The organism is Rhodoplanes tepidamans (assembly GCF_030813915.1).
GTDB classification, from domain to species: domain Bacteria; phylum Pseudomonadota; class Alphaproteobacteria; order Rhizobiales; family Xanthobacteraceae; genus Rhodoplanes; species Rhodoplanes tepidamans.
In genome coordinates this window covers 1-56,664 of the sequence record NZ_JAUSUJ010000026.1, presented here as the reverse complement: position 1 = coordinate 56,664, position 56,664 = coordinate 1, and the positions used below count along the sequence as shown (strand labels likewise).

At 71.5% G+C, this 56,664-nt stretch carries 51 protein-coding genes and 1 rRNA gene (1 of these 52 only partly in view); 26 read left to right on the top strand and 26 right to left on the bottom strand.

Annotated elements, in window-relative coordinates; translation table 11 throughout:
* The 6 genes from J2S22_RS25020 to J2S22_RS24995 all read right to left on the bottom strand — a co-directional run.
* On the bottom strand, positions 1-658 hold the start of the coding sequence (locus tag J2S22_RS25020; RefSeq protein WP_272778261.1) for a glycosyltransferase family 2 protein. 1,172 nt of this gene lie to the left of the window's left edge; the window shows 658 of its 1,830 coding nt (coding positions 1-658); the start codon lies at positions 656-658; the stop codon falls past the left edge of the window.
* Positions 659-787: 129 nt separating this feature from the next.
* Positions 788-2,299 carry a sugar ABC transporter ATP-binding protein gene (locus J2S22_RS25015; RefSeq protein ID WP_272840638.1) on the bottom strand — a complete coding sequence of 504 codons (1,512 nt, stop codon included), beginning with the start codon at positions 2,297-2,299 and terminating at the stop codon, positions 788-790.
* 33 nt (positions 2,300-2,332) lie between these two features.
* Positions 2,333-3,385, bottom strand: coding sequence for a substrate-binding domain-containing protein (locus J2S22_RS25010; RefSeq protein ID WP_272778263.1), 1,053 nt, complete (start codon positions 3,383-3,385; stop codon positions 2,333-2,335).
* A gap of 20 nt (positions 3,386-3,405) precedes the next feature.
* On the bottom strand, positions 3,406-4,410 hold the full coding sequence (locus J2S22_RS25005) for an ABC transporter permease (protein ID WP_272778264.1): 1,005 nt from the start codon (positions 4,408-4,410) through the stop codon (positions 3,406-3,408).
* Entirely contained in the window at positions 4,407-5,354 is a 948-nt protein-coding gene (locus J2S22_RS25000) for an ABC transporter permease (RefSeq protein WP_272778265.1), read from the bottom strand. Before J2S22_RS25000 ends, J2S22_RS25005 begins: the two co-directional genes overlap by 4 nt.
* A 2-nt stretch (positions 5,355-5,356) precedes the next feature.
* Complete coding sequence (locus J2S22_RS24995) at positions 5,357-5,980, bottom strand: cysteine hydrolase family protein (RefSeq protein ID WP_272778266.1); 624 nt, start codon at positions 5,978-5,980, stop codon at positions 5,357-5,359.
* A gap of 137 nt (positions 5,981-6,117) precedes the next feature.
* Between J2S22_RS24995 and J2S22_RS24990 the strand changes: the two genes are divergently transcribed.
* From J2S22_RS24990 to J2S22_RS24930, 13 genes are all read left to right on the top strand, one after another.
* Positions 6,118-6,969: a helix-turn-helix domain-containing protein gene (locus J2S22_RS24990; RefSeq protein ID WP_272778267.1), complete on the top strand. Its 852-nt coding sequence runs from the start codon at positions 6,118-6,120 to the stop codon at positions 6,967-6,969.
* A gap of 118 nt (positions 6,970-7,087) precedes the next feature.
* A complete protein-coding gene (locus J2S22_RS24985; RefSeq protein ID WP_272778268.1) occupies positions 7,088-8,053 on the top strand; it encodes a LysR family transcriptional regulator in 966 nt (321 codons plus the stop codon).
* A gap of 231 nt (positions 8,054-8,284) precedes the next feature.
* On the top strand, positions 8,285-9,454 hold the full coding sequence (locus J2S22_RS24980; protein WP_272778269.1) for an acyl-CoA dehydrogenase family protein: 1,170 nt from the start codon (positions 8,285-8,287) through the stop codon (positions 9,452-9,454).
* Positions 9,455-9,461: 7 nt separating this feature from the next.
* Entirely contained in the window at positions 9,462-10,781 is a 1,320-nt protein-coding gene (locus J2S22_RS24975) for an amidase (protein ID WP_272778270.1), read from the top strand.
* Positions 10,778-11,968: a CaiB/BaiF CoA transferase family protein gene (locus J2S22_RS24970; RefSeq protein ID WP_272778271.1), complete on the top strand. Its 1,191-nt coding sequence runs from the start codon at positions 10,778-10,780 to the stop codon at positions 11,966-11,968. The genes J2S22_RS24975 and J2S22_RS24970 overlap by 4 nt, the downstream gene beginning before the upstream one ends.
* A 193-nt stretch (positions 11,969-12,161) precedes the next feature.
* Positions 12,162-13,163: an ABC transporter substrate-binding protein gene (locus J2S22_RS24965; protein ID WP_272778272.1), complete on the top strand. Its 1,002-nt coding sequence runs from the start codon at positions 12,162-12,164 to the stop codon at positions 13,161-13,163.
* A gap of 34 nt (positions 13,164-13,197) precedes the next feature.
* A complete protein-coding gene (locus J2S22_RS24960) occupies positions 13,198-14,127 on the top strand; it encodes an ABC transporter permease (protein WP_272778273.1) in 930 nt (309 codons plus the stop codon).
* Between the two features lie 18 nt (positions 14,128-14,145).
* Positions 14,146-14,904, top strand: coding sequence for an ABC transporter ATP-binding protein (locus J2S22_RS24955; protein ID WP_272778274.1), 759 nt, complete (start codon positions 14,146-14,148; stop codon positions 14,902-14,904).
* Positions 14,905-15,099: 195 nt separating this feature from the next.
* Entirely contained in the window at positions 15,100-15,978 is an 879-nt protein-coding gene (locus tag J2S22_RS24950; RefSeq protein ID WP_272778275.1) for a polysaccharide deacetylase family protein, read from the top strand.
* A 12-nt stretch (positions 15,979-15,990) separates the two neighbouring features.
* Positions 15,991-16,758, top strand: coding sequence for a short-chain dehydrogenase/reductase (locus J2S22_RS24945; RefSeq protein ID WP_272778276.1), 768 nt, complete (start codon positions 15,991-15,993; stop codon positions 16,756-16,758).
* Between the two features lie 370 nt (positions 16,759-17,128).
* A complete protein-coding gene (locus tag J2S22_RS24940; protein ID WP_272778277.1) occupies positions 17,129-17,872 on the top strand; it encodes a maleate cis-trans isomerase family protein in 744 nt (247 codons plus the stop codon).
* A gap of 46 nt (positions 17,873-17,918) precedes the next feature.
* Positions 17,919-19,109 (top strand): FAD-dependent oxidoreductase, encoded by a 1,191-nt coding sequence (locus tag J2S22_RS24935; protein WP_272778278.1) that lies wholly within the window; start codon positions 17,919-17,921, stop codon positions 19,107-19,109.
* Between the two features lie 115 nt (positions 19,110-19,224).
* Positions 19,225-20,211, top strand: a complete 987-nt coding sequence (locus J2S22_RS24930) for a Bug family tripartite tricarboxylate transporter substrate binding protein (RefSeq protein WP_272778279.1) — start codon at positions 19,225-19,227, stop codon at positions 20,209-20,211.
* 16 nt (positions 20,212-20,227) lie between these two features.
* Here J2S22_RS24930 and J2S22_RS24925 read toward each other — a convergent pair whose 3' ends face one another.
* Positions 20,228-21,109, bottom strand: a complete 882-nt coding sequence (locus J2S22_RS24925; protein WP_272778280.1) for an NAD(P)-dependent oxidoreductase — start codon at positions 21,107-21,109, stop codon at positions 20,228-20,230.
* Positions 21,110-21,357: 248 nt separating this feature from the next.
* Here J2S22_RS24925 and J2S22_RS24920 point away from each other — a divergent pair, with 248 nt between their 5' ends.
* A complete protein-coding gene (locus J2S22_RS24920) occupies positions 21,358-22,677 on the top strand; it encodes a DUF763 domain-containing protein (RefSeq protein ID WP_272778281.1) in 1,320 nt (439 codons plus the stop codon).
* Here J2S22_RS24920 and J2S22_RS24915 read toward each other — a convergent pair.
* Positions 22,595-23,536 carry a LysR family transcriptional regulator gene (locus tag J2S22_RS24915; RefSeq protein ID WP_272778282.1) on the bottom strand — a complete coding sequence of 314 codons (942 nt, stop codon included), beginning with the start codon at positions 23,534-23,536 and terminating at the stop codon, positions 22,595-22,597. The two genes, J2S22_RS24920 and J2S22_RS24915, sit on opposite strands and share 83 nt — an antisense overlap.
* A 298-nt stretch (positions 23,537-23,834) precedes the next feature.
* On the opposite strand from J2S22_RS24915, the gene J2S22_RS24910 reads away from it, so the two are divergent.
* From J2S22_RS24910 to J2S22_RS24895, 4 genes are all read left to right on the top strand, one after another.
* Entirely contained in the window at positions 23,835-24,308 is a 474-nt protein-coding gene (locus tag J2S22_RS24910) for a DoxX family protein (RefSeq protein WP_272778283.1), read from the top strand.
* Positions 24,309-24,348: 40 nt separating this feature from the next.
* Positions 24,349-24,879 (top strand): VOC family protein, encoded by a 531-nt coding sequence (locus J2S22_RS24905; protein ID WP_272778284.1) that lies wholly within the window; start codon positions 24,349-24,351, stop codon positions 24,877-24,879.
* Positions 24,880-24,922: 43 nt separating this feature from the next.
* Positions 24,923-25,474: an NADPH-dependent FMN reductase gene (locus J2S22_RS24900; protein WP_272778285.1), complete on the top strand. Its 552-nt coding sequence runs from the start codon at positions 24,923-24,925 to the stop codon at positions 25,472-25,474.
* A gap of 118 nt (positions 25,475-25,592) precedes the next feature.
* On the top strand, positions 25,593-26,012 hold the full coding sequence (locus J2S22_RS24895) for a VOC family protein (RefSeq protein WP_272778286.1): 420 nt from the start codon (positions 25,593-25,595) through the stop codon (positions 26,010-26,012).
* 202 nt (positions 26,013-26,214) lie between these two features.
* On the opposite strand, the gene J2S22_RS24890 is transcribed toward J2S22_RS24895, so the two are convergent.
* From J2S22_RS24890 to J2S22_RS24835, 12 genes are all read right to left on the bottom strand, one after another.
* Positions 26,215-27,717, bottom strand: a complete 1,503-nt coding sequence (locus J2S22_RS24890) for an aldehyde dehydrogenase family protein (protein WP_272778287.1) — start codon at positions 27,715-27,717, stop codon at positions 26,215-26,217.
* Positions 27,718-27,911: 194 nt separating this feature from the next.
* Complete coding sequence (locus J2S22_RS24885; protein ID WP_272778288.1) at positions 27,912-29,579, bottom strand: GMC family oxidoreductase; 1,668 nt, start codon at positions 29,577-29,579, stop codon at positions 27,912-27,914.
* A 16-nt stretch (positions 29,580-29,595) separates the two neighbouring features.
* Positions 29,596-30,636, bottom strand: a complete 1,041-nt coding sequence (locus tag J2S22_RS24880) for a TRAP transporter substrate-binding protein (RefSeq protein WP_272778289.1) — start codon at positions 30,634-30,636, stop codon at positions 29,596-29,598.
* A 14-nt stretch (positions 30,637-30,650) separates the two neighbouring features.
* Positions 30,651-31,919, bottom strand: a complete 1,269-nt coding sequence (locus J2S22_RS24875; RefSeq protein ID WP_272778290.1) for a TRAP transporter large permease — start codon at positions 31,917-31,919, stop codon at positions 30,651-30,653.
* Positions 31,916-32,467 carry a TRAP transporter small permease gene (locus tag J2S22_RS24870; protein WP_272778291.1) on the bottom strand — a complete coding sequence of 184 codons (552 nt, stop codon included), beginning with the start codon at positions 32,465-32,467 and terminating at the stop codon, positions 31,916-31,918. The genes J2S22_RS24875 and J2S22_RS24870 overlap by 4 nt, the downstream gene beginning before the upstream one ends.
* Before the next feature lie 32 nt (positions 32,468-32,499).
* Positions 32,500-33,129, bottom strand: a complete 630-nt coding sequence (locus J2S22_RS24865; protein ID WP_272778292.1) for a glutathione S-transferase family protein — start codon at positions 33,127-33,129, stop codon at positions 32,500-32,502.
* Positions 33,130-33,145: 16 nt separating this feature from the next.
* Positions 33,146-34,204 carry an ABC transporter substrate-binding protein gene (locus J2S22_RS24860; protein ID WP_272778293.1) on the bottom strand — a complete coding sequence of 353 codons (1,059 nt, stop codon included), beginning with the start codon at positions 34,202-34,204 and terminating at the stop codon, positions 33,146-33,148.
* Between the two features lie 33 nt (positions 34,205-34,237).
* Positions 34,238-35,077, bottom strand: coding sequence for an ABC transporter permease (locus J2S22_RS24855; protein WP_272778294.1), 840 nt, complete (start codon positions 35,075-35,077; stop codon positions 34,238-34,240).
* Positions 35,074-35,922, bottom strand: a complete 849-nt coding sequence (locus J2S22_RS24850; RefSeq protein ID WP_272778295.1) for an ABC transporter ATP-binding protein — start codon at positions 35,920-35,922, stop codon at positions 35,074-35,076. The genes J2S22_RS24855 and J2S22_RS24850 overlap by 4 nt, the downstream gene beginning before the upstream one ends.
* Before the next feature lie 70 nt (positions 35,923-35,992).
* Positions 35,993-36,391 carry a RidA family protein gene (locus J2S22_RS24845; protein ID WP_272778296.1) on the bottom strand — a complete coding sequence of 133 codons (399 nt, stop codon included), beginning with the start codon at positions 36,389-36,391 and terminating at the stop codon, positions 35,993-35,995.
* Positions 36,392-36,419: 28 nt separating this feature from the next.
* Positions 36,420-37,547, bottom strand: coding sequence for an LVIVD repeat-containing protein (locus J2S22_RS24840; RefSeq protein WP_272778297.1), 1,128 nt, complete (start codon positions 37,545-37,547; stop codon positions 36,420-36,422).
* A gap of 77 nt (positions 37,548-37,624) precedes the next feature.
* On the bottom strand, positions 37,625-38,773 hold the full coding sequence (locus J2S22_RS24835) for a cupin domain-containing protein (protein WP_272778298.1): 1,149 nt from the start codon (positions 38,771-38,773) through the stop codon (positions 37,625-37,627).
* A gap of 247 nt (positions 38,774-39,020) precedes the next feature.
* On the opposite strand from J2S22_RS24835, the gene J2S22_RS24830 reads away from it, so the two are divergent.
* The 4 genes from J2S22_RS24830 (at position 39,021) to J2S22_RS24815 (ending at position 42,593) form a co-directional block, all read left to right on the top strand.
* The gene (locus J2S22_RS24830) at positions 39,021-39,815 is read left to right on the top strand and encodes a FadR/GntR family transcriptional regulator (protein ID WP_272778299.1); all 795 of its coding nucleotides are present in this window, start codon (positions 39,021-39,023) and stop codon (positions 39,813-39,815) included.
* 32 nt (positions 39,816-39,847) lie between these two features.
* Positions 39,848-40,798: a glycosyltransferase gene (locus J2S22_RS24825; RefSeq protein ID WP_272778300.1), complete on the top strand. Its 951-nt coding sequence runs from the start codon at positions 39,848-39,850 to the stop codon at positions 40,796-40,798.
* Positions 40,799-40,875: 77 nt separating this feature from the next.
* Complete coding sequence (locus tag J2S22_RS24820; protein ID WP_272778301.1) at positions 40,876-41,742, top strand: glycosyltransferase family 2 protein; 867 nt, start codon at positions 40,876-40,878, stop codon at positions 41,740-41,742.
* Positions 41,743-41,744: 2 nt separating this feature from the next.
* Positions 41,745-42,593, top strand: a complete 849-nt coding sequence (locus J2S22_RS24815) for an NAD-dependent epimerase/dehydratase family protein (protein WP_307155888.1) — start codon at positions 41,745-41,747, stop codon at positions 42,591-42,593.
* Here the strand turns inward: J2S22_RS24815 and J2S22_RS24810 are convergent.
* The 5 genes from J2S22_RS24810 to J2S22_RS24790 all read right to left on the bottom strand — a co-directional run bounded on the left by J2S22_RS24810 (position 42,562) and on the right by J2S22_RS24790 (position 50,447).
* The gene (locus J2S22_RS24810; RefSeq protein WP_272840623.1) at positions 42,562-43,857 is read right to left on the bottom strand and encodes a pyridoxal-phosphate dependent enzyme; all 1,296 of its coding nucleotides are present in this window, start codon (positions 43,855-43,857) and stop codon (positions 42,562-42,564) included. The two genes, J2S22_RS24815 and J2S22_RS24810, sit on opposite strands and share 32 nt — an antisense overlap.
* 133 nt (positions 43,858-43,990) lie before the next feature.
* The gene (locus J2S22_RS24805) at positions 43,991-45,487 is read right to left on the bottom strand and encodes a pyridoxal-phosphate dependent enzyme (RefSeq protein ID WP_272840624.1); all 1,497 of its coding nucleotides are present in this window, start codon (positions 45,485-45,487) and stop codon (positions 43,991-43,993) included.
* A gap of 130 nt (positions 45,488-45,617) precedes the next feature.
* Positions 45,618-46,820, bottom strand: coding sequence for an amidohydrolase family protein (locus tag J2S22_RS24800; RefSeq protein ID WP_272840625.1), 1,203 nt, complete (start codon positions 46,818-46,820; stop codon positions 45,618-45,620).
* A 148-nt stretch (positions 46,821-46,968) separates the two neighbouring features.
* A complete protein-coding gene (gene xdh / locus J2S22_RS24795; protein ID WP_272840626.1) occupies positions 46,969-49,608 on the bottom strand; it encodes a selenium-dependent xanthine dehydrogenase in 2,640 nt (879 codons plus the stop codon).
* Between the two features lie 14 nt (positions 49,609-49,622).
* Complete coding sequence (locus tag J2S22_RS24790; protein ID WP_272840627.1) at positions 49,623-50,447, bottom strand: MurR/RpiR family transcriptional regulator; 825 nt, start codon at positions 50,445-50,447, stop codon at positions 49,623-49,625.
* A 248-nt stretch (positions 50,448-50,695) separates the two neighbouring features.
* Between J2S22_RS24790 and J2S22_RS24785 the strand changes: the two genes are divergently transcribed.
* From J2S22_RS24785 to J2S22_RS24770, 4 genes are all read left to right on the top strand, one after another.
* Positions 50,696-52,237, top strand: a complete 1,542-nt coding sequence (locus J2S22_RS24785; RefSeq protein WP_272840628.1) for a peptidase dimerization domain-containing protein — start codon at positions 50,696-50,698, stop codon at positions 52,235-52,237.
* Positions 52,238-52,490: 253 nt separating this feature from the next.
* The gene (gene ygeW / locus J2S22_RS24780) at positions 52,491-53,684 is read left to right on the top strand and encodes a knotted carbamoyltransferase YgeW (protein ID WP_272840629.1); all 1,194 of its coding nucleotides are present in this window, start codon (positions 52,491-52,493) and stop codon (positions 53,682-53,684) included.
* 196 nt (positions 53,685-53,880) lie between these two features.
* Complete coding sequence (locus tag J2S22_RS24775) at positions 53,881-54,831, top strand: carbamate kinase (protein WP_272840630.1); 951 nt, start codon at positions 53,881-53,883, stop codon at positions 54,829-54,831.
* Between the two features lie 171 nt (positions 54,832-55,002).
* A complete protein-coding gene (locus J2S22_RS24770) occupies positions 55,003-55,872 on the top strand; it encodes an SDR family NAD(P)-dependent oxidoreductase (protein ID WP_272840631.1) in 870 nt (289 codons plus the stop codon).
* A gap of 479 nt (positions 55,873-56,351) precedes the next feature.
* Here J2S22_RS24770 and rrf read toward each other — a convergent pair.
* Positions 56,352-56,466, bottom strand: a 5S ribosomal RNA gene (rrf, locus tag J2S22_RS24765).
* Between the last annotated feature and the right edge of the window lie 198 nt (positions 56,467-56,664).

Genomic DNA, 56,664 nt, shown 5'->3' with positions numbered 1-56,664 from the left:
CGACCGCGTCGCAGCCGAGCATCAGGGCCGGGTTCCAGTCCGGCTTGAACCAGGGATCGGCCCGCACGGGCCCGCGCCAGGGCAGCCGGGAGGGCCGCAGCACGTCCTCGTCGCCGAACGCCAGGGCGAGACCGGGGTCGTCGGCGAAGGCCGCCTGCGCGGCCGCCACCATGTCGGGGGCCGGCCGGTCGCCGGCGTCGAGCACGGTGACGAGCGGCGCGGCGGCGCCGGCGGCGAGCGCGGTCGCGGCCGCCGCCCAGGCGTCCTCGGCCCGCTCCGGCGGCGCGACGGGAACCAGATCGACCCGCGGCTCGGCCGCGGCGAGCCGCACCAGGGCGGCCGGCGGGGGCCCGGCGACGGCGATCCGCAGCCGCCAGGCCGGGCTGGTCTGGGCCTGCAGGGCCCGCAGCGTGGCGGCGAGGTCGTCCGGCACGCCGGGCTCCGGCAGCAGCACCGCGATGCTCCGGCCCCCGTCCGCACGCGGCGCGGACAGCCGCGGGTCCGGCAGCCCGGTGCCGTAGCGCCGGATCCAGGCCGCATAGCCGCGCGGCGCCAGGAGCCGGCGCAGCCGACGTCCGGCGCGCTGCGCGAGCGCGACGAGCCCCGCAGTCCGCAGAATGTCGAGCGCCCGACGCAGATCGTGCGAGAAAGCGCGCAAGAGTCGGCTCGCAGGGACCATCGAGACGCGGCACCATCCGAAGAACACCGGCCCTCCGGGGGGGGGGCGGCCGATTCGGGCGCACGTTAGCGGCTCCGTGGCACGCGGCAAGGCGCGGCGGCCGGGTCCCTAGGGTGGCAGGCCGGGGCGGGCGGCGGCCAGCACGGCGGGATCGCCGCTCGCCGCACGGAACAGCGTCGGCTCGTCGACGGTGCCGCGCGCGAACGCGGCGACCACGGCACGATCGCGCATCACCAGGATGCGATCGGCGACGGCGAGGAGCTCGGCAAATTCCGAGGAGACCACCAGAACGGCGAGCCCGCGGCCGGCGAGCTCGACCAGCAGGTCGTGGATCTGCGCCTTTGCGCCGACATCGACGCCGCGGGTCGGCTCGTCGCAGATCAGCACCCGTGGCTCGGCCAGCAGGGCCCGGGCGAACACCGCCTTCTGCTGGTTGCCGCCGGAGAGGTGGTTCACGGGCGCGGCGAGGCTCGGCGCCGCGAGGCGCAGCCGCGCCAGCATGTCGCCGCCGAGCTTCTGCTCACGGCCTGCCTGCAGCAGGCCGAAGCGCGACACGCGGTCGAGCGCGCCGGCCGTGGTGTTGGCGAGCACGCCGAGCGGCACGAACAGGCCGTCGCGCTTGCGATCCTCGGTGACGTAGACGACGCCGTGACGCAGCGCTGCGCCGGCGCTGCGCCGGTCGACGGCCTTGCCGTCGATCGTCATCTCGATCTCGTTCGACCGCGCACGGCCGGCCAGCGCCCGGGCCAGATGGGTGCGCCCGGCGCCGACGAAGCCGGCGAGCCCGACGATCTCGCCGGCCCGCACGACGATGCTGCTCGTCGCCTCGCCGGCCCGGTAGGTCGCGGCCAGCCGGACCGACCCGGGCGTCGCGCGAGGCGGCGGCGCCGCCGCGGCCGCCGCCTCGCCGAGCATCAGACTCACCAGCCCGGCATGGTCGAGGTCGGCGACGCGACGCGTCGCCACGCGGATCCCATTGCGCAGGACCGTCACCCGGTCGGCGATGCGGAAGACCTCGTCGAGCCGGTGCGACACGTAGAGGATCGCGACGCCCACGGCCTTCAGGCGCTCGATCACGGCGAACAGCCGCTGCTGCTCGGGCGGCGACAGGGCGGCGGTCGGCTCGTCGAGGATCAGCACCTGCGCCTCGAACGACAGCGCGCGGGCGATCTCGACGAGCTGCTGCTCGGCGACGCTGAGGCCGGCGACCGGCGCATCCGGGTCGAGCCGGAACCCGTGGGTGTCGAGGAGCGCCGCCGCGTCGTGCCGCATGCGGGCCCGGTCGACCAGGCCGAGCCGGGTGCGCGGCTCGCGGCCGAGAAAGACGTTGGTGGCGACGTCGAGCAGCGGCGCCAGCGAGAACTCCTGGTGCACGATACTGACGCCGGCCCGGTGGGCCTGCTGCGGCGTCGCGAAGCGCACCGCGGCCCCGGCGAGCCGGATCACGCCCGCGCTCGGCGCGAGCGAGCCCGACACGATGTTGAGAAAGGTCGACTTGCCGGCGCCGTTGGCGCCGACCAGGGCATGGACCTCGCCGGCCTCGGCGGCGAAGTCGACGCCGGAGAGGACCGGCACGCCGGCGAAGGATTTCGACAGTCCCTCGGTCTCGAGAAGAGCCATCGCCGGCGCGCTCCGTGTCCTCGTCCGCCGCCGCTACTTCGGCTGCCAGCTGGCCGGCAGCTCGTTCGCCCAGGTGTCGTCCGAGGCGTCCCGCCGCACGTACTTGCCGACCTCCGAGGCCGGGATGACGACCGAGGGGACCTGGCGACCGCGCTCGACCGGCTGCCCCTTCAGGATCTCGAGCCCGAGCTGGACGGCGTCGCGGCCGACCTTGGTCGGAAACGTGATGATGCCGCCCTTCTGGTTCTTGTCGACCCATTTGAGCCAGCCATTGTACTCGTCGGCCGGCGACATCACGACCTCGTTCAGCCGGCCAGCCTCCTCGAACGCCTCGGCGAGGCCGGCGGACATCTGCCCGGACGGCGAGAACACCCCGTCGATCCGCGGGAACCGCTGCAGCAGGTTCTCGGTGATCTGCTTGGAGCGAGCCCGGTTCCAGTTGCCGTGCTCGGCCGAGAGCAGCTCGATGCCCGGGAACTCCTTCATGACGGCGTCGAGTGCCGCCTTCTGGTCGACGGTCGCCGAATGCCCGGCGATCGGCAGCATGGCGATGATCTTGCCCTTGCCGCCCATGTCCTTGAACAGTTGCCTGGCCGTCTTCTCTCCGAGGTCCCACTGGCCGATATACGCGTTCGAGGTGGTGCTCGGGCTGTAGTAGAAGCCGCCACCCGTGTTGACGGCCGGGATGCCGGCGTCGATCGCCTTCTGCAAGGCGCCGGCGATCGCCTTGTTGTCGACCGGCCAGTAGATGATCAGGTCGACCTTCTTGTTGATCAGGTCCTCGATGTCGGCGACCTGCTTGGCCGGCTTGAAGCCGGCATCGGTGACGACGACCTCCTTGATCTCGGGATGCAGCGAGGCCTCGTACTTGATGTGGGCGAGGGCGTAGACGACCCACGAATTGGTGAGATAGCCGGCCGAGACGCCGATCGTGTAGGGTCCCGGCTTCTTGAACCGCGCCGTGTCGACCTTCTCGGCCGCCTGGGCGACCAGCTCCTCGCGCTTGGTCTGCGCCGTCGCCGGCCCGATCACCGACAGACCGACCGCCACGACGGCCGACAGCATGATCACGCGTGCGTATCGCATGTCGTCACCCTTTCTCCGGTTCAAGCCTGGCGGGCCTCGCGCATCCGCCGATAGAGTGCCGAGGCCGCGATGATGACGGCGCCCTTGACCACCAGCTGGGCGTGGTAGGGGAGGCCGACGACGTTCACGAGATTGAAGGCGACGAACAGGATCAGCACGCCGGCGACCGTGCCGCCGATCCCGCCGCGTCCGCCTTCGAAGGTGGTGCCGCCCAGCACCACGGCGGCGAGCACGTCGAACTCGTAGCCGCTCGCCGCGAGCGACCCCGAGACGCCCGAGCGGGCCAGCAGCGCGAGGCCGCCGAGCCCGCCGAACAGGCCCGAGAGCGCGTAGGCGATCAGCACGGTGCGCCGCACCGGCAGGCCGGCGAGGCGCGCCGTCGCCGGATTGCTGCCGATCAGGTAGAGCCGGCGGCCGAACGTGGTGAGCCGCTGCACCGCCAGGCCGAGGCCGGCCACCCCCACGAAGGCGAGGCCGAGCACCGGCAGGACGCCGCCGATCCGGATGTTGAAGGCCTCGCGGAATCCGGGCGCGACGATGCCGTGGGCAGTGCCGCCGGTGATGAGCTGGGTGACCCCGTAGAGCGTGATCGCGGTGCCGAGCGTGAGAATGAACGGCGACACGCCCGTGAAGGCGATCAGGGCGCCGTTGAGGGTGCCGACCGCGGCACCGGCCAAGCAGGCGAGCACCACCGCCGGTGCAATGTTGGCGGGCTCGCCCGCCATGACGGCGGCGCAGACGACGGCGCCGAGCGAGATGGTGGCGCCGATCGAGAGATCGACGCCGCCCAGGATCATCACCAGCGTGACGCCGACCGCGGCGATGCCGATCGGCGCCGCCTGACGCACGATGTTGCCGAGATAGACGGGCCGCAGGAACGCATCGGACAGGACTCCGGCAAGCACCAGCAGCGCGACCAGGACCAGCCAGATCGCCAGCATCTCCGGGATGCGGCGGGCACGCCGCGGCTGCGGCACCGCCGCCTGCGGCAGGGCCGCGGCCGCCATCTCGTCGGGCCGGCTCATCGCGCGACCTCCGGACGGATCTGGCCGATCAGGATGACGACGATCACCACGCCGCCCTTGATCACCATCTGCAGGAACGAGGAGACCTCCAGCAGGTTGAGCATGTTGCTGACCATCCCGAGCACCACCGCGGCGGCGACGCTGGCGACGACGCTGCCGCGGCCGCCGGCGAGCGCGGTGCCGCCCAGCACCACCGCCACGATGGCGTCGAGCTCCAGCCCGACGCCGGCGTTCGGGTAGCCGGTGCCGAGCCGGCCGAGCAGCAGCAGGCCCGCGAGGCCGGCCGACAGGCCGCTGATCACGAAGGCGACGAGCACGACGTGGTCGACCGCGATGCCGGCCTGGCGGGCGCTCTGCACGGCGCCGCCCACGGCGGCGAGATGCACGCCGAAGCGCGTGTGATGGAGCGCCACATGAGCGAGTCCGGTCGCGACCAGCACCAGCAGGAACGACGGCGGCAGGCCGAACAGCTCGCCGTTGGCGAGCCAGGTGATCGCCGGCGACGGCGCGCCCAGGCTCTGGTCCGTGTAGATGAAGGTGACGCCCTGCAGGATGGTGAGCATCCCGAGCGTCAGGATCAGCGAGTTGATGCGCAGGGCATTATTGAGCACGCCGGTGAGTGCCCCGATCCCGGCGCCGAGCGCGACGGCGAGTCCGACCGCCGCGAGCGTCGCCTCCGCTCGGCCGTCCATCAGGTCGGCGGCCAGCACCAACACCAGCGTCGCCAGCATGCCGACCGAGAGATCCATCAGGCCGGCGACGACCACGAAGGTCTGTCCGATCGCCAGCAGCGCCAGCACGGCCGACTGCCGCGCCACATTGGCGAGGTTGTCGGGAGAGAAAAAGCCGGGCAGCAGCGCCGCGGCGAGCGCGAGCAGCAGGGCCGCGACCCACAGGATCGGCGGCCCCGCCACGGCCCGTCGGGTCACGCTGGCGGCCATCATGGTCACGCTCCGAGCGCCGCGACGACCGAGGCGGAGCTGTCCACCCAGCCGAACTTCATGGCGAAGTTCTTAAGCGCGGCGGCGTGCAGCTCGGGCGCGAAGGACGACACGGCGTCCTCGACCATTGTGGTGCGGAAGCCGTGATGAAACGCCCCGCGGGCCGTATCCTCGACGCAGATCTGCGTCACCGTGCCGGTGACCACCAGCGAGCGCACGCCCTTCTGGCGCAACCGGCCCGACAGCGAGGTGCCGTGGAAGCCGCTGTAGCCGTATTTCTCGACGACGAGATCGTCGGGCTGGGGATGGATCTCGGTCACCACGTCGGTGCAGTCGAGCGGGCCCGCGGCGTCGCCGTACACGCGAGACACGCCACGGCGGCACAGGCAGACGGGCGGCGCGCATTGCGGCGACCAGGTCCACAGCAGCGAAGGCTCCTCGGTCGACAGGAACTTGGTGTAGACGACCGGCAGCCCCTTGGCCCGGAACGCCGCGATCAGCCGGGCGTGGCTGGGCAGGGTCGCGCGGGCGTCCGGCACTTCGAGCGGCGCGCCGACCCGCACGAAGTCGTTCTGCATGTCGACGATCAGCAGGGCCGGGTCGAGATAGCGAGCAGACGCGTCGGGCATGGGCCGACCCCTCCGAACCGTGAAGCCTGTCGGGAGCATGCCGCCGGTCCGCCGCGCTGTCGTTACCTGACGGGCCGGAAAATTACCTTGTGGTCCGATTTGACGATCCCTACCCTCCCGGTCCGTGGAGGTTCGCGATGACGGGCGAGGTTCGGGTCTTCGTCGGCCGGTTCGGCCGGGTCGCGCTTCTGGAGCGCACGCCGACCATCGCCGAGCACGCCCACGCCCAGGCGCACGCCCTGATCAAGGTGTCGGGGGCGGACGCGATCTTCCGGGTGGAGGGCCGTGAGCAGCTTCTCGATGCCGGCTCTGCCGTGCTGATCGACCCCTGGGCCGTCCATGCCGGGCTGCCTCTGGCCGACGGAGCGACGGCCCAGCTCCTCGCCCTCTACATCGCCCCCTACTGGTTCGAGCGCTCCGTTCAGGCGGCGATCGCGGCGGGCCGCCGCCGGGTGTTCTCCACCCCGCGGGCGCCGCTCGTGCCGGCCGTGCAGGCGGAAGCCGACCGGGTGCTGGCCCTGATGCGGGACGATGCCGTGGACGACGACGCGCTCGACCGCGCCTGCGACCTGCTGTTCCGGGCCGTGGTGACCTGCTACGGCGCGGCCGATCTCGGCGAGGGACATCGCGCCGACCCGCGGCCGAGCGACTATCGAATCAGGCGCGCCATCCTGCACATGCGGGACAATCCCGGCATGGCGCTCGACATCGACGCCGGCGCGGCGCTCGCCGGCCTGTCGCGCTCGCGCTTCTTCGAGCTGTTCCGCGCCTGCACGGGCGTGAGCCCCCGGGTCTACGCCAACGCGCTGTGCATCGAGGCGGCGATCGAGATGCTGGGGACGTCGACGATGCCGATCCACGCCATCGCCGCGCGGCTCGGCTTCTCCGCCCCGAGCCACTTCACCCGTTTCTTCCTGCAGCATCTCGGCTCGACGCCGCGGGCGTTCCGCAACGGCGTGCGCCGCTGTGCGTTGGCTCCGGGAGCGTAGCCCGGCTCGATGAACGACGTGCGGCGGAGACGAGGTCACCGCCTCCCCGCCGCTCGGGCCCGCGTGCTATGGTGCCGGGGCGCGCCGCTCTCCGGCGTGCCCCCGAGCCCCGACCCGCATGCGCGCCCTGCTCTCCCACGATCTCCAGACGCTCCGCATCTTCCTCACCGCCTGCGAGCTGCGCAGCATGAGCAAGGCGTCGGAGCGGCTCAACATCGCGCTGTCCGCGGCGAGCCGCCGCGTCGGCCTGCTGGAGCACGAGGTCGGCACCCGGCTCATCGTCCGCCGGCCGCACGGCATCGAGCCGACCGCCGCCGGCATCACGATGATGAACTACGCCCGCGACGTGCTCCGCCTCGGCGAGAAGCTGCAGGTGAACCTGGAGGAGCACCGGCTCGGCGTGCGCGGCTACGTCCGGGTGTGCGCGTCGAGCTCGGTGCTGGTGCATCGCCTCGCCCACGACCTCTCGCGCTTCGTCGCCGCCAATCCGCAGATCAAGCTCGACCTGGAGGAGCGGCCGAGCGAATCGACCATCGACGCGGTGCTGCACAAGCAGGCCGATCTCGGCGTCATCGTGAAGAGCGGCGAGGTCGACGGCCTCGCCGTCACCCCCTACGAGGGCGACCAGCTCGCCGTGGCGCTGCCCGGCGACCACCCGCTCGCCGGCCGCAAGGCGCTCGCCTTCGCCGACATCCTCGACGAGGATCTGGTCGCGCTCGAAAGCGGCACCGCCGTGCACCGGCTGCTGTCCTTCCGGGCCCGCGAGCTCGGCCGCGTCATGAAGACGCGGGTGCAGGTGCGCAGCTTCGAAGTGATGTGCCTGATGATCTCCGAGGGCCTCGGCATCGGCATCCTGCCCGAGAAGGCCGTGCAGCCGCTCGCCGACGCCATGGGGCTGCGGCTCGTCCGCCTCGCCGAGCCGTGGGCGGCGCGCGAATACGCCATCTGCGTCCTCGCCGCCGAAGAGCCCGCGCCGCCGGCCCGGCGGCTGATCGATTTCCTGACGGACAAACCCGCGACCATCCCGAAGCGCCCCAGGCCGCTCGGGCGCAGCGCAGCGCGCAAGGTACCGGCGGGGCGGTGATCGCGCGTCACGGTCATACTGCGAGGCGCACCGTAGAGCCGGCTCGCCTCCGGGGCGGTCGGTCTCCTGCTTCGGACCAGCCGCGGGCACCGGGCCCCTCTGCCCGCCGGGGAGAGGTGAAGCCGGCGCCCGCCTTGCCGCCCATTTCGAATTCCGCGAAACCAGCCTCGGCCGATTTCTGATTCCAAACACCCGTGCCGCCCCGTTACCGTCTGGACACGAGGACGATCGATGCCGCTGACTCTGCCGTCGACCACCGATCACCAGGACATCCGCGAGGCCGTGCGGGCGCTGTGCGCCGACTTCCCGGCCGAGTACTGGCGCAGGCTCGACGAGACCGCCGCCTATCCGGAAGCGTTCGTCGACGCGCTGACCAAGGCCGGCTGGCTCGCCGCGCTGATCCCGCAGGAATACGGCGGCTCCGGCCTCGGCGTCACCGAGGCGTCGATCATCCTGGAGGAGATCAACCGGGCGGGCGGCAACTCGGGCGCCTGCCACGGCCAGATGTACAACATGTCGACGCTGCTGCGCGCCGGCTCGGCCGAGCAGAAGAGCCGCATCCTGCCGCGCATCGCCTCGGGCGAGATCCGCATGCAGTCGATGGCCGTCACCGAGCCGACCACCGGCTCCGACACGACGAAGCTCAAGACCACGGCGGTGAAGCAGGGCGACCGGTACGTCGTCAACGGCCAGAAGGTGTGGACGTCGCGGCTGCAGCACTCCGACCTGATGATCCTGCTGGCCCGCACCACGCCGCTCGACCAGGTGAAGAAGAAGTCGCACGGCCTCTCGGTGTTCCTGGTCGACGTCGCCGAGGCGACGAAGGCCGGCATGACGGTGCGGCCGATCCGCAACATGGTCAATCACGAGACCAACGAGGTGTTCTTCGACGCGCTCGAGATCCCGGCCGAGAACCTGATCGGCCAGGAGGGCGAGGGCTTCCGCTACATCCTCGAAGGCCTCAACGCCGAGCGCACCCTGATCGCCGCCGAATGCATCGGCGACGGCCACTGGTTCGTCGACAAGGCGGTCGGCTACGGGCGCGACCGCGTCGTGTTCGGCCGGCCGATCGGCCAGAACCAGGGCATCCAGTTCCCCATCGCCCAGGCGCATATCCATGTCGAGGCCGCGAGCCTGATGCGGTTCAAGGCGGCGGCGCTTCACGACGCCGGACAGCCGTGCGGCGCCGAGGCCAACATGGCGAAGCTGCTCGCCGCCGACGCCTCGTGGGAGGCGGCCAATGCCTGCCTGCAGACGCATGGCGGCTTCGGCTTCGCGGCCGAGTACGACGTCGAGCGAAAATTCCGCGAGACCCGGCTCTATCAGGTGGCGCCGATCTCATCGAACCTGATCCTCGCCTATGTGGGAGAGCACGTGCTCGGCCTCCCGCGATCCTATTGAGGTGACGATGGGGACGACCCGGAGGTTCGCCGACTGGGAGTCCCGCGACGAGGCGCAGCGCCGCGCCGGCCCGGCGCTCGCCCACGAGGCGATCGCCACGCTCGGCCGCCGGCTCGGCGCCGTGGTCGCCGCGATGCCGGCCGCACCCGCCGTCGACGGCCCGCTCGCCGGCCTCACGGTCGCCGCCAAGGACATGATCGCGACCGGCGTGCACGCGCCGAGCTGGGGCCGCGCGACGCCGTGCACCGGGCTCGCGCCGCGCGCCGCCGTGCTGCGCCGGCTCGACGCCGCCGGCGCCGTGCTGGTGGCGACCGCCGAGATGACCGAGCTCGCCTACGAGCCCTCCGGCCACAACGCGTCCCGCGGGCGCGTCCTGAACCCCTGGGATTTCGACCGCATCGTCGGCGGCTCGTCGAGCGGCTCGGCCGCGCTGGTGGCGGCCGGCTGCTGCGACGTCGCGCTCGGCTCCGACACCGGCGGCTCGGTGCGCATCCCGGCGGCGTGCTGCGGCGTCACGGCGCTGAAGCCCACGCACGGCACGCTGCCGCTCGACGGCGTGATGCCGCTCGCCCCGAGCCTCGACACGGTCGGCGTGCTCGCCCGCAGCGCCGCCGATCTCAGCCGTGTCTGGCCGGTGCTGTCCGGCACGGCGCCCGAGGCCGCCGCGCTGCCGCGCCGTGCCGTGGTACTCGACGACGCCCTCGACGAGAGCGAGCCCGCCGTCGCCCGCGCCTGCGAGGAGGCGATCGACGCGATCGCGGCGCTGGCCGTCGCGGTGACCTCCCGGCCCGGCTTCCCCGAGACGGCCGACCGGCACGTCCTCGCCCTGATGCAGGCGGAGGCGGCCCGCACCCACGCGGCGCTGATCGACGACCCCGGCACCGAGCCGGTGCTGCGCAGGCGCCTCGCCAAGGGCCTCGCGATCGACGACCGGGCGCTCGCCGACTCGCGCGCCGCCCGCGCGCCGCTGCGCGAGGCGTTCCTCGCCGCCATGCTGGGCGGAGCCGACGTGGCGATCCTGCCCGTGATGCCGATCGCCACGCCGCGCGTCGCCGGGGTGACGCCGGGCGACCCCGCCTTCGACCCGAAGCGCCTCTATGCGCTCAGCCGCTTCACCCGCTTCGTCAACCATCTCGGCCTGCCGGCGCTGGCGCTGCCGGCGGGCTTCGACCCGGCCGGCCTGCCGGTCGGCCTCCAGCTCGTCGGCCGGCCCGGCGCCGAGGCGCAGCTTCTGGCGCTCGGCCGCGCCGTCCAGGCGCGGACCGGGTGGCACGGCCGGGTGCCGCGCGCCGTGGCCGACACGATCACCACAGGATGGGCCGCATGACCACGTCCCCCGCGCCGGCGCTCGCCGGCCTGCGCATCCTCGATCTCACCCGGGTGCGGGCCGGCCCGACCTGCTGCCGCGTGTTCGCCGACTTCGGCGCCGACGTGATCAAGATCGAGGCGCCGGCCGGCGTCGATCCCAACGAGGGCATGAGCGGCGCCCGCAACGGCGCCGACATGCAGAACCTGCATCGCAACAAGCGCTCGGTGACCCTGAACCTGAAGTCGCCGAAGGGCCTCGCGGTGTTCAAGCGCATGGTGGCGGCCGCCGACGTGGTGGTGGAGAACTTCCGCCCCGACGTGAAGGCGCGGCTCGGCATCGCCTACGAGGACCTCAAGGCCGTCAACCCGCGCATCATCCTCGCCTCGATCTCCGGCTTCGGCCAGGACGGGCCGTACCGGCACCGCCCCGGATTCGATCAGATCGCGCAGGGCATGGGCGGCCTGATGTGGGTGACGGGCCTGCCCGGCCAGGGCCCGGTGCGGGCCGGCATCGCCGTCGCCGACTCCTCCGCCGGCCTCTACGCGGCGATCGGCATCCTGGTGGCGCTGCAGGAGCGCGCCCGCTCCGGCGAGGGCCAGTGGGTGCGCTCGTCGCTGCTGCAGGCGCAGATCGCCATGATGGACTTCCAGGCCGCCAAGTACCTGATCGACGGCGAGGTGCCGCAGCAGGCCGGCAACGACCATCCCTACACGACCCCGATGGGCGTGGTGCGCACCGCCGACGGCTGGATCAACATCGGGGTCGGCGGCCAGGGCCAGTGGCGCGCTTTTTGCGAAGCGATCGGCGAGCCGGCGCTCGCCACCCACCCCGACTACGACTGCCAGGAGAACCGCCTGCGCAACCGCGACGCGTTGAAGGATCGGCTCGCCGCCGTGTTCGCCCGCAGGACCTCGCAGGCATGGCTCACCGCGCTGGAGGAGGCGCACGTGCCGGCCGGGCCGATCTACCGGATCGACGAGGTGTTCGCCGACCCGCAGGTGCAGCATCTCGGCATGGCGGTGCCGGTGGAGGACGCCGAGCGCGGCACCCTGCAACTGGTCGGCCAGCCGATCGAGATGACCCGCACCCCGGCCGCGGTGGCGTCGCTGCTGCCCGCCGCCGGCGCCCACAACGACGAGATCCTCGCCGAGCTCGGCCTCGGCGGCGACGAGATCGAGGCGCTCCGCAAGGAGCGGGTGATCTGATGAGGAACCTCACCCGGTCATTCCGGGGCGCGGACCGCAGGTCCGCGAACCCGGAATCCAGCCCACGGCACGAGCCCGTCGCTGGATTCCGGGTTCGCACGCTCGCGCGTGCGCCCCGGAATGACCGGAGCGAGAACGAGCCGACTTCGACCTGACGCAGCATGCCCACCCCCGTCCGACCAGGAGGATGCCGATGCGCCGTAGAGTCCTCGCCTTCATCGCCGTCGCCGCGCTGGCGATCACCTCGCCGCTCGTCGCCGCCGCGCCGGCGGCCGCCGCCGGGCCGGAGCCGAAGCCGCTCGCCGCGCCCGTGAAGCTCACGGTCGGCTACCAGAAGGTCGGCCATCTCGCGCCGATGCTGATGATCGGCGACACGCTCAAGCGCCTCGGCGTCGAGCTGGAGCTCGTCGAGTTCGCCCGCTACGCCGACGCCCGCACGGCGCTGCTCGCCGGCTCGCTCGACGTCGCCTCGGTCGGCCCCGCCGATCTCGCCATCTCGCTGGCCCAGGGCTCGACCGACGTGGTCGGCCTCATGGGGGTCGGCTCCTCGCCCAAATACGTGATCGGCCGCAAGGGCGTGACGCTCGACTCCTGGAACGACCTGAAGGGCAAGAAGATCGCCATCGCGCCCGGCTCGGCGGTCTGGTTCCAGTTCGCCGCGACGCTGGTCGAGAAGGGCGTGCCCTATACGAGCTTCCAGGCCGTCAACATCCAGGGCGGCGGCGCCAATTTCGACCAGGCGCTGAAGAAGGGCGAGGTCGACGGCATCGTCACCTGGGAGCCGTTCGAATCCATCCCGGTGATGGAGGGCTACGGCTTCTTCGCCAAGAACCTCGAATACTCGTCATCCAAGGCGGTCGGCGCCGAGCTCGGCATGATCATGGCGTCGAAGACCGCGGCGACCAAGAAGCGCGACGCCGTCGAGCGCTTCGTCTGGGCCTATCTGGCCGCCCAGGAGCAGCTCAAGAAGGACCCGGCGAAGTTCGCCGAGGCCTATGCGAAGCTGTCCGGCATGCAGCCCGACATCGCCGCGAAGGCGTCCAGGATCATCACGCTGGGCGAGGTCATCTCGCCGGACCAGATCAAGCGGCAGGCCAAGGCCTTCGCGGATCTCGGCGTGATCCAGAAGGACGTCTCCGGCCAGATCGACGGCGCCTGGGACGCGACCTTCGTGTCGAAGGCGCTGGGCAAGTGAGCGCGGCTTGACGGCGGGAGCGGGACGCGCGCTCATGTCGGTCACCATGGAGCCGGCCGCCCCCACGGACACGCGCGCCCCCGCGGCGCCAGCGTACGACGCCCCGAGCGGCACCGCCGGTGCCGCCTCCGGGCGGCCGCGCGGCGCGACGCTGCGCCGCCCGACGCGGCTCGCCGGCCGCGTGCTGCTCGGCCTCGCGCTGCCCGTGATCGTGCTCGCCGCCTGGCAGCTCGCCGGCCGCGGCGGCTCGCTGTTCGGCGGCGTGCTGCCGACGCCCGACCGGGTGTGGGCGGCGTGGTGGACCTGGGCGTTCGGCGCCCAGGGGCTCGGGCTCAATCCCTATTCCGGCACCTGGCTCGCCAACGTGCTGTACTCGGCCGAGCGGGTGGCGAAGGGCTTCGGCTGCGCCATCCTGATCGGCGTGCCGGCCGGCATCGCCATCGGCTGGAACCGGATCGCCGCCGGCGCCCTCGATCCCACCGTGCAGATTCTCCGGCCGATCCCGATCACCGCGTGGCTGCCCTTCTCGATCGCCGTGTTCGGCATCGGGCCGGGCGGCGCCATCTTCCTGATCGCGCTCGGCGCCTTCTATCCGATCGTGGTCAACACCAGCCAGGGCGCCCGCGACGTCGACCGCATGCTGATCCGCGCCGCCCTGATGATGGGCGCCGGGCCGTTCACCATCCTGCGCCGCGTCGTGCTGCCGGCCGCACTGCCGTCGGTGTTCACCGGCCTGCGCATCGGGCTCGGCATCGGCTGGACGGCCGTGATCGTCGCCGAGATGGTCGCGGTGAAGTCCGGCCTCGGCTACGTGCTGTGGGACGCCTACTATGTCGGCCGCATGGACGTGGTCATCGCCGACATGATCACCATCGGCCTGCTCGGCTTTCTCAGCGACCGGCTGGTCCTCGCGATCGAGCACTGGGCGCTCGCCTGGCGGCGCCTGCAGTCGCATCACGCGTGAGGGGGAGACCGATCGCGCATGGGCACCGTCCTGTTCCAGAACGTCAGCAAGACCTTCCCGGGCGTGCGCAGCGTGCGGGCGCTCGACGACGTGAGCCTCCAGATCGGCGAGGGCGACTTCGTCGCGCTGCTCGGTCCGTCCGGCTGCGGCAAGTCGACGCTGCTCAACCTGCTCGCCGGATTCGACCGGCTCTCGGACGGCGCGCTGCTGTTCGACGGCAGGCCGGTGACCCGGCCCGGGCCCGACCGCGGCGTGGTGTTCCAGGAGGCCGCGCTGTTCCCCTGGCTCGACGTGTGGAACAACGTGATCTTCGGGCCGAAGGTGCAGGGCGTGCCGAAGTCCGAGTACGAGCCGCGGGCGCGCGAGCTGCTGCGGCTGGTCGGGCTCGACGCCTTCGCCGAGGCGCTGCCCGTGCAGCTCTCCGGCGGCATGCGCCAGCGCGTCGGCATCGCCCGCGCCCTGGTGATGAACCCGCGTGCGCTGCTGATGGACGAGCCGTTCGGCGCGCTCGACGCGCAGACCCGCCTGTCGATGCAGCAGCTGCTGCTCGACGTGTGGGAGACGCTCGGCACCACGGTGCTGTTCGTCACCCACGACATCGACGAGGCGATCCTGCTGTCCGACCGGATCTGCGTGATGTCGGCGCGGCCCGGCCGCATCGTGCGCACCATCCCGATCACACTGCCCCGCCCGCGCTCGATCGCCAGCCTGACCAGCCCCGCCTTCGTCGCCTACAAGGCCGACATTCTGGCGGAGATGAACGTGGTGCATCACTAGTGGAGGCTTTGTTGATTCTGAACTGACTCCGTCACCCTGAGGTGCCCGGCGCAGCCGGGCCTCGAAGGGCGACGGCCCCCGACGCCTGGGCCGTTCATCCTTCGAGGCTCGCTTCGCTCGCACCTCAGGATGACGGAGACAGGTCAGATGAAACGGCACCGACACCAACCAGCATCACTGCAGAGCTCCGCATCGATGGCCAACCCCCGCATTCCCTACCGGCTCTCCTCCGCCCGGCCGCCGCTGCCGCCGCTCGACGGCAAGCGCATCCTCGTCCACCTCGTGGTGAACGTGGAGAACTGGCAGTTCGACCAGCCGATGCCGCGCACCATCGTGACGCCGCCGCACGGCCGCGACACGGTGCCGGACGTGCCGAACTTCTCCTGGGCCGACTACGGCATGCGGGCCGGCCTGCCGCGCATCCTGGAGACCTTCGCGGCGCGGGGCCTGCCGGCATCGACCAGCATCAATGCCGGGGTGATCGACGCCTATCGGCCGGCCGCCGAGGCGATGCGCGACGCCGGCTGGGAGTTCATCGGCCACGGCATGCACCAGCGCGCCACCAATCACGTCGAGGGCGGCGAGGAGGCGCTGGTGCGGGCGAGCCTCGGCGCGCTCGCCGCCTTCACCGGCACCCGGCCGCGCGGCTGGCTGTCGCCCGGCCTGCGCGAGACCGTCGACACGCCCGACATCCTTAAGCTCGCCGGCATCGACTATGTGTGCGACTGGGTGGTCGACGACCGGCCGTCCTGGATGAGCACCGCGGGCGGCCCGCTGATCGCCATGCCGTACAATCTCGAGATCAACGACTCGATCATCTATGCGATCGAGCGCCACGCCACCGGCGAGATGGCGCGCCGCACCGAGCTCACCCTGCGCCGCTTCGAGCGCGAGTGCCGCACGAGCGCGCTCGTGTTCGCCATCGGGCTGCATCCGCACCTGATCGCGGTGCCGCACCGCATCCACGAGCTGGAGCAGATGCTCGACACCCTGGCGGCGTCGCCCGAGGTCGGCTTCGTCACCGGCAGCCGGCTCGCCGACTGGTTTTCCGCCGCCGTACCGGCGGACGCCTGAGGGACGCGCATCATGGATCTCTCCCTGAAGGGCAAGTCCGTGCTCGTCACCGGCGCCTCGCGCGGCATCGGCCGGGCCGTCGCCGAGAGCTTTCTGCGCGAAGGCGCCAGGGTGGTGATCACCGGGCGAGACGCGACGCAGCTCGCCGCGACGGCTAACGAGCTCTCCGGGCTCGGCCCGGTCGAGACCTTCGCGGGCGATCTCGCACAGGGCACCGAGCGCGAGCGGCTGTTCGCCGCGCACCGCGACGTCGACGTGCTGGTCAACAATGCCGGCGCCATCCCGGGCGGCGACCTGTTCGGGCTCGCGCTGCAGCAGTGGATCGAGTCCTGGCAGCTCAAGGTGTTCGGCTATGCCCACCTGATGCAGCTCCACCTCGAGGCCATGAAGGCGCGCCGCGACGGCGTCGTCGTCAACATCATCGGCATGGCCGGCCAGGCGCCGCGCTTCGAGTATGTCTGCGGCTCCGCCGGCAACGCCGCGCTGATCGCGCTCACCCGCGCGGTCGGCGCCAGGAGCGTCGACTGGAACGTGCGCGTGTTCGGCATCAACCCGTCGCCGACGCGGACCAGCCGGATCGATACGATCGCCCGCCGGAAGGCCGAGGACCGTTTCGGCGACCCGGACCGCTGGCCCGAGGCGCTCGGGCCGCTGCCCTTCGGCCGCCTCGCCGAGCCGGCCGAGATCGCCGACCTCGCCGTGATGCTCGCCTCGCCGCGCGCCGCCTATCTCAGCGGCACCGTCGTCGACGTCGACGGCGGGCAGGCGTTCCGGGGCTGATCGACGCCCTCCCGAGGTCGAGTTCTCCCTGCGAAATCCCATTCGTCGTCCCGGGGCGGCGCGAAGCGCCGGGCCCGGAATCCATCCCCACTGTCTTTCGTGAGCCACCGATCCCGGGCGTATGGATTCCGGGATCGCGGGCTGCGCCCGTGCCCCGGAATGACGATGTATGCAACCCTCCCGCCGGGGAGAGGTGAAGGTGGCGCTGCGGAACAGACCAAGCCCTCATCACGCGGCGCACAAAGTTTCGGCACTCTCGCAGGCAGCCTTCGCAAAGCGCGAAATCAGCGTCACCGAGATTGTCATTCCCGCCCGTCCCGGCACGTTCGTAGCATGTGATCACGACGGCCCACCAACGGAGGCACGGCGCGTGGACGCCCTCGGCTATCGCAAGAAGATCGGCATCGTCGTCCCGTCCACCAACACGGTGGTCGGTCCGGAATGCGAGGCGCTGCGGCCCCGCGGAGTCACCAATCACGTCGCCCGGCTGACGCTGGAGAACAAGCCGATCGAGGCGAGCGAGGCCGGATTCCTCGCCCACATGCAGCGCATGCGCGACGGCATCTTTCCGGCCATCGACCAGGTGATGACCTGCGCGCCCGACCACGTGATCATGAGCGTCGCCATCGAGGCCTTCACGGGCGGCGTCGCGGCCGCGGCCGCGCTGCAGGACGAGCTGGCGAAGCGCGCCGGCGTAGGCGTCTCGATGGGCTCGACGGCCGCCACCGCGGCCCTGAACGCGTTCGGGGCGAAGCGCATCGCCGTGCTCACCCCGCATCAGCCGAAGGGCGACGAGATCGTCGCCGGCTACCTGAAGGAGGCGGGCTTCGAGGTCGTGCGCCTCGTCGGCCTGCGCTGCGCCTCGCCCTTCGCCATCGCCGAGGTGCAGCCGCCGGCGCTGCGCAAGCTGCTGCGCGAGATCGACGGCGACGACATCGACGCCATCCTGCAGGTCGGCACGAACCTTGCGAATGCCGCCGTGGCGGCCGAGGCGGAACGCTGGCTCGCCAAGCCGGTGCTGGCCATGAACGTCGTCACCTACTGGGACGCGCTGCGCCGCTGCGGCATCGACGACCGCCTGTTCGGCTTCGGCCGGGTGCTGGAAGAGCTCTGACGATGACGCGACCTCGTCCAATCTGTCCGCCGCCGGGGAGCCGATGATGCAGGAGCGCGTCGTCGTCGTCGGAGCGGGGCCGACCGGGCTGACGGCGGCACTGTTCCTGGCGCGCGCCGGCGTGCCGGTGACGGTGCTGGAGGCGCGCAGCGAGATCTACGAGGATCCGCGCGCCGCCACCTTCCATCCGCCGACCCTGGAGATGTATGCCGAGACGGGCGTCACGGCCGAGCTGCTCGCCCGCGGCATCCTGTGCCCGCAGTGGCAGTTCCGCGGCCGCGAGGAGGGACTGGTCGCCGAGTTCGACCTCGGCCTGCTGGCCGACGAGACTCCCTACCCGTACCGGCTGCAGTGCGAGCAGCACAAGCTGGTGGCGATTCTGTCCGACCGTCTCGCCGCCTACCGCAACGTCGAGATCCGCTACGGCGCGCCGGTCGAGACCGTGGTGCAGGACGCCGCCGGCGCCGACGTGATCCTGGAGGACGGCGGCGCGGTGCGCGGCACCTTCGTGATCGGCGCCGACGGCGGCCGCAGCGTGGTGCGCAAGTCGCAGGACATCGACTTCGCGGGCTTCACCTATCAGGAGCGCTTTCTGGTCGTCACCACGACCTGGGACTTCGCGCGGCAGGGCTTCGCCTATTCCTGCTACGTGTCGGACCCGCGCGAGTGGTGCGCGATGTTCAAGGTGCCGGCCGGCGGGCCGCCCGGCCTGTGGCGGGTCGTCTTTCCGACGCCGCCGCAGGCGGAGGCCGAGGAGCTGCTCGACCACGCCGGCGCCGAGGCGCGGGTGCGCGGCTTCCTGAAGACCGACGCGCCGATCGGGATCGTCCACACCAACCTCTACACCGTGCACCAGCGCGTCGCGGCGACCTACCGGCGCGGCCGCGTGCTGCTCGCCGGCGACGCCGCGCATGTCAACAACCCGCTCGGCGGCATGGGCATGAACTTCGGCATCCACGACGCCGTCAGCCTCGCCGAGACCCTCGCCCGGGTGCTCGACGGCGCGCCCGGCGCGCTGCTCGACCGCTACGACCGCCAGCGGCGGCACGTGGCCAACGCTTTCCTGCAGGCGATGACCATCCAGAACAAGCGGGTGCTGGAGGAGAAGGATCCGGCGGTGCGCGAGGAGCGCCTGCGCGAGCTGCGCGACACCGCGGCGGATCCGGCCAGGGCCCGCAGCTTTCTCATGCGAACGGCGATGATCGAAGGGCTGCGGGCCGCAGCCGCCGTCGACTGAACGCCGTCGCGCCACAGGGACGAACCCCCTCGGGAGGAGCTTTCACCACGACGATCGCAGATGACGGGTCCGGGTCCCGCCGCGCGCGAGAGCACAAGTCGGAGCGGAGCGAGACATGACGACACGACGTGCGCTGCTGAAGTCGCTGGCGGCCGGCGCCCTGGCGGCCGGAGCCGGGGCGGCGGGCCTGCCCCGCGGGGCCCGCGCGGCCGGCTGGCCGGACCGGCCGGTCCGCATCCTGGTGCCGTTCGCGGCGGGCGGCAACACCGACGGGATCGCCCGCCTGCTGGCCGCCCATCTGAGCGAGAAGCTCGGCCAGCAGTTCATCGTCGAGAACCGCACCGGCGCCGGCGGCACCATCGCGGCCGAATCGACGGCGCGCTCGACCCCGGACGGCTACACCCTGATGGTCGCGGCCGTCGCCCAGATGGCGGTGTTCCCGGCGATCAAGAAGACCAACTACGATCCGCTGGCCGACTTCGCCCCGATCAGCAACGTCGCCAGCAATCCGTTCTGCCTGGTGGTCAATCCGGGCTTCCCGGCGAAGACCCTGCCCGAGCTGGTCGCCCACGTGAAGGCCAATCCCGGCAAGCTCGTCTACGCCTCGGGCGGCAACGGCAGCATCAGCCACCTCACCATGGCGATGTTCGTCAGGCGGGCCGGCCTCGAGATGATGCACACGCCCTACCGGGGCGGCGCGCCGGCCGTCGCCGACGTGATCGCCGGCCACGTGCCGATGTATTTCGGCAACCTCTCGGAGGCGCTCCCGCACGCCGGCAGGGCGCTGCGGCCGCTCGCCGTGTCGGGGGCGACGCGCGCCGCCAAGCTGCCGAACGTGCCGACCGTCGCCGAGCAGGGCTATCCGGGCTTCAAGACCGACACCTGGAACGGCCTCCTCGCCCCGGCCGGCACCCCGAAGGAGATCGTCGACCTGCTCGCCCGCGAGGTGCGCCTTGCCCTGAAGGAGACGAAGACGCTGGAGCAGCTCGACGGCTTCGGCGTCGACCCGATCGGCTCCACCCCCGAGGAGTTCAAGGCGACCATCGCGGCCGACCTCGTCCTGTGGCGCGAGGCCGTGAAGGACGCCAACGTGTCGCTGTAGCGGACGCGGGCCGGCGTCACTCCGGCTCGAGCAGGTCGGCGAGCCGGGGATAGAGGGTGGTGAAGTCGTCCCCGGCCCAGCCGAGCGCCATGGCGCGCCGCAGCAGGTCGGCGGTCAGGTGCGTGTAGGGCGCGGGCTCGCCGCGCCGGTCGGCGAAATCGGCCGCCATGGCGAGATCCTTGGCGAGGTTGGAGACGGTCGAGCGGCCGTCGAACCGGCCCGTGAGGACATGGCTCGGGAACCGGACCTCGCTGACGAAGCTGCGGGCGTTGCCGGCGTTGAACACGTCGATGACGCCGGCGAGCTCGAGCCCGGACGTCTCGGCGAGCCGGCAGGCCTCGCTCAGCACCAGGAAATTGGTGTGCACCACCATGTTGTGGAGGAGCTTCAGCGTGTGGCCGGCGCCCGACGGCCCGACCAGCGCGATCTTTCCGGCGAACGCCGCCAGCACCGGGCGGACGCGCTCCAGCACGGCCGCGTCGCCGCCGCACATCAGGGTCAGCGTGCCCGCGTCGGCGCCGGCGGCGCCGCCCGTCATGCCGCAGTCGAGATAGGCGCGGCCGGCCGCCGCCGCCTCCGTGGCGAGCGCCCGTGACGCGGCCGGATCCGAGGTGGTGAGATCGACCAGCACCTGGCCGGGGCGGTCGACCGAGAGAATGCCGTCGGGACCGCGCAGGCTCGCGGCGATCTCCGTCACGGTCGGCACCACGAAGACGATCACGTCGCAGGCCGCCGCCATCGCGCGGCCGGCGGCGAACAGGAGGTCGCGGCAGACCGGAAGGTCGCGCGCGCCCGGCGCCGGATCGAAGGCGGCCGTCAGGAGGCCGGCGCGGGCCAGATTGGCCGCGACGCCCCGGCCCATCTGGCCGAGGCCGACGACACCGACGCTCAGGGTCATGCGAATGTCCGGTGCGGAGAAGGACGCGAGGCGGGGCACCATTCAAGCGCGGCCGCACCCGGCACGCAAGGCGACCCGTACAAATCGGGATGATCGCCCGGACCGATGACGAGCAGTGCCGGCGGAGACCGGTCCTGGCCCAGGAGTTGACGGACACGTACGCCGGCGTGGATCGAGTTGACCCGCGGCCGGGCCCGTGACACAGGGCGGACACGGCCGTCCGCAGCGACGCGCCGACGGAGAGCCCCATGACGGCCCGGCGGGCGGGCAGCGCCGATCTTCCGCTCCACGGCGGCCACGTGCCGCCCTGGCTGGCGAGCCGCATGGCGCGGCTCGGCGCCGTGATCACGCAGGCGATCGTCCACCATTACGGCCGCGACGAGTTTTTGAAGCGCCTCGCGCATCCGTTCTGGTTCCAGTCGTTCGGCGCCGTGATGGGGATGGACTGGCACTCCTCCGGCATCACCACGAGCGTGGTCGGCGCGCTCAAGCGCGGCCTCGGCCCGCTGAGCCGCGAGCTCGGCCTGCACGTGTGCGGCGGCCGCGGCCGGCATTCGCGCAAGACCCCGGGCGAGTTGATCGCCATCGGCGAGCGCACCGGCATCGACGGCGAAGCCCTCGCCACCGCCAGCCGGCTGGTCGCCAAGGTCGACAGCGCCGCCGTGCAGGACGGCTTCGACCTCTATCTGCACGCCTTCGTGGTCACCGACGACGGCCGCTGGGCCGTGGTGCAGCAGGGCATGAACGACGCGCGCCGCCAGGCGCGGCGCTATCACTGGCTCTCCGAGGGGCTCACGGACTTCGTCGACGCGCCCCATGCGGCGATCGATGGGCGGCCGCAGGGCGCCATCGTCAACCTCGCCGACCGCCGCGCCGCCGCCTCGCGCCGCGCCCAGCTCGATCTGCTGTCCGGGCTCGGACCGGACGGCATCGCCCGCGCGCTCGCCCGCATCGACCCGCAGCCGGAGCCGGCACCGCAGCCCGAGGCGCAGCCGGTGCTGCCGCACCTGATCATGCCGGCCCGCCACGACGTGCGGGCCGAGGACGTGGTCGCCCGCCGCCTGCACGGGGCCCTGGCCGCCGCCGCCGAGCGCGGGCCGCAGGACTTTCCCGACCTGCTGCTGACGCCGGGCGTCGGCGCCCGCACGGTGCGGGCGCTCGCCATGGTGGCCGAGGTGGTGCACGGCGCCCCCTGCCGGTTCAGCGACCCGGCCCGCTTCTCGCTCGCCCACGGCGGCAAGGACCGGCATCCCTATCCGGTGCCGATCCGGGTCTACGACGAGACCCTCCGGGTGCTGAAGTCGGCCGTCACCCAGGCGAGGCTCGGCCGTGACGAGGCGCTCGCCGCCCTGCAGCGCCTCGACGCCCAGGCCCGCGCGCTGGAGCGCGACGCCACGGGCCCCGGCGTCGACGCGCTGATCGCCGAGGAGCGCCGCCGCTCGCCCGAGTGGGGCGGGCGCAGCGTGTTCGGCTGGGAGGCCGATCTCACCGGCCGGGGGCAGCCGGCGCGCCCGGATCGTGCTCCCACGGCGGCACCGGGGAAAAGTGCTCGACCAGAAAGTCGATGAAGGCCCGCACCTTGGCGGGCGGGCGGCGGTCGGCCGGATAGGCCGCGTGGACGCCGGCGAGCGGCGTCGGCTCCTCGGCGAGGGCGAGCGGCACCAGAAGGCCGGCCCGGATCTCCCGGGCCACCAGGAAGACCGGCATGTAGACGATGCCTTCGCCGCCCACGGCCGCCGCGACCAGGGCGTCGCCGTTGTTCGCCTTGAGCGTCCCCGAGACCTCGACCGCGTGCCGCCCGTCGCGGCCGAACAGCCAGCGTCCCGGCGCGACCGACTGGCTCAGCGTGTAGCCGAGACAGTTGTGGGCGGCGAGGTCGGCCGCGGTCCGCGGCGTGCCGCGGCGGTCCAGGTAGGAGGGGGCGGCGCAGACGACGATCCGGGCCGAGGCGAGCCGGCGCGCCACCATGGTGGAGCTCTGCATGCGGCCGATGCGCACCACCATGTCCCAGCCCTCCTCGATGAGATCGACGACGCGGTCGTTGAGGCCGAGATCGACGACGAGGTCGGGGTGGCGGCGTGAAAACTCCGGCAGCAGCGGCGCGATCTCGCGGATGCCGAACGAGAACGGCGCGTTGAGGCGCAGCGTGCCGCGCACCTCGACGGTCTCGATCGAGGCGGCGGCGTCGGCCTCCTCCAGCTCGGCGAGGATGCGCTCGACCGATTCGAGATAGCGCCGGCCCGCCTCGGTGAGGGTGAGGCGCCGCGTGGTCCGGTGCAGCAGCCTGGTGCCGAGCCGGGATTCGAGCGCGGCCAGGTGCTTGGTCGCCATGGTCTGCGACATGCCGAGGGCCCGCCCGGCCGCCGACAGGCTGCCCAGCGCCGCCACCCGGGCGAACACCTGCATGCCGGTGACGCGATCGAGCATTTTTCGCCTCCGTGTGCCGCATCCCCGTCATTCCGGGCCGGCGTACTCGGGTCGGCACTCGCGCCGCCCGAGCACAGGCTCCGCGCCGGACCCGGACTCCAGCCCCGATCTCCGTGTCCGCCGCTGGAGTCCGGGTTCGCGCGCACGCGCGCGCCCCGGAATGACTTGCGAGACGGCCGCGCGCCATTTACCTCACACCATCAGTGCGAAATCATATCCATTCCAGGGGAATAATCAAACCGCCGCCGGGATGGCACATTGCCTCCAGCGAAACCGCTCACCCCCACGGAGGCATCCGATGTCCACCCCCCGCACCGAAACGCCGTCGATCGACGCCCGCACCGCCCCCTATGCGGCCCTGCTGCTGCGCGTCGGCCTCGGCGCCATGCTGCTCGCCCACGGGCTGCTGCTGAAGGTCGTCACCTTCGGGGTCGCCGGCACGGCCGGCTATTTTCAGAGCCTCGGCTACCCGGCGGTCTTCGCCTACCTGGTGATCCTCGGCGAGATCGGCGGCGGTCTCGCCCTGATCCTCGGCGTCTGGACCCGCTGGATCGCGCTCCTGATGCTGCCGATCCTGATCGGCGCCACGCTGCAGCACCTCGGCAACGGCTGGGTGTTCTCGGCGAAGGGCGGCGGCTGGGAGTTCCCGGTGTTCTGGATCGTGGCCCTGGTCGTCCAGGCCCTGCTCGGCGACGGCGCCTATGCGTTGCGCCCCGCGTTCCTCACCGGCCGCTCCGCCCGCCTCGGCGCCGCCGTGACCGAAACGCGCTGACCGCGTTACCCCCAAGCCGCACCAGCCCCGGGAGGCCGCCATGGCCGACGTTTCCACCCTGACCAGGATCGAGCCGGCGCTCACGCCGGCGCCGATCGACCCGGGCGTCCGGATCGGTCACGTCCACCTGAAGGTGGCCGATCTCGACCGGGCGCTGGCCTTCTGGTGCGGCGTGCTCGGCTTCGAGCTGATCCAGCGCTACGGCCACCAGGCGGCCTTCGTCTCGGCCGGCGGCTATCACCACCACATCGGCCTCAACACCTGGGAGAGCCGGGGCGGTCCGCCGCCGGCGCGTGGTACCACCGGGCTCTACCACGTGGCCATCCTCTACCCGAGCCGGGCGGCGCTCGCCGACGCGCTGCGCCGCCTCGTCCGGGCCGGGGTGGCGCTCGACGGCGCCAGCGACCACGGGGTCAGCGAGGCGCTCTATCTCCGCGACCCGGACGGCAACGGCGTCGAGCTCTACCGCGACCGCGCCGAAGCCGACTGGCCGCGCACCCCGGACGGCCGCCTCGCCATGGTCACCGGGCCGCTCGACCTCGACGACCTGCTGGGCGAGCCCGCGCCGTGAGCCGGCCGTCCGTCGAACCGAACACAAGCGAAGGAGCATGTCCGTGAGCCAGACCAAGATCGCCGTCGTCGTCGGCAGCCTGCGACGCGATTCGTTCAACAAGACGCTCGCCGCCGCGCTGGCCAAGCTGGCGCCAGCCGACGTCGTCCTCACCCCGGTCGAGATCGGCGACCTGCCGCTCTACGACCAGGACGACGACGGCAACCAGGCCGACAGCGTGAAGCGCCTGAAGGCCGAGATCACCGCCGCCCAGGGCGTGATCTTCGTCACCCCCGAGTACAATCGCTCGGTGCCGGGCGTGCTGAAGAACGCCATCGACCACGCCTCGCGCCCCTACGGCCAGAGCGCCTGGGCCGGCAAGCCGGCCGGCGTCATCGGCGTCTCGGTCGGCGCCATCGGCACGGCCGTGGCCCAGCAGCACCTGCGCACCATCCTGGCCTATCTCGACATGCCGACGCTCGGCCAGCCGGAGGCCTTCATCCAGATGAAGGACGGCCTGTTCGACGCCGACGGCTCGATCGGCGCGGCGAGCCGCGACTTCGTCAAGGGCTGGCTCGACCGCTACCTCGCCTTCGTGAAGACGCACGCCGGCTGAGGCGGCACGCCGCGCGCTCTGGAAAAAAGGACGGGCCGGTGTCGGATCGACGCCGGCCCGTTCGTCTTTCCGGGAGGCGCCGCTGTCCACGGGGGCACGGCCAGCCCGGAGGACGACCATGAAGGTGCAGCCCTATCTGTTCCTCGACGGCCGCTGCGAGGAGGCGATCGCGCATTACCGCACGGTGCTCGGCGCCGAGCCGACGGTCCTGATGCGGTTCGAGGACGGCCCGGACGAGCCGCCACCCGGGACACTGCCGCCCAACTCCGCCGAGAAGGTCATGCATGCGGAGCTGCGCATCGGCGACAGCGTGGTGATGCTGTCGGACGGCAACTGCGCCGGCAGGGCCGCCTTCGAGGGCGTCTCGCTGTCGCTGACCGCCGCCGACGACGCGCAGGCCGAGCGGCTGTTCGCCGCGCTCGCCGACGGCGGCACCGTGCAGATGCCGATCGGCAAGACCTTCTTCGCCTCGCGCTTCGGCATGGTCGCCGACCGCTTCGGCGTGAGCTGGATGATCGTCACGCCGCCGGCGGGGTGAGGCCTCCGCAGCGGCGCGGCCACTCTGATCATACCGCATTCGGCTGATCAGTTCGGTGGTCGTTCCGGGGCGGCGCACTCGGGTCGGCGCTTCGCGCCGCCCGAGCACAGGCTCCGCGCCGAACCCGGAATCCAGCCGAGAGCTCCGAGATTGTCGCTGGAGTCCGGGTTCGCGGCTTCGCCGCGCCCCGGAATGGCCGGCTTCAGCCCTTGGTCTTCGCCGCCAGGTTGATGTTGATGTTCTTCTCCTGGGTGAAGGACAGGAGCTCCTCCAGGCATTCCTCGCGGCCGATGCCGGACTGCTTGTAGCCGCCGAACGGCGCGCCGAGGAAATGCCTGCTGGTGTCGTTGACCCAGATGTAGCCGGCCTCGATCGCCGCCGCGGCGCGGTGCGCGGTGCCGAGATCGTTGGTCCAGATCGAGGCGGTGAGCCCGTATTCCACCGCATTGACCTGGTCCAGCATGGCGGCCTCGTCGGTCCATCGGATCACGCCCACGACCGGCCCGAAGATCTCCTCCTTGAAGATGCGCATCGCCGGCGTCACGTCGGCGAACACGGTCGGCTCGATGTACAGGCCGTTCGCCAGCGCCGGATCGTCCGGCCGGCCGCCGCCGGCGAGGAGGCGCGCGCCTTCGGCCTTGGCGGAGGCGATGTAGTCGAGCACGCGGTCGTACTGAACCTTCGAGACGATGGCGCCCATGGTGGTGGCCGGATCGGTCGGCACCCCGGGCTTCCAGTGGCGGATGCGCACCGCCACGCGCTCCAGCACGGCATCGTAGATGCTCTCGTGCACGAAGGCCCGGCTGGTGGAGCCACAGGACTGGCCGCACCAGGTGAAGTTCATGCCGCCGACCAGGCCGGCCGCCACCGCGTCCGGATCGGCGTCGGCGTAGGCGATCAGCGCGTTCTTGCCGCCGAGCTCGAGCAGCACGCCCTTCAGCGTGTCGGCGGCGGCCCGCATCACGGCGCGGCCCGTGGCGGCGCTGCCGATCAGCGCGATCTTGGCGACGTCCGGGTGGCTCGCGAGCCGCGCGCCGGCGTCGCGTCCGCCCGGCACGAGGTTGAAGACGCCGGGCGGCAGCAGGCCGTCGATCAGCTCGGCCAGCCGCAGCGAGGAGAGCGGCGCCTGCTCGGGCGGCTTCATCACCACGGTGTTGCCGGCGGCGAGCGGCGCCGCCGCCTTGCCGGCGACGAACATGAAGGGATGGTTGAACGGCACGATGCGGCCGACGACGCCGAGCGGCTCGCGCACCGAGAAGTTCACCCGGTCCGGGCCCATCGGGATCGAGTGGCCCTTCATCTCGGTGACGAGCCCGGCGAAGAAGTCGAGCTGCGCGGCCGCGATCGTCGCGTCGGCGATCATCTCCGAGACGGGGTTGCCGCAATCGGCGGCGTCGAGCATCGCCAGCTCGCCGGCATTGTCGCGCAACACCCGCGCGACCTCGCGCAGCATCTTCCCGCGCTCGAGCGGCGGGACGCGGCGCCAGTCCTTGAACGCCTGCTTCGCCGCCGCGACCGCCGCGTCGATGTCCTCGGCCCCGCAGTCCGCGACGGCACCGAGCGACTCGCCCGTGCCGGGGCTGATCTGATCGAGATGCCGGCCGGTCCTCGGCGCATGCCAGGCGCCGCCGTAATAGGCGCCACGCGAAGCGGGCAGCTTCAGCGCGATCGCCGCGAGGGATTTGGGTGCGACGGGTGTGTTCATGGCAATGCCCGAGGTTCTCGTTGCGTCACGCTGTTCCGGAGGAACCGGCCGGAGCGCATGCACCGCACCCGCCCCACCCTCCGCTCAGGCCCGCGCAGGCGGGCATCCAGGTTGTCCGCGCCGTATCGCCCTGGGTCCCCGCCTTCGCGGGGACGAGCGGAACACCGAGCCGGCGTCTCGGCCCCTCTCATTCTCTAGGACGCGACCGGGACGGGCTCGGCGCGCGCCGCCGTGATGGCGGCAGGCGCGACGGCGACGCGGCCGCGGATCAGGTCGGCGGCCCGCTCGGCGATCATGATCACCGGAGCGTTGATGTTGCCGCCGACGAGGTCGGGGAACACGGAGGCGTCGATCACCCGCAGCGACTCGACGCCGATCACCCTGAGCTCCGGATCGACCACCGACGTCTCGTCGTCGGCCGCGCCCATGCGGCAGGAGCCGCACGGATGATGCGCCGTCACGGCGGTGCCGCGCACCACGCGCTCGATGTCGGCGTCGGCGGTGGCGCTCGCGAGCGGGCCGATCTCGCCGGCCGAGAACGCGGCGAGCGGGGCCTGCCGGCCGATGTCGCGGAACAGCGCCACGGCGCGCCGCATGGTCGCCCAGTCCTTGTCGGTGGCGAGCAGGCGCTGGCGGATCAGCGGAGGCGCCGCCGGATCGGCCGAGCGCAGCGCGATCTCGCCGCGGCTCTCCGGCCGCAGCAGCACGATGCGGCACGAGAACGAGTCGGCGAAGCCCGCCTGTCCCGGCCAGTAGGGCGCGGCACCGAGCGGCCCGGCGATGAACAGCATCTGGGTGTCCGGCACGGCGAGCGCCGGATCGGTCCTGGCGAAGGCGGTGAGGCCGCCCGGCAGATCCGCCGCGAAGCCGGTGCCGAGCACCATCGCCCGGCCGATCGCCACGGCGAGGCGGTCGATCCGCATGTGGCGATGCACCGGGCCGGACCCGTGACGGCCGTACATGACCAGCGCGGCGACGTGGTCCTGCAGGTTCCGGCCGACCGCGCGACGGGCCGCCGCCACCGGGATCCCGTGGCGGGCGAGCGCCTCCGGATCGCCGATGCCGGACAGCATCAGGAGCTGCGGCGAGTTGATGGCGCCGCCGCACAGGATCACCTCGCGCGCCGCCCGCACCGTCTCCACGGCGCCGCCCGACGACAGCACGACGCCGGTCGCGCGGCCGTTCTCGATCACCACCCGGTGCGCCAGCGTGTTCACCCGCAGGGCGAGGTTCGGCCGCGACAGCACCGGGCGCAGATAGGCCGAGGCGGTGCTGGCGCGGCGGCCGTTGCGCACGGTCTTCTGCATGCGCGCGACGCCGAACTGCTCGGCGGCGTTGTAGTCGGGATTGTAGGGCAGGCCGGCCCGGCCCGCCGCCTCGACATAGGCGTCGATCAGCGGATCGGCGTAGCGCGAGCGCCGCGTCGTCACCGGCCCGCTGCCGCCCCGGTAGGTGCTCGCCCCCTCCTCCCAGCTCTCCTGCCTGCGGAAATACGGGAGCACGTCGCCGTAGGACCAGCCGGCGGCGCCGCCGGCCGCCCAGCGGTCGTAGTCGCTGCGGTGGCCGCGCACATAGGCCATGGCGTTGACCGAGGACGAGCCGCCGAGCACCTTGCCGCGCATGCATTCCATCGCGCGGTTGCCGGTCGCCGGATCCGGCTCGGTCTCGTAGCCCCAGTCGTGCAGCCGCCGCTGCAGGATGCGGCCCCAGCCGAGCGGCAGATGGATCAGCGGGTCGCGGTCGCGGCCGCCGGCCTCGACGAGCAGCACGCGCACGCCGGCATCCTCGGTGAGCCGGGCGGCGAGCGTGCAGCCCGCCGACCCGGCCCCGACGATCACGTAATCGAACTCCCGGTCGGCCATCGACGCGGTCCGCGGCTCACTTCGGCGCCTTGGCGTCGACCACCGCCTTGAGCTTGGCGAACTCCGCCTTGGCGGCCGGGTTCTGCTCGACGATCTTCGTCCCCAGCGCGACGAAGCCCTGCATCATCCTGAGCTGCTCCTGCTCGGGCAGCTTCAGGATCTCGCCCTTGTTCTCCAGCCACACGGCGTTCGCCTTCTTGACGTTGTCGACGCCCCAGCCGAACGCCTGCTGCTCGGCCTCGCGGCCGGCCGCCCGGATCGCCTCCTGCACGTCCTTGGGCTGCGCCTGGAACCACGCCTCGTTGACCAGATTGACCGAGACGAGGTGCGCGAAGTTGAGGTCGGTGACGTATTTGGCGACGTCGTAATACTTGAAGGCGGTGAGGATCGGCATGCCGGCCAGCACGCCGTCGATGCCGCCGGACTGGAGCTGCGGGATCACCTCGGACAGCGCCAGCGGCACCGGGATGGTACCGATCGACTTCATCGGCTCGATCTGCAGGGGCGACGCGAAGGTGCGCACCTTCATGCCCTTCATCGCCTCGAGGCTCGCGGCCGGCTTCTTGAACAGCACCAGGGTCGGGCTGTTGTAGATGGCGCCGATCACCCGCAGGCCACGGTTCACGAACATGGTCTCGAGGTGGTCGCGATAGGCCGGATCGTGGATCACGGCGTGGACGTGCTCGGGCGAGACGAACAGGCCCGGCACGTCGAAGATCTGGAAGCGCGGATCGAGCGTGGTGACGAAGGACGTCGGCGTGATGAACGACTCGATGGTGCCGAGCGACACGCCCTCCGCCATGCGCGGGATGGCGCCGAGCTGGCTGGCCGGATAGATCTCGGCCTTGACCTTGTCGCCGATGCGCTTCTGCAGCGCCGCGACGAACAGCTTCTGCCACTCGTGCTGCACGTCGTTGATGGTCGCGTTGGCGAGCTTCATCACGGTCTGCGCCGCGGCGGGGCGGACCGCCGCCGGCTGGACGGCGACGGCGGCGAGCAGCGCCGCGGCGAGGGCGAGCAGCGGGCGGCGGGGCAGCGACGGGCGGAGCGACGGCATGGGGGTCTCCGGGGCTAGATGGCGCGAGCGAGAAGGAGCGTGAGGGCCGGCCAGTAGGTGATGATCATCAGGGCCGCGAGCTGCACCAGGGCGAACGGCACGACGCCCCGATAGAGGGTCTCCAGCGGCACGCCGAGCACCGAGCGGGCGACGAACAGGTTCAGCCCGAACGGCGGGGTGAACATGCCGATCGCCACGTTGACGGTCATGACGATTCCGAAATGCACCGTGTCGATGCCGAGCGACTTGACCAGCGGCACCAGCAGCGGCGTCAGCACGACGATCGCCGAGGTCGGGTCGAGGAAGCAGCCGACGACCAGCAGCAGCAGGTTGACCATCATCAGGAACGCCCACGGCGGCAGGTCCAGCGCGGCGAGGCCGGCGGTGAGCGCCCGCGGTGCGCCGTTGACGGTGAGCAGCCAGGCGAACACGGCGGCGGCGGCGACGACGATCAGGATCTGCGCCGTGAGGATCGCCGAGCGGGTGGCGCAGTCGAGCACGTCGGCCCACGACATCTCGCGGTAGACGAAGCGGCCGACCAGGATGCCGTAGACGCAGGCGAAGCCGCCCGCCTCGGTCGGCGAGGACCAGCCGAAATAGATGCCGGCCAGGATGAAGATCGGCATCAGGAGCGCCGGCAGCGCGTCCACCGTGGTGCGCAGGAAGCGGTCGAGCCGGAAGCCGACCCGCGTGCTGCCCGGCATCCGGGCGCCGTGGGCGATCACGTAGGCGCACATCATCCCGGCGATCAGCAGACCCGGCAGCACGCCGCCGGCGAACAGCCGCGGAATCGATTCCTCGGCCGCCGCGCCGTAGAGGATCATCGCGATGCTGGGCGGGATGACGATGTCGATCGAGCCCGAGGTGCTGACCAGGCCGGAGGCGAAGCGCGGCCCGTAGTCGCGGGCGAGGCCGGGATAGAGCGAGCGGCCGATCACCGCGACCGTGGCGGTCGAGGCGCCCGAGATGGCGCCGATCAGCGTGCAGGCCCCGATGGTGGCGACGCCGATGCCGCCCGGCATCCGGCCGACCAGCGCCAGCACCCAGGCGATCAGCCGTTCGGCGATGCCGGCGCGCCCCATCAGCTCGCCGGCGAAGACGAAGAACGGCACCGCCAGCAGCGCGTAGTTCTCCATGCCGCCGTACACGATCTGGTGCAGCGCGACGGGCGGCACGGTCAGCACGCTGGTGAACGACAGCATCGCCCCGATCAGGAACAGGGCGAAGATCGGCGTGCCGATCGCCAGCAGGAAGACCGGGAGGACTCCGAGCGTCCAGATCATGCGCCGAACCCCTGGCGGCGCGCGAGCTCGACCGCGTCGGCCACCACCAGGGCGACCGCGATCAGGGCGGAGCCGCCGAACCCGACCAGCAGCGCGGCGTGCGGGATCGTCATCGGCAGGCCGAGCGCCATGCTGGTCTGGCCCATCGCGGCGACCCGGCCGACGAAGGCGAAGGATTGCACCGCGGCGTAGCCGGCACCGAGCGCGATGGCGGCGTGGTGAACGATGGCGAACACCAGCCGCATGCGCACCGAGGCGCGCAGCGGCAGGAAGTCGAGGGCGATGTGCGAGCGGTCGGCGGTGACGAACAGCGTGCCGATCATCACCATCCACACCATGGCGAAGACCAGGACCTCGTCGGCGCCGATGAAGACGGCGCCGAACACGTAGCGGCCGAGCGCGTTGCAGACGTTGAGGACGACCATGCCGAGCAGCACGAGCCCGAGCAGGCCGCGTCCCGCCCGCGCCACCGCGCGGGCGAGCCAGGCGGCGGGCGGCAGGGTGGTCGGCGTCTCGCGTCCGGTCAGCATCACGCTCTCGTCCACCATGCGGCGCGCTCCTTCTTCGTCGGTCCGGGCCGTCAGGCCGCGCTCACCAGCGTGCTCGGCCTGGCGCCGGTCGCCACCGCGAAGGCCGGCCGCGCGTCGATGGCCGCCTGCCAGCGGGCGAGCGCCGGCAGCTCCGGCCGCTCGATCGGGAAGCCGAGGCAGCGCTTCATGATCGGGCCGAGGGCGATGTCGGCGAGCGTGAAGCGGCCCAGCGCGACGAAGTCGCGGCCGGCGAGATGGCCATCGAGGATCTTCATCGCGGCGACGAGGTCCGCCGCCTGGGTGGCGAAGTCGGCGCTGCGCTCCTCGACCGGCTTCTTGGCGTCCTTGAACACCGCCACATAGGCCGTGTTCACGGTGGCGAGCAGCCAGTCCATCCAGCGCTCCACCTCGGTCTTCTCGGCCGGCGTCGCCCCGGTCAGGCCGGGCGCGTGCAGGGCGGCGAGATAACGCAGGATGGTGTTCGACTCCCAGATCGCCGTGTCGCCGTCGACCAGCGTCGGCACCTTGCTGTTGGGGTTCAGCTTGCGATAGGCGTCCGTGGTGGTGTTGCCGAACTGGCGGCCGTAGTCCTCGCGCACGTAGGAGAGCCCGATCTCCTCCAGGAGGAAGATGACCTTCTGCACGTTCCCCGACGTGCTGCGTCCGAGCAGTCTCAGCATTCCTTGTCCCTCCAGTTCAGCGTCGCAGCGGGTTCGCCGCCTTGACGAATTGCCCGGCGAAAGCCGCCGAGACGTCGATGGGCTGCTTCATCGCGCCCTGGGTGAGCAGGGTCTTCGCGGTCTCCTCCCAGGTCTCCGTCCGCATGGCGCCGATGCCGTTCGCCCGGGTGTCGTCGCTGAAGAAGGACGACGCCAGATCGGCCTCGATCTGCTTGAGCAGGACGTCGCGCTTGGGCGCGTATTCGGGATTGGCCTCGACGACGATGTCGACCGCCTCGGCCGGATTCTCGATCACCGAGCGAAACGCCTCGAGATAGGCGGTGACGAAGCGCTGCACGAGATCGGGCTTCTCGGCGATCATCTTCTCGGAGGTGAGCAGGCCCGAGCCGTAGGCCTTGTAGCCCCAGTCGGAGCCGAGCAGGATCGACAGCGAGCCCGGCCCGCCGGCCTTGGCCTCCAGCTCCGGCACCTCGGCGTCGACGTAGCCCGGCACGGCGTCGACGCGGCCGAGCAGCAGGTAGTTCTCGTAGGGCGGCGACACGGTGGCGCGCTTCACGTCCTCCTCGCTCATGCCGTTGGCGGCGAAGAAGGCGCGGGTGAAGATGTAGGTCGAGCCGCTCGGCTGGACCGCGAAGTTCAGGCCTTTCAGATCCTGCGGCCGGGTCAGCTTGTGCTTCGCGGCGATGGAGATCATCGCCATCGGGCTCTTCTGGTTGACGGCGGCGAGCGCCACCACGGGCACGTTCTGCGAGCGCGCGATGGCGAGCGTCGGCAGGTCGCCGAAGCCGAACTCGGCGTTGCCGTTGCCGATCATCCGCATGGTGTTGGCCGAGCCGGTGCCGCGGCGGATCGCCGTCACCTCGATGCCGTGCTTGGCGAACAGGCCCTTTTTCCGGCCGACGAAGAACATCGCGTGATTGCCGCGGACCACGTAGTCGAGCTGGACGCTCACCTGGTCGGCGGCCGCGGCCGGCGCGAGGCCGCCGCCGGCCACGAGCCCGGCGAGTCCCAGTCCGGCGACGGCGAGCGCGGTGCCGGCGCCTGTGACAAACCTCCTGCGCGACGGGATCGTCATCGTTTCACTCCTTCCGGGTCCGGGGGCCGGCGGTCAGCCGCGGTGCAGCGGATCGAACTTCGACGACCACGGCACCAGCAGCCGCTCGGCGAATTCGAGCGCGTAGTAGAAGGCGAGCCCGAGCACCGAGACGGCGACCAGGGCGGCGAAGACGAGGGCCGTGTCGAGCTGGGTGGAGGAGAGCTGGATGACGTAGCCGAGCCCGGCCGAGGCGCCGGCGAACTCGCCGACGATGGCGCCGATGACGCTGAGCGTCACCGCGACCTTGAGGCCGGCCATCAGGTGCGGCAGCGAGTACGGGATCTGGACGCGGCGGAGGATCTCGCCGCGGCCGGCGCCGACCGAGCGCATCAGCGCGATGAAGCCCGGCTCGACCGACTGCAGGCCGTGCATCATGTCGATCGCCACGGGAAAGAAGGCGATGACGACGATCAGCACCACCTTGGGGGCGAGGTCGTAGCCGAACCACAGGATGAAGATCGGCGCCAGCGCGACCTTCGGTACGGTCTGGAACAGCACGACGAGCGGATAGAGGGCGCGGCCGAAGCGCTCGAACCGCACGATCGCGAGCGCGACCGCGACGCCGACGACGGCGGACAGCACGAAGCCCGTGGCGATCTCGACCGAGGTGACGCGGGCGGCCTGGAGCAGCATCCGGTGGTTCTCGACCAGCGACACTGCGATGGCGGAGGGCGCCGGCAGCACGAAGGACGAGACGTTCATGAGCCGGATCGCCAGCTCCCAGGCGGCCAGCACGGCGAGCAGCAGGGCGAGCGGCGGCAGGACATCGGCGCCCACCGTCCTGAGGCGCCGCGCGAGGGCGCCGCGGGCCGCCGCGCGCGGCCGGAAGGTCGCCTGGTCGAGAACGCTCATCGGTGCTCCCCCGCGTGGCCCTGGATCAGCAGGCGGCGCAGATGCGCCTCCGCCTCGCCGAAGGCGGGAAGGTTGAAGGTCTCCTCGTCGCGATGCGGCGGCAGGTCGATCGGCAGCGTCTCGATGATGCGGGCCGGGCCGGTCGCCATCACGTGCACGTCGCGCGACAGGAACACCGCCTCGTCGATCGAATGAGTGACCAGCACGATGGTCTTGCCGGTGCGCTCCCAGATCTCCAGGAGACCGCGGCTCATCTCCTCGCGCGTGATGGCGTCGAGCGCGCCGAACGGCTCGTCCATCAGCAGCACCTCGGGATCGAGCGCCAGCGCCCGCGCGATGGCGACGCGCTGGCGCATGCCACCGGAGAGCTGCGACGGCAGCTTGCGGGCGGCGCCCTCCAGCTTGACCAGGCGCAGCATCTCGTTCGCCTTGTCGAGGGCGACGTCCTTCGGGGTCGCGCGGCCGCCGACGGTCAGCAGGAAGGCGGCGTTCTCCAGCGCCGTCTTCCACGGCAGCAGCGTCGCCTCCTGGAAGACGAGGCCGATCATGTGGCGCTTCGCCGCCTCGCCGGGCGGCAGGCCGCCGACCGTCATGGTGCCCTCGCTCGGTGCCAGCAGACCGGCCATCACCTTGAGGAGCGTGCTCTTGCCGCAGCCGGACGGGCCGATCAGCGACACGAAGCTGCCGCGCGCGACGTCGATGTCGATGCCGCTGAGCACCCGCTGGACGACCCCGTCGTGGGCGAAGTCGACGCTGATTCCGCGTCCGGCGATGTGGGCCGGCGCCGCGGCGGACGGCGGCGGCTCGGGCTCGGCGACGGACGGCGCGGGGGCGATGGACAGCACGGCTTCGCTCGGCGGTTCGGGGCTTCGGATCGCGCGCCCGACGGGACGCGCGCGGCGTCGCGGCCGCGCCTCAGCGGCGCGGCTTGTAGGCGATGGCGTCCATCTCGATCTTGGTGTTGATGACGGCGCGCGCCTCGACGGTCGTGCGGGCCAGCACGGCGTCCTTGAAGTGCTCGCCGAACACCTTGTTGTAACGGCCGAAGTCGCGAGTGTCCTCGAGATAGGTGGTGACCCGCACGACGTCGGCGAGCGTCGCGCCTTCCGCGGCGAGGATGCGGCGGATCGCCTCGATGGTGCCGGCCGTTTCCTCCTCGATGGTGCCGGACAGCATGTTGCCGTCGGCGTCCTTCGCCACCTGTCCGGAGACGAAGATGAAGTCGCCGGCCCGCACGGCGGGATGGAACGGCAGGTTCGGGTTCTTCTTGCCGATCGCGTAGACGTCGGGCTTCTTGTCGAGCGTCTCGGACATGGTGCTCACCTCGGGACAGCAGCGCGGTTCAGAAAGCGGTCGTCTCGATGATGTCGACGCCGTTCACGCGGTCGACCAGGTAGATCAGCCCGCGGGAGTCGACCGTCACGTCGTTGGAGGACGGCCGGTCGGCGCCCGGCGCCGGCGCGGGCAGGTAGTGCCCGACCTCGCGCGGCCGGAACGGATCGGCGAAGTCGACGATCCGGAGCCCCTGCGCGAACCAGGCGAACGGCACGATCGAGCCGACGAAGCGCTCGGACGGCTGATGGCAGCCGGTCATCGGAGGCTGCGGCCGGCCGTCGATGTCGAGCCCCGGCACCTGGAAGGTGGCGATCGGGGTCGGCAGCCGCTCGTTGGTGATGTCGTAGACCCAGGCGAAGCTCGGGGCCGCCGGCCACAGCTTGGCGACGTCCTCGTCCGCCACCACCATGATGTCGCGGCCGTGCAGCTTCTGGGGGAACCGCAGGCAGGTGTGGGTCGGGTGCGGGAAGCTCGGGCTGGTGTTGGCGTGCGACACCAGCGTCGGCTTCGACATGTCGGAGATGTCGAGAATGAAGAAGCCGTGGTGCCAGTAGCTGACATAGAGCCGGTCGCCGAAGCGCAGCGGGTGATGGCAGCGCGGCGGCACCCAGTCGGCCCACGGATACGTCTCGCCGCCGGTCGTCCACTGGCCCGGGATCCACCAGCGGCCGACCTCGGTCGGCTTCGCCGGATCGATCAGATCCAGGATCATCACGATATTGCCGACATAGCCCTGGACGGTCGGCGAGATGTAGGCGTAGCGGCCGTCGAAGTCGAAGCGGTGGACGCCGCCGCCCATGGTGTCCCAGGTGCCGATCAGCTTCGGCGTCTCCGGGCGGGACACGTCGTAGATGCGCAGGCCGCCGCCGACCTGGTCGGGCGCCGACTTGCCGAACTTCTCCATGTTGACGACCATCACGTCGCCGGCGACCCGCACCTTGTGCGAATGCCAGCCGTCCGGGACGTCGATGGTGGCGAGGTGGCGCGGCTTCGCCGGGTCGGAGACGTCGACGATGGTGGTGCCGCTGGTCGGGCGCTGGTGGCCCACGAACATCGTGGTGCCTTCGACCCAGACCTGCCCGCCACCGGGGCAGTCGATATGCGAGACCAGCGTGGTGTTGGCGTGCGACAGCAAGGGAGCCTCGTTCGTCGGTTCGGCACGGGGGTGCGGCGCCGCGCAGCGCGCGGCGTCGCGCCGAGGTCCTGACGAGATCAGACGAGGCGGACGATGCCGTCGTCCTTGGTCTTGCCCCACTTGCGATAGAGGTCGAGCTTCTTCTGGGTCGGCTCGTCGCTGGCGACGAACAGGAACACCGGGTCCTTGTCGGAGCCGTTGACGTGCTCGCACCAGGTGCCGCCCGGCACCGCCAGCGTGTCGTGCGCGTTCCAGTCGAAGCGCTGGCCGTCGACGATCGAGTGGCCCTTGCCCTCGAACGGCGCGACGAGCAGGTTGGCGGTCTGGCGCAGCGGCAGCGTGCGCTCGCCGGGCCGCAGCATCTGCACGAAGAACGTGATGGTCTTGAACACCGGCTGACCGCTTGTCGGGTCGATGTACTCGACCATCAGGGCCTCGTGGGCGTCGCCGTCCCAGTCCTTGTGACGCTCGAGCAGCTCGCGCATCATGTCCCAGCGATAGACGAACATCGGCGAGGAGAAGCCGGCGCCGCGCTTCTCCTTGCTGGCGAAGCGGGGCATCAGGCCGCCGTAGCCGTAGATGCGCTGCGAGTAGTCGGACGGGAAGCGCTCCGACTGCTGCTTCTTGTGCACCATCACGCCGTTCTCTTCTTCCATGTAGTTGTGGTCGAAGTGGACGGCGTTGAGGGTCTCGACCAGCGGGAAGTCGAGGACCGAGAGATTGAGGGCCTGCTCGCCCCCGACGGTGCCGTGATTGTGCCAGGTGTCGTTGGGGGTGAGCACGAGGTCGCCGGGGCCGAACACGATGTTCTCGCCGTCGACGCCGGTGAAGTTGCCCTTGCCCTTGAGGCCGAACCGCACCGCGCTCGGCGAGTGCTTGTGGGGCGGCATGATCTCGTCGGCGTCGTTGAGCCGGTACGCCGTGTACATGGTGGAGACGGTGGCGCGCTTCGGCGCCAGCCCCGGATTCACCAGCACCAGCGAGCGGCGCTCGGAGTCGTCCATCGTGACCAATTCGACGGCGCGATTGAGGATTGGTTCGATGTCCTCCGCACAGCGCCACAGGAATGGCACCGCCCGCGAGGTCGCCATCAGCTGCTTGATCTCGTCGTTCTGGACGTCCGCGGAGGTCGCCCAGAAGGGGAACATGTTCTTGGCGCCGATCTCGTCGTAGAGCGCCTTCAGCGCGGTGTCGCGGTTGGGGAGACGATGCACGTTCGTCGACATGGAGGACTCCATCGGGGATGCGTCGGCGGAACCAATGACGAAAGGCTAGCAGCAGAGGGTTCTCCGTCAACGGGGGGAATTGGCACCAATCTTCTTTATTGGTCCCAGCTCACGTGATATGCATTGCACACGATGCCGCCGGCGCCTGAAATCACGATCGATTTCCGCGCCGCGGTGCGACGGGCGGCGAACCGGCGCCCGCCGGCGCAGCAGACGGGTGCACCGCACCGTGCAGGGAGCAAACAATATGAGCAGCCTCGATCAGGTGAGATCGCGCCGCGGCGGCGAGGCCGGCAGCCGGGACGTGACGCCCGGTCTGATCGCGGCGCCCGAGGCGCTCGACGCGGCGCACGACTCCTCGCATCTCGCGCTGCAGCGGCTGCGCGAGCTGATCACGTCGGAGCGGTTCGGCCACGACGGCCGGCTGCCGCCGGAGCGCAATCTCGCCGACGAGCTCGGCGTCAGCCGCCGCGCCGTGCGCCAGGCGCTCGGCACGCTTGAGGCGGAGGGCCGCATCATCCGCCAGCAGGGCCGCGGCACCTTCGTGGCCGAGGCGCGGCCGACCGCCTCGGAGCTGGTGCGCGAGCTCTCCAAGCTCACCAATCCGGTCGACACGCTGGAGGCGCGGCTCGCCATCGAGCCGATGCAGGCGCGGCTCGCCGCGCTGCGCGCCACGCCGGGCGACATCGACAAGCTGTTCGAGGCGGCGGAGGCGAGCCGCGTCGCCGCCGATCCGACGTCCTACGAGAAGGCCGACGCGGCGTTCCACCGGCGGGTCGCGGCGGCGACCCGCAACCCGCTGATGATCGCCATCTTCGAGGCCGTGATGGAGACGGCCGCCGACGGCAGCTGGCGGCACGGCCGCGAGACCGCGCACTGCATCAACAACCAGGCCGTCTACGCGACGGCGCACCGGCGCATCGCCAGCGCCATCTCGGCCCGCAACGCGACGCTCGCCGAGGACGCCATGCGGGCGCACTTGACGGCGATCCAGCAGCGGCTCATCGAGTACGCGTTTCCGCGCGCGGCGCTGGGCGACTGAGGAGTCGCCGCCCCGCGCCTGCGGGGAGGGCGATGCGGGACGGGCTGCCGGCGGGCGACGACGCGGCTTCGGCGCGGGCACGCTGCCGCGCCGTCGTCGTCTGTCATCGTCCCGATCCGGCGGTTCTCGACGACGTGCTCGCCGCCGTGACGCCGCAGGTCGCCGGCGTGCTGGTGGTCGCCAACGACGGTGCGACGCCGGCCGGCGCGATGCCGGCCACGGTCGAGGTCCTCGTGCCGGACCGGAATCTCGGGCTCGGCGCCGCCTACAACGCCGCCGCCCGCTGGGCGGACGCGCGCGGCGCGACGCATCTCCTGCTGCTCGACCAGGACAGCGTGCCCGGCCCGGACATGGTGGCGCGGCTGCACGCCGCGATCACGGCGCCTTCCGGCGGGACAGGCCGCGTCGCGGCGGCGGGGCCGCTGTGGCGCGACCGCGCCGGCGGCCGCGACGGGCATTTCGTCCGGCTCGGCCGCCGCCGGTTGACGCGACTCCGGCCGGCGGCGGGCGCCGTGGTCGAGACCGACTTTCTGCTCTCCTCCGGCTCGCTGATCGATCTCGCCGCCGTCGCCGCGGTCGGCCCGTTCGACGCGGCGCTGTTCATCGAGCACGTCGACACCGACTGGAGCCTTCGGGCCCGCGCCGCCGGCTGGCGGCTCCTCGGCGTCGCCGACGCGCGGCTCGACCACGCGCTCGGCCAGGGCCGCTTCCCCGGCCTGCCGGGCCGGCTCGCGCCGACATTGGCGCACTATCCGCCGGAGCGCAGCTACTGGCTGGTCCGCAACAGCGTCGCGCTGTGGCGGCGGCCCTACGCGCCGCCGGAATGGCGGCGCGCCGACCTGCGCCGCACCGCGGGGCTCGTCGCCGCGCATCTGATCTTCGCGCCGCAGCGGCTGTGCCGGCTGCGCCACGTCCTGCGCGGCCTGCGTGACGGCCGCCGGCTCGCCGCCGGCGCGATTGACAACCCGGGAGCGCCCCCCTAGGACGCGCGGCACGTTCTGTTCGGGCCGATGCCCGCCGTTCCGGGCCGGTGCCCGCTCTTTCGGGCCGAGAGGCTGCCGTGCCGTCCTGCGACGTCGTCGTCGTCAACTACAATGCCGGCGCGTTCCTCAAGCAGACGGTCGACGCCGTCCTGGGCACCGCCGCGGTGGCGCGCGTCGTCGTCGTCGACAACGCCTCGGCCGACGACAGCCTGCGGGCGCTGCGCGACGCCGGCGGACGCCTCGCGATCGTGCGCAACGGCCGCAATCTCGGCTTCGCCGCGGCCTGCAACATCGGCATCGGCCGCACCGCCTCCGAGTTCGTCCTGCTGCTCAATCCCGACTGCCGGCCGGAGCCGGGCGCGATCGAGCGGCTGATCGGGATCCTGGCCGACCGGCCCGGCGCCGGCATGAGCGGCCCGCTGCTCCTCAACCCCGACGGCTCCGAGCAGGCCGGCGGCCGCCGCGCCGAGCCGACTCCGGGGCGCTCGCTGGTCGCGGCGCTCGGGCTGGCGCGCCTCGGCGGAAGGGTGCCGGGACTCACCGGCGTCGGCCTGCACCACGCGCCGCTGCCGGCCGGACCGGTCGAGGTCGAGGCGATCTCGGGCGCCTGCATGCTGGTGCGGCGCGACGCGATGCGCAGCGTCGGCCTGATGGACGACCGCTACTTCCTCCACTGCGAGGATCTGGACTGGTGCCTGCGCTTCCGCCGCGGCGGATTTTCGATCGTGTTCACGCCCGAGGCGCGGGTGATCCACCAGAAGGGCGTCAGCAGCCGGCCGCACCCGATCGCCACCGAATGGCACAAGCATCGCGGCATGGCTCGCTTCTATCGCAAGTTCTATCGCAGCCGCTATCCGGCGCCGCTGACCGCGCTGGTCATGGCCGGCATCTGGCTGCGTTTCGGTCTCGTTGCCACGACGCGGCTCGTGCGCCGCCGGAGCTGATCATGACCCCGATCGGCGTCCTCGGGGCGGGCAGCCTGGTGGCCGACGGCCTGCTGCCGCGGCTGCGCGACCGCGGGCCGGTGGTGACGCTGTCGCGCCGCGACGATCCGGGCCGGGCTCCCTCCGAACCGGTGCCGGACTGGGTCAGCCTCGCGCCGATCTGGGGCGTGCCGGAGCTCTTCGGTCGCCTCGAGGCGCACGGCGTCCGCCACATCGTCGCGCTCTCCTCGACCAGCGTGCTGACCAAGGCGTCGGCCGGGGACCCGGGCGAGCAGGCCGTGGCGGCGCGCCTCGCCGCGGGCGAGCAGCGGCTGATCGCCTGGGCCGAACCGCGCGGCATCGCCTGGACGATCCTGCGGCCGACCCTGATCTGGGGCCACGGCCGCGACGGCAATGTCAGCCGCATCGCCGCGATCGTCCGCCGCGTCGGGGCGTTTCCGGTGCTGGGCGAAGCGGCCGGGCGGCGCCAGCCGATCCACGCCGATGACGTCGCGACGGCCTGCCTGGCGGCGCTGGCCGCGCCCGCGGCGGCGGGCCACGTCTACGCGATCACGGGCGGCGAGACGCTGCGCTATCGCGACATGGTGGAGCGGGTGTTCGCGGCGCTCGGCCGGACGCCGCGGATCGTCTCCGTGCCGCTGCCGCTGATCCGCGCCGGCATCGCGCTGGCGCGGTGGCTGCCCGGCGGCGCCGACCTCACGCCCGGAATGGCCGAGCGGATGAACCGCGACCTGGTGTTCGACGCCTCGCCGGCGGCGAACGACTTCGGCTTCGCGGCGCGCGGCTTCGCGCCGCGCGCCGCGGATCTGCTGCCCGGCGTCAGCGATCGACGCCGGAGAACAGCACCGTGACGGGCCCGCCCGGCAGCGGCCCGGCGAGCAGGCCGGCGAGGCCGGCCGTGCCGGTCGCCGAGGCGGCGATCGTCGTGTGCCGCCTGCCGAGATCCCAGGCGCGCGCCACCGCCGGCTCGTCGGCGACCACCACGTCGCCGCCGCTCGCACGAACGCCCTTCAGGATCTCGAGCCAGTCGTAGGTCTCGTCGTCGAGAATGCCGTGGGCGAGGCTGTGCGGCGTCGTCTCCCACGCCCACATGTAGCGGGTGCGATGCTGGGCGGCCGCGGCGAGGTCGGTTCCCGCCGCCTTGCCCTGGGCCCGCGCGAGGGGCGCGCAGCCGGCGGTCTGCACCGCGACGAGGCGCGGCACGCGGGACAGGCGCCCGGCCGCGACGGCGAGGCCGAGCCCCTGCGCCAGCGCACTGGCGAGCGCGCCGCCGCCGACCTGCACGAACAGCGTGCCCGGATCGCCGCCTTCGGATGCGAGCGTCTCGGCGATCTCGAAACCGAGCGTGCGGGCCCCCTCGACCGCGAGGCCGTTGTCCGGCCCCTGCACGCCGAACGGCAGCGCGCCGGCGCGCACCGCGGCGCGGAACGCCGTCACGCAGGGATCGCCCGTCTCGCCGGGCCGGCGGTCGCACACCGTCACGGCGGCGCCGAGATCCTTCAGCCGCGCCACCACGGCGGCGCTGGCGTCGGGGGGAATGAACACGTCGAGCGGCCACTCGGCCGCCCGCGCCACCACGGCGGCGGCCAGCGCCGCGTTGCCGCACGAGGCGATCGCCAGCCTGCGCACCCGCAGGCCGTCGCCGACCGGCAGCCGCGCGGCGTCCAGCACCCGCAGATACAGCATCACGCCCATCAGGTGCCGGGCCTTGTGCGAGCCCGAGACGTTGCCGGTCTCGTTCTTGACGCGCAGCGGGCCGGCGAGGCCGATCGCCTCGGCCAGCGCGTCCTCGCGCGTCATCGGCGTGACCCGGAAGCCGCGGCCGTCGACCGCGATCAGCCGCCGGTCGAGCGCGCCGACGAGATCGGCCCAGGCGTCGTCGGAGAGGCCCGCCGCCCGCGCCAGCCGGTAGGGCGACAGGAGCGCGCGGTAGCGCAGGAACGGATCGTCCTCGCCGCCCGACGAGAACACGGCGACGTCCTCGGGCACCAGCAGGTGATCGACGTCGTCGCCGGCGGCGGCGTTCGGACAGGCGAAGGGCAGCACCGCGTCGATCGCGACGCGCGCGCCGCAGCCGTGACAGACGAAGTGGGGAACGGAGGCGTCGTAGCTCATGTGAGGCAGCCGTGGGTGCGCCGTCATTCCGGGGCGCACCGAAGGTGCGAACCCGGAATCCAGCGGCGAGCTCCGAGGATGTGAGTGGATTCCGGGTTCGGCGCTACGCGCCGCCCCGGAATGACCACGCGAATCACTTCACCTTCGCGCCGCTCTTGGCGTTGAAGGCGCGGATCATCTCGTCCCAGGCCGGGACCATCTCCAGGAGTCCGTCCCAGAAGGACTGCCTGGCGCGCACCGTGAACTCCTCGAGCGACACGCCCTGCTGCTCCACCCAGGTGAAGTAGCCGAGGTTGAAGATGCGCTTGCGGTCGACATGGGTGAGCTCGATCAGGTGATCGGTGGCGATGCCGCCGAGCACGCGGCCGAACGTCTCGCCGGCGGCGACCTGATCGAAGCGGTTGCCGAAGTACTTCGGCATCGCCTTGACGATCTCGCTGCCGTACATGGCGGAGCCGTCGGTCGCCACCGTCATGATCACGTCGTCGGAGCCGAGGTCCCAGTACTTGGCGGCCTTGATGGCGGCCAGCAGGTTGCACAGGCCGGACAGGCCGAAATGCGGAAGCTGCGCCACCAGGGCGGGATCGATGCCGCGGCGCTCGACCAGGTACTTGCGGCCCTCGTCGGTGTTGAACAGCACGAACAGCGTGTCGGTCGAATGGTCCGAGATGCCGACCACCATGTCGGTGTTCATCACGTTGTGGATGAACGGCACGTGCTTGTCGCCGATGCCCTGGATGTTGTGCTCGCCGAAGCCGTTGTAGAGCAGCGTCGGGCACTCCTCCGCCTCGACGGCGACGATCTTGGTGCCGTACGCCTTCTTCAGGTGATCACCGGCCGCCAGCGTGCCGGCCGAGCCGGTCGCCGAGACATAGGCGGCGAGCTTCGCCGTCCTGCTGCCCTTGGTGACGGTCTCGAACACCTTGGCGAGCGCGGCGCCCGTGCAGGTGCGGTGGACGACGTAGTTCCCGAACTCGCAGAACTGGTTGAAGATGATGTTGTCGGGATCGCGGTCGAGCGCCGCGCAGGCGTCGTAGATCTCCTTGACGTTGCTCTCCGAGCCCGGCGTCCGGATGATGTCGGACGGGTCTGTGACCCAGCGGTCGAGCCAGTCGAACCGCTCCTTGCTCATGTTCTCGGGCAGCACCGCGACGCCGCGGCAGCCGAGGATGCGCGAGATGGCGACGCCGCCGCGGCAGTAGTTGCCGGTCGACGGCCAGATGGCGCGGTGGTGCGTCGGGTCGAACTGGCCGGTGACGACGCGCGGCACCAGGCAGCCATAGGCGGCCAGCACCTTGTGGGCGGCGATCATCGGGAAGCGGTCGCCGACCGCCAGCACGATGCGGGCCTTCACGCCGGTCAGCTCGCTCGGCAGCTCGACATAGCCGGGGACGTCGACCAGCTCCCGGCGCGCCGCGTCGTTCCACCAGTGCACCCGGAACAGGTTCAGCGGGTGCGGCGAGTCGGGATCGACGTCCTTCAGCCTGCCGCGGATCGCCGGATCGATGGTGGTCGGGTTCGCCAGCTCGGCGATCGTCGGCAGCACCACGTTCGCTTCGCGGAAGCGCGCGTTCGTCCGCGCGTAAACCTCGGTGTCGACGACCGTCCGCTCGAGTCCAAGCCGCGCCATGATGTCCTTCCGTCAGGTGATGAGTTGTTTCGTTGCGACCCGGATCGATCCGCCCTCGTCCCGAGGTGCGACCGAAGCGAGCCTCGAAGGGCGGGGGAGGCTCGGACGAGTCATTGCCGAGCCGTCCTTATCATACATTCCTCAGCCGGTCCCACAGGCGCGCCGCCTCGGCCCGTGCCGCCGCCGAGAAGGCGGCCGGATCGCCGCCGACGAGATGGCCGTCGAGCACAACCGGACGTCCTGCGACGACCACGTGCTCGACCGCGCCGTCGCGCCGCACCACCACGTCGCCGGCGGCGCCCACCGCCAGCGGCTCGGGATGCAGACCGAAACGCTCGGCCATCAGGGCATGGCCGGCCGCGAGCCGGGTCGCGGCCCGCGGTCCGGCGGCGGCCGCGTCGCCGTTCTCCTGCGCGAGACGGGCGAGCGCCGCCTGCTCCTCGGCCATGTCGGGGTTCCAGCCGTCGACGCCGAGCGCCACGGTCGGCACCTGCGACAGGTTGCCGGCATAACCCACCCGATTGCCTTCGTTGGAGCGCGGGTTCTGCACGAACCAGGCGCCGTTGCGGGCGGCGAGCCGCACCTGCGCGGCGTCGAGATGCACGCCGTGGGCGAGCAACGAGCCCGGCACCAGCGCGCCCAGCGCGATCAGCCGCTCCAGCGGTCCCGCGAATCCGCGGCGCTTCGCGTCGTCGACGTCGGCCACGTCCTCGGCGACGTGGACGTGCACGGCGGTGCCGAGGCTCCGGGCGAGATCGCCGGCCGCGGCGATGGTCTCGTCCGACACCGTGAAGCTCGCGTGCAGGCCGACCATGCCCCGGATCAGCGGCGACGGCACCACGGTACGGTTCTCGGCGAGCCCGCGAAGCGCCTCGTCACGGCCGAAGTTGCGCTCGGTGGCGCCGAAGCACAGCACCGCGCGCATGCCGAGGCCGGTACAGACGTCGCTCAGGATCGCGAGCGAGCCCTCGATCAGGTTGGGCGACTCGTGGTGGTCGATCAGCGTCGTGGTGCCGGCGAGCAGCGCCTTGGCGACGTAGTCGCGGGCGCCGGCCCGCAGCGTCTCGGCGTCGATGGCGCGGTCGAGCCGCCACCACACGCGCTCGAGAATCTGGATGAAGGTCTCGGGCGCCGGCTCCGGCTTCGGCATGCCGTAGGGCGCCAGCGCGCTGTAGATGTGGGTGTGGGCGCAGACGTTGCCGGGACCGATCTCGCCCTCCGCACAGGACAGCACCGGCGCGTCGGCCGGTGCCTCGCGTGCCACGACGCCGTCGACGATGGCGACGCGCCGTCCGTTCTTGTCGGGCCCGACGACGAGGGCTGAAGACGACATGACTCACACTCCGGTCATTCCGGGCCGGCGCACAGCGCCGGACCCGGAATCCAGCCACGCGACACCGAGTCTGCCGCTGGATTCCGGGTTCGCGCCTTCGGCGCGCCCCGGAATGACGGAAGACCTACGCAAGGCAAGCATCCCGCCCTCAATGCCACTCGCTGCGGTCGCCGGGGATGCGGCCGACATTGATGGCCCTGGCGGCCGGCGACTCCTTCATCGGCAGGCGCATGTGGCGGGTGCCGTCGAACATCGCGAGCGCGCCGGCGACCGCGCCGGCGGTCGGCACCAGGCCGATCTCGCCGACGCCCTTGGCGCCGAACGGGCCTTCCGGCTCCGGCACCTCGACCAGCGTGACCTCGACCTTCGGCATGTGCTGGGCGCGCAGCACGCCGATCTCGCGCAGCTTCGCCGTCACCGGCATCCCGTCCTTGCACGGAAGCTCCTCGGTGAGGGCGTAGCCGAGGCCCATGTGGACGGCGCCTTCGATCTGGGCCGAGCACTGCTGCGGATTGAGGGCGCGGCCGACGTCGTGCGCCGCATAGACCTTGTCCACGGCGCCCTTCTCGTCCAGCACCACCACCTGGGTGGCCCAGCCGAACGTCGTGTGGGTCTTGATCCGGCCGTTCTTGGTCTCGCCCGGCGCCGTGGTGTCGTCGATCACGGTCGTGCCCTCGTAGACGCGGCCGGCGAGATCGTCGAGCGACAGGCCCCTGGCGAGGTCGGCCCGCAGCTTCTCCGCGGCGTCGATGACGGCACGGCCGGCGAGCAGCGTCGCGCGCGAGCCGGTCGTCTGGCCGGCGCCGAGCTCGAAGCGGGTGTTGACCTGCGGCCGGAAGATCTCGGCCGGAAGATGCGTCACCTCGACGGCGCACTGCGTCAGGATGGTGAGGAGCCCCTGCCCCATCTCGGTGAAGCCGGTGTGCAGGTCGACGGTGCCGTCCGGCTGCACGACGAGGCGCGCATGGCCGCGCTCGATCGCGCCGTTGCCGAGACCGGAGTTCTTCAGCGCGCAGGCGATGCCGACGGCGCGGCCGGCCTGCTTCGCCGCGTAGTAAGCGTCCTTGACGGCGGCGAGCGTCGGCTCGACGCCCACCGGCTTGTCGAGGATCTGGCCGGTCGTGTAGGCGTCGCCGGTGCGCAGGATGTTGCGCCAGCGCATCTCGAAGCCGTCGAGCCCGACCTTGGCGGCCAGCAGGTCGAGGCAGCCCTCGATCGCGAAGCTGGTCTGGTTGACGCCGAAGCCGCGCATCGCGCCGCAGGGCGGGTTGTTGGTGTAGGCGGCGGTCGATTCGATGTGGATGGCCGGGACCTTGTAGGGACCGACCGCGTGGCCCGCGGCGCGCTCCAGCACCTTGCCGCCGACCGACGCGTAGGCGCCCGAGTCGCCCATGATCGACACCTTCGCGCCGGTGAGATGCCCCTCGGCATCGCAGCCGACCGTGTAGGTCATGGTGAGCGGATGGCGCTTGGGATGCATGCGCACCGATTCGTCGCGGGTCAGCGTCACCCGCACGGGCCGGCCGGTCATGCGCGCGAGCAGCGCGGTCTGCGCCTGGATGGTCATGTCCTCGCGGCCGCCGAAGGCGCCGCCGTTCGGCATCAGCTCGACGAACAGCTTCTCTTCCGGCTCGCCCAGCACGGTCGACACCTGGCGGCGGTCGTCGAAGATGCCCTGGCCCTGGCTGTAGAGATGCAGGCGGCCGTCCGGCAGCGGCACGGCGAGCGCCGCCTCGGTCTCCAGGAACAGATGCTCGATGCGCTGGGTCTGCCAGGTGCCGGTGACGACGTGGGTCGAGCCCTTCAGGGCCGCGTCGGCGTCGCCCTTCACGATCCTGGTCACCTGCAGGACGTTGGCGTGATTCGGATTGACCTGCGGGGCGCCGGGCTTCACCGACTCGAACGGATCGAGCACCGGCGGCAGCGGCTCGTACTCGACCTCGACGAGCGCGGCCGCCTCGCGGGCGATGCGGGCCGTGTCGGCCGCCACCGCGGCGACCACGTCGCCGACGCAGCGGACCTCCTCGCCCTCGGCGACGAACACGGGCCAGTCCGGATAGATGAGGCCGACCCAGCGGCTGCCGGGCACGTCGGCCGCGGTCGCCACCGCGTGGACACCGGGCAGCGCCAGCGCCTTCGACGTGTCGATCCGCTTCACCCGGGCGCGGGCGTGGGGCGACAGCACGACGACGCCGTGCAGCATGCCGGGCGCGTCGATGTCGGCGACGAACGGCCGGCGGCCGAGCGCGAGATCGGCGCCCTGCCAGCGCTGCAGCGCCTCGCCGACGCCGCCGTTCTCGACCACGGGCGGCAGCGCGCCGCCGCGCTTGGCCTTGTGGATCAGCTCGACCGCGTCGAGGATCTTCACATAGCCGGTGCAGCGGCAGAGATGGCCGTCGAGCGCCTTGGCGATCTCGTCGCGGGTGAAGTCGCGGTCCTGGTCGGTGAGATACTTGATGCGCAGCACCAGGCCGGGGGTGCAGTAGCCGCACTGCAGGCCGGCGGTCGCCTGGAAGGCGTCGGCGTAGAGCTTGCGCTCGTTGTCGGAGACGCCTTCCAGCGTCAGGATCGAGCGCCCCTCGATCTGCGACACCTTGATCGAGCAGGTCACCTTGGGCTGGTTCTCGATCAGCACCAGGCAGCAGCCACATTCCTTCTGGGGCGCGCAGCCGGGCTTGATCGACTTGATCTTGAAGTGCTCGCGCAGCACGTCGAGCAGCGGCTCGTCGGGCAGCGTGTCGATCTCGACCGGCTGCCCGTTCAGGCGGAAGCGGACTGTTTTGGTCATTCTGGCGCTTCTCCTCAGAAACCGAAATCGCCGAAGACGTCGTGCAGCTGCTCGCTGCGCCGCAGCTTCGCCTGCGCGGTCTCGCCCAGGGCGAGCGCGACCTCGGCGCACAGATGGTTGAGCAGGCTCAGCGGCGCCACGTAGGAATCGAACAGGCTGGCGCCGCGGCTCAGACAGCGGAACGTGACGGTCGCCTCGGCGGCGACGTCGCCGAGCGACGGATCGGTGAGCAGGACGACGTCGGCCCCGGCCGAGCGGGCGACGCGCAGGATCTTCGCCAGCACCGGGGGTCGGCGGCGGAAGCCGAGCATCAGCACGGCGTCGCCGGCGCCGAGCGCCGACAGGTCCTCGGCGAGCGTCTGGCCGGGCAGCGGCAGCAGCCGCACGTCGGGCTTCACCTGCACCAGCAGCTCGCGGGCATAGAGGGCCAGGGCGTGGCTGTTGCGGAAGCCGACCACCCAGATGCGCGGCGCCTTGGCCAGCACGCCGACGGCCCGCTCGGCATGCTCGGGCGCGATGCCCTTCAGGGTCAGGGTCAGGCAGGCGAGGTCGTGCTCGAGATGGCGGCCGAGCGTGCCGGGCACGGCGGCGTCGCGCAGCTCGGCGAGCGGCGAGCCGGCGACCGCCCCGGCGCGCGCCTGCTGGCGCAGGTCCTGGTAGTCGGCATAGCCGAGCCGCCGCACCAGGCGGGTGGCCGTGGCCTTGGACACCCCGGCGCGCTCGGCCAGCTCGGTCGCCGAATAGGCCGGCAGCTCGTCGCCCAGATCGAGCAACACGTCGGCGATCTTTCGCTCGCCGGCGGGAAGGCGCTCGTAATGGGCGCGGATCGCTTGGTCCAACGGCTGCACCATGCATGGGAGAGAAACACAAATTTCATCTAGACGCAAATACGAAATTCGTGTTTCATGTGCGGGAACCGGCCGGATATACGCCGCCCCTGCCCGCCACGGCATCCGGACCGTCACGAGGTTTTCGCTCCGTACGGAGTCGTGCGGATCAGGAGGCCAGGCGGGCGCAGGGCCTGTCGCCGAGGGGGCGGCCGGCCGGGAATGCAAGGGATGCATTCCCGTCAGGATTGGAGATGCCGATGTCGAAACTCGATGGCCGCGTGGCCGAACTCGCCGAAAAGTACCATCCGCTGGCGATCGAGATCCTGAAGGAAGCCATCCGGATCCCGGCCGACTATGTCGACCGTCCGGTCGAGCAGGGCGGCGACCCGCGCTGCGGCACCTCGAATCACGAGTTCCCGCGCCTCGACTTTCTGCGCCGGAAGATCATCGAGATCGGTGCCGTGCGCGATGCGAAGGACGTCGACTTCGACGCGTTCGGCAACCTCGTGTGGGTGGTCAGCGATCCGAGCGACGGCATCCCGGCCGGCAGCAAGAAGGTCATCTATCTCGACGGCCACACCGACACGGTGAAGCCGCTGCGCGACGTGTGGCTGGCCAAGACCAACGGCGGCGTCGACGTCTACGACGGCCTGCTCGACCGCTCGAAGATCACCAAGGCGATGCTGGAGAAGGAGCTCGGCTGGGTGCCGCCGGAAACCGAGTGGGATCATCTCCTGTTCGGCCGCGGCTCGGCCGACCAGCTCGGCGGCGTGATCTCGCAGATCGTCGCCTCCAAGATCCTGCTCGAGCTGGCGCCCGAAGGGGCCCTGAAGGGCGTGATCGTGCGCTCCTACGCGACCGTCTGCGAGGAGGACAACGACGGCGCCGGCCCGATGTACGTGATGCGCAACGTGCTGCCGGGCGCCGCGCCTGAGCTGGTCCCCGACGTCGTCATCCTCACCGACTCGACCGGCGACGCCAACAAGGGCGCGCTCGGCATCTATCGCGGCCAGCGCGGCCGCATGCAGATCGAGGTGACGGTGACGGGCCGCTCGTCGCACGGCTCGATGCCGTGGATGGGCCTCAACCCGCTCGAATACGGCGCCGCCATCCTCAAGGAGGCGGCCGAGAAGTACGAGAAGCGCGAGGGCTTCCTCGACAACGCGTTCCTCGGCCACGGCACCCGCACCGCCTCGTGGGCGACGCTCGACACGCCGAGCGATTGCGCCGTGCCGGCCCGCTTCACCTTCCGGTTCGATCGCCGTCTCACCATCGGCGAGACGCCCGAGCAGTCGGTGAAGGACGTCGAGGCGCTGTCGTCGGTCGCCGCGGCGCGCGCCGCCGGCCTCGAGGTCTCGGTCGGCATCCCGGTCTATCCGGATGCGAGCTGGAAGGGCTACGTGCTCAACAACGACCAGATCTATCTCGGCTGGGTGACGCCGGAGGATCATCCCGCCATCACGGCGGCCGTGACCGCCTACAAGGGCGTCGTCAGCCCGCACGTGAACGGCGTCAGCGGCACCGGCGGATTCATCCCGAAGGAGCCGCGCGTCGACCGCTGGATCTTCTCGACCGACGGCGTCGGCTATCCGGTGCCCAAGGACGACACCTCGATCCCGGTCGGCGAGGCCAAGAAGTGGGTCGTGTCGGGCGCCTACAAGCACCCGGCGATGTTCGGCTTCGCGCCCGGCATCGAGCAGAACACCCACAAGATCGCCGAATGCGTCGACATCCGCGAGGTGCGCCACTGCATCGCCTTCCTGGCGCGCTTCCCCAGCGTGTTCGCCGGCAACGCCTGACGACAGGACCGGAGGGAGCGACTTTCGGTGAACACCGCTCGTCCCCGCGAGGACGCCTCGTTCACCTCTCCCCGGCGGGGGGAGAGGGTGACGGGGCCGCGACGACGCTGCGCGCCGAACCGGACCGCCGTGAGTCGAGCCCCCGCATCGAGAGCCGCTCCGGCTCCGGACTGAAAAGGCGGGGTTTCGGCCCCGCCGCCTCCGCTTCGAGCAGAATCCCTGCCCCGTTTCAAACACTCCAAGGACCACGCCCATGCCCAGCGCCGCCCTCGAGAAAGAGCTCGCCGCCTTCAAGGCCCTGAAGACCGACCTGTTCCACAAGGACTTCCTGATCACCTGGGATCATCCGCTCGACGAGATCAAGGCGATCCTGACGCTGGCCGAGGCGCTCAAGCAGCTCCACCAGGAGGGCATCTCCTACCGGGCCTTCGAGTCCGGCCTCGCCATCTCGATCTTCCGCGACAACTCGACCCGCACCCGCTTCTCGTTCGCGGCCGCGGCGAGCGCGCTCGGCTTCACGCTGTCCGAGCTCGACGAGGAGAAGAGCCAGATCGCCCACGGCGAGACCGTGCGCGAGACCGCCAACATGATCTCGTTCATGGCGGAGGCGATCGGCATCCGCGACGACATGTTCCTCGGCGAGGGCAACAAGTACATGCGCGAGGTCGGCGACGCGCTGACCGAGGGCACCCAGAAGGGCGTGCTGCACCGCCGCCCGAGCGTCATCAACCTGCAGTGCGACGTCGACCATCCGACCCAGGCGCTCGCCGATCTCGCCTGGCTGAAGAAGCACTTCGGCGGGCTGGAGAACCTGCGCGGCAAGAAGATCGCGATGACCTGGGCCTACAGCCCGAGCTACGGCAAGCCGCTGTCGGTGCCGCAGGGCGTCATCGGCCTGATGAGCCGCTTCGGCATGCAGGTGAGCCTCGCCCATCCGGAGGGCTACGGCCTGATCCCGGACGTGATCGACGTCGCGCGCAGGCAGGCGGCCGAGACCGGCGGCTCGTTCGAGGTGGTCAACAGCATGGAAGCGGCGTTCGAGAACGCCGACATCGTCTATCCGAAGTCGTGGGCGCCCTATCAGGTGATGCAGCGCCGGACCGAGCTCCTGAAGGTCTCCGACAAGGACGGCCTCAAGGCGCTGGAAAAGGAGTGCCTCGCCAACAACGCCAAGTTCCAGAACTGGGAATGCGACCGGGCCAAGATGAACCTCACCCGGAACAAGTCGGCGCTCTACATGCACTGCCTGCCGGCCGACATCACCGACGTGAGCTGCAAGGCCGGCGAGGTGAGCGCCGAGGTGTTCGAGCAGTACCGCATCCCGACCTACAACGAGGCGAGCTACAAGCCGTTCGTGATCAGCGCGCTGATGTTCCTCACCCGCCTGCGCGATCCCTCCGCCAGGCTGGAGGAGATCGTCCGCCGCGCCAAGCCGCTGAGCCTCTGAGGCGGGGCGGCGACCATCACCGTGTCTCGGTCAATCCGGGCCGGCGCGACGCGCCGGACCCGGAATCCAGCCGGGACTTCGGGAATCGTGGTTGGATTCCGGGTTCGCACCTGCGGTGCGCCCCGGAATGACGTGGAACTGACTCGCCGGCGTCGCTGACAGCCGGCCAAAGAGTCTCCACCGGGAGGGGGCTTCCATGTCGAAGAGCAAGACCGTCGTGGTGGCGCTCGGCGGCAACTCGTTCATTGCCGACGAGACCCATCAGTCCGTTCCGGACCAGTACCGGGCGGCCGAGAAGGCCTGCGCCGAGATCGTGCGGCTGCTGCGCGATCCCGCGCTGCGGCTCGTGGTGACGCACGGCAACGGGCCGCAGGTCGGCTTCATCCTGCGCCGCTCGGAGCTGGCCGCATCCGCCCTGCACCAGGTGCCGCTCGATTCCTGCGTCGCCGACACGCAGGGGGCGCTCGGCTACCAGCTCGAGCTGGCGCTGCGCAACGAGATGCGCCGGCACGGCGTCAGCCGCCCGCCGGCCGCGCTGGTGACGCTGGTGCTGGTCGACCGCGACGATCCCGCGTTCCGGAAACCGACCAAGCCGATCGGCTCCTTCCTCACCCGCGAGCGGGCCGAGAAGCATCGTCTCGAGGACGGCTGGGACGTGGTCGAGGACGCCGGCCGCGGCTGGCGGCGTGTGGTCGCCTCGCCGGAGCCCAAGGCGATCCTCGACCTCGACGCGGTGAAGCGCCTGCTCGACGCCGGCTTCGTCGTGGTCGCGGCGGGCGGCGGCGGCATCGCCGTGATCGAGGACCAGGACGGCACGCTCGCCGGCGCCTCGGCCGTGGTCGACAAGGACCTCGCCTCCAGCCTGCTCGCCCGCCAGCTCGGCGCCGAGATGCTGGTGATCACCACGGGCGTCGAGAAAGTCTGCCTCGACTTCGGCAAGCCGAGCCAGCGCACCCTCGACACGATGACGCTCGCCGAGGCGCGACGCTACATGGCCGAGGGGCACTTCAAGCCCGGCAGCATGCTGCCCAAGGTCGAGGCCTGCGTGGGGTTCCTGGAGGGCGGCGGGCGCGAGGCGGTGATCACCGATCCGGCCCACATGGCGGCCGCGATCGAAGGCCGGGCGGGAACGCGCGTCGTCGCGTGACCCGCCCGTCGCCGGCGGGCCGAAGGCCGCCGCGGCCGGAGCCAAGGCGCGCGTCCGGAGTTATGCTCCAATGCGAAACGCGCACAGCGCGGCTCCGGCGATTTCGGTAGAACCGGGATCGCCGGGCCGCCTCGCGTCGCCTGCGCGCAGCTCCTGCGACGAGGATGACCGATGCCTCACCCCGCCTTCACGCCCGGCGCCGTCGCCGTGATCACCGGCGGCGCGTCGGGCATCGGGCTCGCGGCCGCCAAGGAGTTCGCCCGGCGCGGCCTCACCGTGGTGATCGCCGACGTGGACGGCGTGCATCTCGCCGGGGCGGCCGCGGCCGTGAAGGCCGAGACGCCGGACGCGTCGGTGGCCGTGCGGGTGACCGACGTCAGCCGGCGGGACGATCTCGAAGCGCTGGAGGCGATGGTCCGCGAGACCTTCGGCGGCACCGACGTGCTGATGAACAACGCCGGCGTGCAGCCCGGCAGCCACATGTTCGCGCCGCAGGCGAACTGGGAGCGCGTGCTCGGCGTCAATCTGTGGGGCGTGATCCACGGCTGCCACGTCTTCGTGCCGCAGATGATCGCGCGGGGGCGGCCGGGCCTGGTCGTCAACACCGGCTCGAAGCAGGGCATCACCACGCCGCCCGGGGATCCCGCCTACAACGTGTCGAAGGCCGGGGTGAAGACCTTCACCGAGCTGCTGGCGCACGAGCTGCGCACCACGCCGAACTGCGCCCTGACGGCGCATCTGCTGATCCCGGGATTCGTGTTCACGGCGCTGACCGCGCGCGGCCGCACCCGGAAGCCGGCCGGCGCGTGGACGCCGGAGCAGACCGTCGACGCGATGATGGCCCACCTCGAGCGCGGCGACTTCTACATCCTGTGCCCCGACAACGAGGTGACCCGCACGCTCGACGAGCGGCGGATCCTGTGGGCGGCCGGCGATCTCGTCGAGAACCGCCCGGCGCTGTCGCGCTGGCACCCCGACTACGCCGAGGCGTTCGCCGCCTTCGTCAAGGCCGGCGATAAGGACTCCGGCGAGAAGAAGTAGAGCGGGCGTCGACGGGTTCGGCCGTCGCCGCGCCGTCGGGATCGTCCGACCGCCCCTCCTGTGCTGTTGGCGGCAGCCGTGAACCGCCGTCATCCCGAGATGCCGGGGCGAAGCGCGGGCCTCGAAGCGCGACGGTGAGCGTCATTGCTGGACGCCTTTTGGTCGAGCCGTATCGCAGGCACGGCCGGCCTCGCCCCCGGCCTTTCTGGTCCGTCGCCGGTCGGGCTTCCGCGTGGCCGCTCGGCCGGGCGAGGGTCTTCTTCGTACGAGCCTATCGCCTCCCTATCGCCTCGAGCGTGCTCCGGAGGCGGCCGGATTTCGCCGGCGCTGGTCGCCCGAGCGGGGGGCGGTCCGGTGGGGGGGCGCGGCGTGGCTTGTCCGCGGCTTGTGGGACGCATGCCAAAACGCCCGCTGCGGGGGTCCGCGGCGGGCGTTTTTGGATTGTCTGTGAACGTGGAGAGTTGGTCCGTTCTTGGCAGGCCTGGCAGCGACCTACTCTTCCGAGCCTTGAGACTCAGTACCATCGGCGCTGGGGAGTTTTACGGCCGAGTTCGGGATGGGATCGGGTACAGGCTCCCCGCTGGAACCACCAGGCCGGCCAAGAACGGTGAAGCAAGCTGGGAGCGTAGCGATCATCCCCGCGAAGGCGGGGACCGAGCGCGACAGCTCTCTGGTCTTTCTTTCGATCGCAGTCCTTTCCCGCGGTGAGCGGGGCGGACGGGCATTGAGTAATGAGAGCGATCAAGCCGATCGAGCGATTAGTACCGGTAAGCTCAACGCATTGCTGCGCTT

Excerpts from the sequence above, each read along its gene's own strand:
- J2S22_RS25015 (WP_272840638.1), bottom strand. The coding sequence starts at position 2,299 with ATGGCTCTTCTCGAGACCGAGGGACTGTCGAAATCCTTCGCCGGCGTG.
- J2S22_RS25010 (WP_272778263.1), bottom strand. The coding sequence starts at position 3,385 with ATGCGATACGCACGCGTGATCATGCTGTCGGCCGTCGTGGCGGTCGGT.
- J2S22_RS25005 (WP_272778264.1), bottom strand. The coding sequence starts at position 4,410 with ATGAGCCGGCCCGACGAGATGGCGGCCGCGGCCCTGCCGCAGGCGGCG.
- J2S22_RS25000 (WP_272778265.1), bottom strand. The coding sequence starts at position 5,354 with ATGATGGCCGCCAGCGTGACCCGACGGGCCGTGGCGGGGCCGCCGATC.
- J2S22_RS24995 (WP_272778266.1), bottom strand. The coding sequence starts at position 5,980 with ATGCCCGACGCGTCTGCTCGCTATCTCGACCCGGCCCTGCTGATCGTC.
- J2S22_RS24990 (WP_272778267.1), top strand. The coding sequence starts at position 6,118 with ATGACGGGCGAGGTTCGGGTCTTCGTCGGCCGGTTCGGCCGGGTCGCG.
- J2S22_RS24985 (WP_272778268.1), top strand. The coding sequence starts at position 7,088 with ATGCGCGCCCTGCTCTCCCACGATCTCCAGACGCTCCGCATCTTCCTC.
- J2S22_RS24980 (WP_272778269.1), top strand. The coding sequence starts at position 8,285 with ATGCCGCTGACTCTGCCGTCGACCACCGATCACCAGGACATCCGCGAG.
- J2S22_RS24975 (WP_272778270.1), top strand. The coding sequence starts at position 9,462 with ATGGGGACGACCCGGAGGTTCGCCGACTGGGAGTCCCGCGACGAGGCG.
- J2S22_RS24970 (WP_272778271.1), top strand. The coding sequence starts at position 10,778 with ATGACCACGTCCCCCGCGCCGGCGCTCGCCGGCCTGCGCATCCTCGAT.
- J2S22_RS24965 (WP_272778272.1), top strand. The coding sequence starts at position 12,162 with ATGCGCCGTAGAGTCCTCGCCTTCATCGCCGTCGCCGCGCTGGCGATC.
- J2S22_RS24960 (WP_272778273.1), top strand. The coding sequence starts at position 13,198 with ATGTCGGTCACCATGGAGCCGGCCGCCCCCACGGACACGCGCGCCCCC.
- J2S22_RS24955 (WP_272778274.1), top strand. The coding sequence starts at position 14,146 with ATGGGCACCGTCCTGTTCCAGAACGTCAGCAAGACCTTCCCGGGCGTG.
- J2S22_RS24950 (WP_272778275.1), top strand. The coding sequence starts at position 15,100 with ATGGCCAACCCCCGCATTCCCTACCGGCTCTCCTCCGCCCGGCCGCCG.
- J2S22_RS24945 (WP_272778276.1), top strand. The coding sequence starts at position 15,991 with ATGGATCTCTCCCTGAAGGGCAAGTCCGTGCTCGTCACCGGCGCCTCG.
- J2S22_RS24935 (WP_272778278.1), top strand. The coding sequence starts at position 17,919 with ATGCAGGAGCGCGTCGTCGTCGTCGGAGCGGGGCCGACCGGGCTGACG.
- J2S22_RS24930 (WP_272778279.1), top strand. The coding sequence starts at position 19,225 with ATGACGACACGACGTGCGCTGCTGAAGTCGCTGGCGGCCGGCGCCCTG.
- J2S22_RS24925 (WP_272778280.1), bottom strand. The coding sequence starts at position 21,109 with ATGACCCTGAGCGTCGGTGTCGTCGGCCTCGGCCAGATGGGCCGGGGC.
- J2S22_RS24920 (WP_272778281.1), top strand. The coding sequence starts at position 21,358 with ATGACGGCCCGGCGGGCGGGCAGCGCCGATCTTCCGCTCCACGGCGGC.
- J2S22_RS24915 (WP_272778282.1), bottom strand. The coding sequence starts at position 23,536 with ATGCTCGATCGCGTCACCGGCATGCAGGTGTTCGCCCGGGTGGCGGCG.
- J2S22_RS24910 (WP_272778283.1), top strand. The coding sequence starts at position 23,835 with ATGTCCACCCCCCGCACCGAAACGCCGTCGATCGACGCCCGCACCGCC.
- J2S22_RS24905 (WP_272778284.1), top strand. The coding sequence starts at position 24,349 with ATGGCCGACGTTTCCACCCTGACCAGGATCGAGCCGGCGCTCACGCCG.
- J2S22_RS24895 (WP_272778286.1), top strand. The coding sequence starts at position 25,593 with ATGAAGGTGCAGCCCTATCTGTTCCTCGACGGCCGCTGCGAGGAGGCG.
- J2S22_RS24890 (WP_272778287.1), bottom strand. The coding sequence starts at position 27,717 with ATGAACACACCCGTCGCACCCAAATCCCTCGCGGCGATCGCGCTGAAG.
- J2S22_RS24885 (WP_272778288.1), bottom strand. The coding sequence starts at position 29,579 with ATGGCCGACCGGGAGTTCGATTACGTGATCGTCGGGGCCGGGTCGGCG.
- J2S22_RS24880 (WP_272778289.1), bottom strand. The coding sequence starts at position 30,636 with ATGCCGTCGCTCCGCCCGTCGCTGCCCCGCCGCCCGCTGCTCGCCCTC.
- J2S22_RS24875 (WP_272778290.1), bottom strand. The coding sequence starts at position 31,919 with ATGATCTGGACGCTCGGAGTCCTCCCGGTCTTCCTGCTGGCGATCGGC.
- J2S22_RS24870 (WP_272778291.1), bottom strand. The coding sequence starts at position 32,467 with ATGGTGGACGAGAGCGTGATGCTGACCGGACGCGAGACGCCGACCACC.
- J2S22_RS24865 (WP_272778292.1), bottom strand. The coding sequence starts at position 33,129 with ATGCTGAGACTGCTCGGACGCAGCACGTCGGGGAACGTGCAGAAGGTC.
- J2S22_RS24860 (WP_272778293.1), bottom strand. The coding sequence starts at position 34,204 with ATGACGATCCCGTCGCGCAGGAGGTTTGTCACAGGCGCCGGCACCGCG.
- J2S22_RS24855 (WP_272778294.1), bottom strand. The coding sequence starts at position 35,077 with ATGAGCGTTCTCGACCAGGCGACCTTCCGGCCGCGCGCGGCGGCCCGC.
- J2S22_RS24845 (WP_272778296.1), bottom strand. The coding sequence starts at position 36,391 with ATGTCCGAGACGCTCGACAAGAAGCCCGACGTCTACGCGATCGGCAAG.
- J2S22_RS24835 (WP_272778298.1), bottom strand. The coding sequence starts at position 38,773 with ATGTCGACGAACGTGCATCGTCTCCCCAACCGCGACACCGCGCTGAAG.
- J2S22_RS24830 (WP_272778299.1), top strand. The coding sequence starts at position 39,021 with ATGAGCAGCCTCGATCAGGTGAGATCGCGCCGCGGCGGCGAGGCCGGC.
- J2S22_RS24825 (WP_272778300.1), top strand. The coding sequence starts at position 39,848 with ATGCGGGACGGGCTGCCGGCGGGCGACGACGCGGCTTCGGCGCGGGCA.
- J2S22_RS24815 (WP_307155888.1), top strand. The coding sequence starts at position 41,745 with ATGACCCCGATCGGCGTCCTCGGGGCGGGCAGCCTGGTGGCCGACGGC.
- J2S22_RS24810 (WP_272840623.1), bottom strand. The coding sequence starts at position 43,857 with ATGAGCTACGACGCCTCCGTTCCCCACTTCGTCTGTCACGGCTGCGGC.
- J2S22_RS24805 (WP_272840624.1), bottom strand. The coding sequence starts at position 45,487 with ATGGCGCGGCTTGGACTCGAGCGGACGGTCGTCGACACCGAGGTTTAC.
- J2S22_RS24800 (WP_272840625.1), bottom strand. The coding sequence starts at position 46,820 with ATGTCGTCTTCAGCCCTCGTCGTCGGGCCCGACAAGAACGGACGGCGC.
- xdh (WP_272840626.1), bottom strand. The coding sequence starts at position 49,608 with ATGACCAAAACAGTCCGCTTCCGCCTGAACGGGCAGCCGGTCGAGATC.
- J2S22_RS24785 (WP_272840628.1), top strand. The coding sequence starts at position 50,696 with ATGTCGAAACTCGATGGCCGCGTGGCCGAACTCGCCGAAAAGTACCAT.
- ygeW (WP_272840629.1), top strand. The coding sequence starts at position 52,491 with ATGCCCAGCGCCGCCCTCGAGAAAGAGCTCGCCGCCTTCAAGGCCCTG.
- J2S22_RS24775 (WP_272840630.1), top strand. The coding sequence starts at position 53,881 with ATGTCGAAGAGCAAGACCGTCGTGGTGGCGCTCGGCGGCAACTCGTTC.
- J2S22_RS24770 (WP_272840631.1), top strand. The coding sequence starts at position 55,003 with ATGCCTCACCCCGCCTTCACGCCCGGCGCCGTCGCCGTGATCACCGGC.